Origin of the sequence: Myxococcus dinghuensis (genome assembly GCF_024198235.1) — a bacterium.
In the GTDB taxonomy this organism is placed as follows: domain Bacteria; phylum Myxococcota; class Myxococcia; order Myxococcales; family Myxococcaceae; genus Myxococcus; species Myxococcus dinghuensis.
The window spans coordinates 57672-115342 of sequence record NZ_JAKCFB010000010.1 but is presented as its reverse complement, the minus strand read 5'-3'; the positions used below and the strand labels follow the sequence as shown (position 1 = coordinate 115342).

General features: G+C 70.8%; 45 protein-coding genes (2 of these 45 cut by a window edge). 16 read left to right on the top strand and 29 right to left on the bottom strand.

From position 1 onward, the window contains the following. A protein-coding gene (gene mutL / locus LZ198_RS16215; RefSeq protein ID WP_253972875.1) for a DNA mismatch repair endonuclease MutL crosses the window boundary here: on the bottom strand, nt 1-1729 show its 5' portion. It extends 131 nt beyond the left edge of the window; 1729 of the gene's 1860 nt are visible here — the first part of the coding sequence; it begins with the start codon at nt 1727-1729; the stop codon falls past the left edge of the window. Between the two features lie 102 nt (nt 1730-1831). Here mutL and LZ198_RS16210 point away from each other — a divergent pair, with 102 nt between their 5' ends. After that, a complete protein-coding gene (locus LZ198_RS16210) occupies nt 1832-2803 on the top strand; it encodes an SDR family oxidoreductase (RefSeq protein WP_253972874.1) in 972 nt (323 codons plus the stop codon). 899 nt (nt 2804-3702) lie between these two features. Further along, nucleotides 3703-5220 carry a lysophospholipid acyltransferase family protein gene (locus tag LZ198_RS16205; protein WP_253972873.1) on the top strand — a complete coding sequence of 506 codons (1518 nt, stop codon included), beginning with the start codon at nt 3703-3705 and terminating at the stop codon, nt 5218-5220. A 21-nt stretch (nt 5221-5241) separates the two neighbouring features. On the opposite strand, the gene LZ198_RS16200 is transcribed toward LZ198_RS16205, so the two are convergent. Both LZ198_RS16200 and LZ198_RS16195 read right to left on the bottom strand, forming a co-directional pair. Then, a complete protein-coding gene (locus LZ198_RS16200; protein ID WP_253972872.1) occupies nt 5242-6117 on the bottom strand; it encodes a GGDEF domain-containing protein in 876 nt (291 codons plus the stop codon). Between the two features lie 127 nt (nt 6118-6244). Continuing rightward, nucleotides 6245-8845 carry a dickkopf-related protein gene (locus LZ198_RS16195; protein ID WP_253972871.1) on the bottom strand — a complete coding sequence of 867 codons (2601 nt, stop codon included), beginning with the start codon at nt 8843-8845 and terminating at the stop codon, nt 6245-6247. On the opposite strand from LZ198_RS16195, the gene LZ198_RS43440 reads away from it, so the two are divergent. Both LZ198_RS43440 and LZ198_RS16185 read left to right on the top strand, forming a co-directional pair. Then, nucleotides 8751-9320, top strand: coding sequence for a DUF721 domain-containing protein (locus LZ198_RS43440; RefSeq protein ID WP_323382675.1), 570 nt, complete (start codon nt 8751-8753; stop codon nt 9318-9320). The genes LZ198_RS16195 and LZ198_RS43440 overlap by 95 nt on opposite strands. Then, entirely contained in the window at nt 9317-10870 is a 1554-nt protein-coding gene (locus tag LZ198_RS16185) for a CAP domain-containing protein (RefSeq protein WP_253972869.1), read from the top strand. Before LZ198_RS43440 ends, LZ198_RS16185 begins: the two co-directional genes overlap by 4 nt. 72 nt (nt 10871-10942) lie before the next feature. On the opposite strand, the gene LZ198_RS16180 is transcribed toward LZ198_RS16185, so the two are convergent. Then, a complete protein-coding gene (locus LZ198_RS16180) occupies nt 10943-11176 on the bottom strand; it encodes a hypothetical protein (RefSeq protein WP_046713590.1) in 234 nt (77 codons plus the stop codon). Between the two features lie 353 nt (nt 11177-11529). Here LZ198_RS16180 and LZ198_RS16175 point away from each other — a divergent pair, with 353 nt between their 5' ends. After that, nucleotides 11530-13668, top strand: a complete 2139-nt coding sequence (locus tag LZ198_RS16175; RefSeq protein ID WP_253972868.1) for a transglycosylase SLT domain-containing protein — start codon at nt 11530-11532, stop codon at nt 13666-13668. 30 nt (nt 13669-13698) lie between these two features. Here LZ198_RS16175 and cmk read toward each other — a convergent pair whose 3' ends face one another. Genes cmk through LZ198_RS16160 form a run of 3 tightly spaced genes read right to left on the bottom strand, consistent with a single transcriptional unit; the run spans nt 13699 to nt 16473 of the window. Continuing rightward, nucleotides 13699-14391 carry a (d)CMP kinase gene (gene cmk / locus LZ198_RS16170; protein ID WP_253972867.1) on the bottom strand — a complete coding sequence of 231 codons (693 nt, stop codon included), beginning with the start codon at nt 14389-14391 and terminating at the stop codon, nt 13699-13701. Beyond that, on the bottom strand, nt 14388-15479 hold the full coding sequence (hisC, locus tag LZ198_RS16165; RefSeq protein WP_253972866.1) for a histidinol-phosphate transaminase: 1092 nt from the start codon (nt 15477-15479) through the stop codon (nt 14388-14390). Before hisC ends, cmk begins: the two co-directional genes overlap by 4 nt. 25 nt (nt 15480-15504) lie before the next feature. Then, nucleotides 15505-16473 carry an acetyl-CoA carboxylase carboxyltransferase subunit alpha gene (locus LZ198_RS16160; protein ID WP_253972865.1) on the bottom strand — a complete coding sequence of 323 codons (969 nt, stop codon included), beginning with the start codon at nt 16471-16473 and terminating at the stop codon, nt 15505-15507. A gap of 92 nt (nt 16474-16565) precedes the next feature. On the opposite strand from LZ198_RS16160, the gene LZ198_RS16155 reads away from it, so the two are divergent. Further along, nucleotides 16566-17252, top strand: a complete 687-nt coding sequence (locus tag LZ198_RS16155) for a tetratricopeptide repeat protein (protein ID WP_253972864.1) — start codon at nt 16566-16568, stop codon at nt 17250-17252. A gap of 28 nt (nt 17253-17280) precedes the next feature. Here the strand turns inward: LZ198_RS16155 and LZ198_RS16150 are convergent, their stop codons facing one another. The 6 genes from LZ198_RS16150 to LZ198_RS16125 form a co-directional block, all read right to left on the bottom strand. Then, entirely contained in the window at nt 17281-19251 is a 1971-nt protein-coding gene (locus LZ198_RS16150; protein ID WP_253972863.1) for an ArsA family ATPase, read from the bottom strand. 289 nt (nt 19252-19540) lie between these two features. Further along, complete coding sequence (nla6, locus tag LZ198_RS16145) at nt 19541-20986, bottom strand: enhancer binding protein Nla6 (protein WP_253972862.1); 1446 nt, start codon at nt 20984-20986, stop codon at nt 19541-19543. Between the two features lie 78 nt (nt 20987-21064). Continuing rightward, entirely contained in the window at nt 21065-21646 is a 582-nt protein-coding gene (locus tag LZ198_RS16140) for a sensor histidine kinase (RefSeq protein WP_253972861.1), read from the bottom strand. Nucleotides 21647-21946: 300 nt separating this feature from the next. Then, on the bottom strand, nt 21947-22399 hold the full coding sequence (locus LZ198_RS16135; protein WP_253972860.1) for a deoxycytidylate deaminase: 453 nt from the start codon (nt 22397-22399) through the stop codon (nt 21947-21949). 65 nt (nt 22400-22464) lie between these two features. Continuing rightward, entirely contained in the window at nt 22465-23337 is an 873-nt protein-coding gene (locus LZ198_RS16130; protein ID WP_253972859.1) for a S1 family peptidase, read from the bottom strand. A gap of 132 nt (nt 23338-23469) precedes the next feature. Further along, nucleotides 23470-25716, bottom strand: a complete 2247-nt coding sequence (locus tag LZ198_RS16125; protein WP_253972858.1) for a PrkA family serine protein kinase — start codon at nt 25714-25716, stop codon at nt 23470-23472. Nucleotides 25717-26054: 338 nt separating this feature from the next. Between LZ198_RS16125 and LZ198_RS16120 the strand changes: the two genes are divergently transcribed. Beyond that, a complete protein-coding gene (locus LZ198_RS16120) occupies nt 26055-27575 on the top strand; it encodes an Hsp70 family protein (protein ID WP_253972857.1) in 1521 nt (506 codons plus the stop codon). Nucleotides 27576-27658: 83 nt separating this feature from the next. Here LZ198_RS16120 and LZ198_RS16115 read toward each other — a convergent pair whose 3' ends face one another. Beyond that, the gene (locus LZ198_RS16115) at nt 27659-29674 is read right to left on the bottom strand and encodes a protein kinase domain-containing protein (RefSeq protein ID WP_253972856.1); all 2016 of its coding nucleotides are present in this window, start codon (nt 29672-29674) and stop codon (nt 27659-27661) included. Nucleotides 29675-29982: 308 nt separating this feature from the next. Here LZ198_RS16115 and LZ198_RS16110 point away from each other — a divergent pair, with 308 nt between their 5' ends. Together LZ198_RS16110 and LZ198_RS16105 are read left to right on the top strand one after the other, a co-directional pair. Continuing rightward, a complete protein-coding gene (locus LZ198_RS16110; protein WP_253972855.1) occupies nt 29983-32052 on the top strand; it encodes a carotenoid oxygenase family protein in 2070 nt (689 codons plus the stop codon). A gap of 256 nt (nt 32053-32308) precedes the next feature. Further along, entirely contained in the window at nt 32309-33301 is a 993-nt protein-coding gene (locus LZ198_RS16105; RefSeq protein WP_253972854.1) for an FG-GAP repeat domain-containing protein, read from the top strand. Nucleotides 33302-33359: 58 nt separating this feature from the next. On the opposite strand, the gene LZ198_RS16100 is transcribed toward LZ198_RS16105, so the two are convergent. Together LZ198_RS16100 and crtI are read right to left on the bottom strand one after the other, a co-directional pair. Next, the gene (locus tag LZ198_RS16100) at nt 33360-34184 is read right to left on the bottom strand and encodes a hypothetical protein (protein WP_253972853.1); all 825 of its coding nucleotides are present in this window, start codon (nt 34182-34184) and stop codon (nt 33360-33362) included. After that, nucleotides 34181-35692 (bottom strand): phytoene desaturase family protein, encoded by a 1512-nt coding sequence (crtI, locus tag LZ198_RS16095; protein ID WP_323382669.1) that lies wholly within the window; start codon nt 35690-35692, stop codon nt 34181-34183. Before crtI ends, LZ198_RS16100 begins: the two co-directional genes overlap by 4 nt. A gap of 214 nt (nt 35693-35906) precedes the next feature. Here crtI and LZ198_RS16090 point away from each other — a divergent pair, with 214 nt between their 5' ends. Continuing rightward, a complete protein-coding gene (locus LZ198_RS16090) occupies nt 35907-41225 on the top strand; it encodes a trifunctional serine/threonine-protein kinase/ATP-binding protein/sensor histidine kinase (RefSeq protein ID WP_256559615.1) in 5319 nt (1772 codons plus the stop codon). A gap of 117 nt (nt 41226-41342) precedes the next feature. Here LZ198_RS16090 and clpX read toward each other — a convergent pair whose 3' ends face one another. From clpX to LZ198_RS16075, 3 genes are all read right to left on the bottom strand, one after another. Then, nucleotides 41343-42620: an ATP-dependent Clp protease ATP-binding subunit ClpX gene (gene clpX / locus LZ198_RS16085; protein WP_253972850.1), complete on the bottom strand. Its 1278-nt coding sequence runs from the start codon at nt 42618-42620 to the stop codon at nt 41343-41345. Nucleotides 42621-42842: 222 nt separating this feature from the next. Further along, complete coding sequence (locus LZ198_RS16080) at nt 42843-43499, bottom strand: hypothetical protein (RefSeq protein ID WP_253972849.1); 657 nt, start codon at nt 43497-43499, stop codon at nt 42843-42845. Between the two features lie 27 nt (nt 43500-43526). Beyond that, nucleotides 43527-44438 (bottom strand): AgmX/PglI C-terminal domain-containing protein, encoded by a 912-nt coding sequence (locus LZ198_RS16075; protein WP_253972848.1) that lies wholly within the window; start codon nt 44436-44438, stop codon nt 43527-43529. 146 nt (nt 44439-44584) lie between these two features. On the opposite strand from LZ198_RS16075, the gene LZ198_RS16070 reads away from it, so the two are divergent. After that, nucleotides 44585-45334, top strand: coding sequence for a tRNA pseudouridine synthase A (locus tag LZ198_RS16070; RefSeq protein WP_253972847.1), 750 nt, complete (start codon nt 44585-44587; stop codon nt 45332-45334). Nucleotides 45335-45358: 24 nt separating this feature from the next. Here LZ198_RS16070 and LZ198_RS16065 read toward each other — a convergent pair whose 3' ends face one another. The 9 genes from LZ198_RS16065 to LZ198_RS16025 form a co-directional block, all read right to left on the bottom strand. Next, nucleotides 45359-45523 carry a ribbon-helix-helix domain-containing protein gene (locus LZ198_RS16065; RefSeq protein WP_015349436.1) on the bottom strand — a complete coding sequence of 55 codons (165 nt, stop codon included), beginning with the start codon at nt 45521-45523 and terminating at the stop codon, nt 45359-45361. A 59-nt stretch (nt 45524-45582) separates the two neighbouring features. Next, nucleotides 45583-46131 carry a hypothetical protein gene (locus LZ198_RS16060; protein ID WP_253972846.1) on the bottom strand — a complete coding sequence of 183 codons (549 nt, stop codon included), beginning with the start codon at nt 46129-46131 and terminating at the stop codon, nt 45583-45585. A 56-nt stretch (nt 46132-46187) separates the two neighbouring features. Continuing rightward, nucleotides 46188-47081 carry an ATP-dependent sacrificial sulfur transferase LarE gene (larE, locus tag LZ198_RS16055; RefSeq protein WP_253972845.1) on the bottom strand — a complete coding sequence of 298 codons (894 nt, stop codon included), beginning with the start codon at nt 47079-47081 and terminating at the stop codon, nt 46188-46190. A gap of 108 nt (nt 47082-47189) precedes the next feature. Then, complete coding sequence (gene cysC, locus LZ198_RS16050) at nt 47190-47966, bottom strand: adenylyl-sulfate kinase (protein WP_253972844.1); 777 nt, start codon at nt 47964-47966, stop codon at nt 47190-47192. A 192-nt stretch (nt 47967-48158) separates the two neighbouring features. Next, nucleotides 48159-48587, bottom strand: coding sequence for a Mov34/MPN/PAD-1 family protein (locus LZ198_RS16045; protein ID WP_253972843.1), 429 nt, complete (start codon nt 48585-48587; stop codon nt 48159-48161). Further along, entirely contained in the window at nt 48584-49225 is a 642-nt protein-coding gene (locus LZ198_RS16040; RefSeq protein ID WP_253972842.1) for a ThiF family adenylyltransferase, read from the bottom strand. Before LZ198_RS16040 ends, LZ198_RS16045 begins: the two co-directional genes overlap by 4 nt. 6 nt (nt 49226-49231) lie before the next feature. Continuing rightward, on the bottom strand, nt 49232-49504 hold the full coding sequence (locus LZ198_RS16035; RefSeq protein ID WP_253972841.1) for a MoaD/ThiS family protein: 273 nt from the start codon (nt 49502-49504) through the stop codon (nt 49232-49234). A 3-nt stretch (nt 49505-49507) separates the two neighbouring features. After that, nucleotides 49508-49765, bottom strand: coding sequence for a sulfurtransferase TusA family protein (locus LZ198_RS16030; protein ID WP_253972840.1), 258 nt, complete (start codon nt 49763-49765; stop codon nt 49508-49510). Then, a complete protein-coding gene (locus LZ198_RS16025; RefSeq protein ID WP_253972839.1) occupies nt 49755-50534 on the bottom strand; it encodes a HesA/MoeB/ThiF family protein in 780 nt (259 codons plus the stop codon). The genes LZ198_RS16030 and LZ198_RS16025 overlap by 11 nt, the downstream gene beginning before the upstream one ends. Before the next feature lie 125 nt (nt 50535-50659). On the opposite strand from LZ198_RS16025, the gene LZ198_RS16020 reads away from it, so the two are divergent. The 3 genes from LZ198_RS16020 to LZ198_RS16010 all read left to right on the top strand — a co-directional run bounded on the left by LZ198_RS16020 (nt 50660) and on the right by LZ198_RS16010 (nt 53322). Next, the gene (locus LZ198_RS16020) at nt 50660-51163 is read left to right on the top strand and encodes a hypothetical protein (RefSeq protein WP_253972838.1); all 504 of its coding nucleotides are present in this window, start codon (nt 50660-50662) and stop codon (nt 51161-51163) included. A gap of 96 nt (nt 51164-51259) precedes the next feature. Beyond that, nucleotides 51260-52546, top strand: coding sequence for a sensor histidine kinase (locus LZ198_RS16015; protein WP_253972837.1), 1287 nt, complete (start codon nt 51260-51262; stop codon nt 52544-52546). Then, a complete protein-coding gene (locus tag LZ198_RS16010; RefSeq protein ID WP_253972836.1) occupies nt 52543-53322 on the top strand; it encodes a response regulator in 780 nt (259 codons plus the stop codon). Before LZ198_RS16015 ends, LZ198_RS16010 begins: the two co-directional genes overlap by 4 nt. Nucleotides 53323-53379: 57 nt before the next feature. Here the strand turns inward: LZ198_RS16010 and LZ198_RS16005 are convergent, their stop codons facing one another. Further along, the gene (locus tag LZ198_RS16005; protein WP_253972835.1) at nt 53380-54621 is read right to left on the bottom strand and encodes a glycoside hydrolase 5 family protein; all 1242 of its coding nucleotides are present in this window, start codon (nt 54619-54621) and stop codon (nt 53380-53382) included. 40 nt (nt 54622-54661) lie between these two features. On the opposite strand from LZ198_RS16005, the gene LZ198_RS16000 reads away from it, so the two are divergent. Further along, the gene (locus tag LZ198_RS16000) at nt 54662-55543 is read left to right on the top strand and encodes an ABC transporter ATP-binding protein (protein ID WP_253972834.1); all 882 of its coding nucleotides are present in this window, start codon (nt 54662-54664) and stop codon (nt 55541-55543) included. Between the two features lie 11 nt (nt 55544-55554). Further along, nucleotides 55555-57671, top strand: partial view of a M1 family aminopeptidase gene (locus LZ198_RS15995; RefSeq protein ID WP_253972833.1) — the 5' portion only. Its footprint extends 1489 nt past the window's final position; 2117 of the gene's 3606 nt are visible here — the first part of the coding sequence; it begins with the start codon at nt 55555-55557; its stop codon lies off the right edge, out of view.

The window sequence follows — 57671 nt, the reverse complement described above, 5'->3', positions numbered from 1 at the left end:
GCGAGGCCCCTGCCCTGCGCGCCGCGTGGCAGGCCATCACCCGGATGGCCTCGGCCAGCGTCACCGCGTCCAGCGCGGCGCTCCTCGGGGGCAGCGCGCGGGCGAGCGCCTCCAGCAGCGCGCGGGCGTCCACGCCCTCCAGGCCCGGGGGGACGGTCTTCAGGGCGAGCGTCGTCCCACCGAAGGGCTCCACGTCGAACCCCAGCCGCGTCAGCGCCTCGCGTCCCTCCACCAGGGCCTTGGCGGCCTGCAGGGGCAGCTCCAGCGTGGTGCCGAACAGCGACGGGGGCGGAGGGCCCTGCTCGTCCTCGAGCGCGCGCAGGTAGGCGGTGAGCCGGGCCCGCTCCAGCGCGGCGTGGGGGTCGAGCACCACCAGCGTCCCGCCCGGCCCCTCGCAGACGTGGAAGCGTCCGCCCAGCATGCCCATGGGGCGCAGGGCGCCGAAGTAGCCCGGCGGTGGCGCCTCGTTGAGCTGGGGCTGCGCCTCGCCGAACGCGGGGGCCCGCCCTGGCGCGCCCGCGAAGGGCAACGGCGCCGGGATGGCCCCCATGGGCGCGGGGGCACCGGACAGCGGAGGGGCGCCCGCGTTCGGGGCGTCCATGGCGGTGGGCAGCGGCCCGCCCCACGACGCCTCCTGCGCGCGGGTGAGGAAGCGTTCGACGGCGAGCGCGTAGTGGGCCGCGTCGCGCGGCTGGGGCGCTCCGGTCGAGGCCGGGTCCACGCCCGCGCCCAGCCAGGGGGCCGCGCGCAGCATGCGGTTGAGCGCGGCGCTGATGGCCTCGTACACGCCTCGGGCGTCGGCGAAGCGGACCTCCAGCTTCTGCGGGTGGACGTTGACGTCCACGGCCACCGGGTCCACGTCGATGTTGAGCACGACCACCGGCTGGCGCCCCGCCGCGAGGAAGTCCTGGTAGGAGCGCTGGATGGTGCCGATGAGCCCCCGGTCCCTCACGAAGCGGCGGTTGACGAACGTGTAGAGGCCGCGCGCGTTGGGGAAGGTGAACTCGGGCGAGGCCGCGAAGCCCGTGACGCTGACGCCCAGGCGCCGCTCCTCCACCGGGAACAGGTGGGGATGGACCGCGGGCCCCAGCGCCGCGGCGATGCGCTCGCGCGGGTCCTCCGGGCATGCGGGGCTGGAGAACAGCTCGTTGCCCTCGTGGGTGGCGAAGAATCCCACCTCCGGGTTGGCGAGGGCGAGGCGGACGACGGCCTCCTCCGCGTGCTTGAGCTCGGTGTCGCTGCGGCGCAGGAACTTGCGACGGGCGGGCACGTTGAAGAAGAGGTCCTCGACGGTGATGACGGTGCCGGTGCGCGGGGGCGCGTCCTCGATCAACGGGTCCAGGCCTCCCTCCAGGGTCACCCGCGTGCCCACGTCCGCGCCCACCTCCGCGGTGTGGATGGAGAAGCGGGACACGGAGGCGATGGCCGGCACCGCCTCGCCCCGGAAGCCCATGGAGTCGATGTGGAAGAGGTCGTCCAGCTCCCGCAGCTTGCTGGTGGCGTGACGATCCAGACACAGGGTGGCGTCCTGACGGCCCATGCCGTGCCCGTCGTCGGATACGATGATGCGGTCCACGCCCCCACCCGACAGGTCGACTCGCACGGTGCTCGAGCCGGCATCGAGCGAGTTCTCCATCAACTCCTTCACCACGGAGGCGGGCCGCTCCACCACCTCGCCGGCGGCGATCTTGTTGATGAGGACGTCACTGAGGCGTGCGATGCGGGCCATGGCGACCCGCCACCCTCCGCCAGGGAGGCGACGTTGTCCAGCGCGACGCGACGGGACCGGGCTGACATTCCGGAGCGGCTGGGCTAACAGGAGTGTCTGCGTATGGACGTGTCACGACTAGGCAAGGGGCGGTTGCGCGTCGCGGTCACCGGAGCCAGTGGCGAGTACGGGAAGCTGTTGCTCCCCCTCCTCGAACGGGACCCCGACGTGGAGAGCATCCTCGTGCTGGATGTCGCGCGGCCCGAGGGTGCCAAGGTGGACTTCCACCAGGTGGACCTCACGCGACACGACGCGGAGGCGGACCTCACCGACGCGCTCAGCGACCAGCCGGTCGACGCGCTCTATCACCTGGCCTTCCTCTTCGGCCCCATCCGCAACGGCTCGCTGGCGCACGAGCTGGAGGTCATCGGCACGATGAACGTGCTGACGGCGGCCGGCCGCGCGAAGCTGCCCCGGCTGGTGGTGCCGTCGCTCACCGCGGTCTACGGCGCGCGCGGCAACAACCCCGCGCTGCTGCGCGAGGATTCGGCGCTCCAGGGCTGTCCCCACAGCCGGTTCGTCACCGACAAGGTGGAGGTGGAGGGCCAGGTGCGCGCCTTCCGCGAGCGGCACCCGGACATGCGCGTGCTGGTGTTGCGCTTCGCGCCGGTGCTCGGGCCCAGCATCGAGAACCCCGTCACGCGACTGCTCACGCGGACCGCGGTGGTGCCCACGCTGCTGGGGTACGACCCGCTGTGGCAGGGTGTCCACGAGGAGGACGCGGGCAGGGCGCTGCATCTGGCGCTGCGGGCCGACGCGTCCGGGGAGTTCAACATCGTGGGCCGGGGCGTGCTGCCGCTGTCCGGCCTCATCCGCCAGGCGGGTGCCCGCCCGCTTCCCCTGCCAGGGCCTTTGTTCCGTGGCGCACTCCACACGCTGGATGTCGTCGGGGCGGACATGTTGCCGGTAGCCCTTCTCGACTACATCCATTACTCCTGGGTCGCGGACGGCAAGCGCGCCGAAAGCGCGCTCGGCTTCACGCCCTCGCACCACGTCAGGGACGCCGCCGCGGCGCTCACGCTCAGAAGGAGCTAGTCATGGCCAAGGGTGTCCTCGGGAACGATCCCTTCCAGCGCGGCGCGGCGTCTCGCGGAGGCGAACGCGCGAAGCCCGACACCCAGGCCGAGAGAACCGGGACCTCCGCCGAGCACGACTCCGCGCCCCACAAGAAGCCCGCGGGAACGAAGGGCCCGAAGTCCCACGCGGCTCGCGCGCACGGCGGAGATGAGCGGCCCTCGTCCGGAGCCACGGCGAGCAAGCCGAAGAGCCCTCCCGGGGCAGGCTCCGACGCGGCCCGCGCGAAATCGAAGGGCGGAGACCCGCGCTCGAAGAAGGGCTCCGGCGGCGCGAAGCGTGGCGGGGCGCCGGGGACGCCACCGGCAGCACGTGGCAAGGAAGAACCAGGAACTTCGACTCGTCGCGCCGAGGCATCCCGCCATGCGGCGTCGGGGCCTGACTCGAAGGAGACATCGGAGCGGCGGCCCTCGGTGGCCGGACATGCGGCGTCGGGGCCTAACTCGAAGGAGACACGAGAAGCGGCTGGACGGCCCCCGGCGACCGGACATACGGCGTCGCCTCCTCCGTCGAAGGAGGCGCGAGAAGCAACTGGGCGGTCCCCTGCGGCTGGACATACGGCGTCGCCGCCTCCGTCGAGGGAGGCGCGAGAAGCAACTGGGCGGCATGCCGCGGCCAGCCACGGGTTCTCGCCTCCCGCTTCGGAGTCACCGGCTCGGCGGTCCACGGAGTCCGAACAGGGTGCCTCGTCGCCACCAGGCACACCTGCCTCTGTGAACGCGCGTGGTGCCCCTCCGCCCACGGACACGGCCCCCATCGACTCGACCACGCACATGGCCCCCCCGGGAGTCGCTCCCGAGGACCTCGGTGAGGTCGAGCACCTCCGGGAGCCGGCAGCGTCGGCGACACCGAAGGAGCCCGTGACGACGAACGCGGGAGCCCCCCGGACGGAGCGCCAGCGAGAGGTCGACCATGCCCTGGCCGGAGCCCTGGCCGCCGAGGTCGCCGAGACCACCGCGCGGCTCGCCGTGGACGAGGCATTGGAGCGCCGCCACGCACAAGAGGACGAAGTGGACCGCCTCCTGGCCACGGAGCTCACCACCGAGCTGGCCGAGGCGGCCGTCGAGGAGGTGCTGGACCACAGCCCGACGACGGAGCGCCCGGAGCAGGAGCGGGAGCTCGCCACCACGGTCGCCGCGCAGGTGGCCGAGAGCGCCGCCGCGATGGCCGTCGCCGAGGTGATGGACCACCGCGCCTCCCATCCCATCTCTCCGCCCGAGGACGACCTGGCGGAGCGTGCCGCCGACACGGGGATGTCGGAGGACGACGCGGCGATGGTGGGCGCCGCATCCGGTGACATGGACGAAGTGGATGACTCGGACGCGGAAACCGAGACGTCCATCCTCGAAGCGGAGGTCGAAGTGGCGGACGCGACGCGAGACGAGCTGCCCCGCAGTGCCCGACGTCCCCTGACGCTCGTCCCCCCCTCGGGTGCCGCGGACGAGGACACGTCCGGAGCCACGCGCCCCCCTGACGCCCCCCGTCCCCTGGCCGCCCGAGCCACGGGGATGCTGGCGCTGGCGCGGGACATCGCGGGCCATGCGCTCGCGAGCGAGGGAATCGGCAGAGCGCTGGGCGCGGTGAACGGACTGGTGGACGCGGTCCGCGCGGGCCTGGGCACCGGCGGAGGCGCCCACCTGGACGAGTACGGCAAGGACCCGACGCTGGTGCGTCGACTGGAGCCCGTGCTCGAGTTCCTCTACGGCCAGTACTGGCGGGTGTCGACCCAGTGCATCGACCACGTTCCCCGGGGAGCGTCCATCCTCGTGGCCAACCACTCGGGCGCCCTCCCCTACGACGGCCTCGTCATGTCGCTCGCGCTGTCGCGGGAGCGGCCGGACCTGAAGGAGTCGCGCTGGCTCGTGGAGGACCAGGTCTTCCATGCCCCCGTGCTCGGGACGCTCTTCAACCGCCTGGGCGCCGTGCGGGCCTGCCCGGAGAACGCGCTGCGGTTGCTCGACGAGCAGCGGCCCCTCGTCGTCTTCCCGGAGGGCTACCAGGCCCTGAGCAAGCCGTTCGTGGAGCGCTACCGCCTCAAGCGCTTCGGACGCGGCGGGTTCGTGAAGCTCGCGCTGCGCACCGGCGCGCCCATCGTCCCGGTGGCCATCGTCGGCTCCGAGGAGACGTCACCCATGCTGGGGCGCGTGCCGGCCAGCTTCCTGGGCCTGCCGTTCGTGCCCCTGACGCCGCTGGGCCCCGTGCCCCTGCCCGCGAAGTGGAGCATCCGCTTCGGCGAGCCGATCACCATGGACGGCGTCGCGCCCGAGGCCGCGGACGACCTGGGCGAGGTGCAGCGCCTCACCGAGCGCACGCGCGAAGCCATCCAGGGGATGCTGCACGCCCTCCTCAAGGAGCGGCGCTCCGTCTTCGCGGGGTGAGGGCGCGCACGGCGCCCGCCTTCAGGCGATGACGCGATTGCGGCCCGACGACTTCGCATCGAAGAGGCGCTCGTCCGCCGCACGCACCAGGTCCCCGGGCTCGCGGTGGAGCGACTCCAGCACCGCCACGCCCAGGGAGATGGTGACGGGGATCGCCTGCCGGTCGAACTCGAAGCGCTGCTTCTCCACCAGCCGCCGCACCTTCTCCGCCAACTGCTTCGCTCCGGGCAGCGCGACCTCCGGCAGCAGGATGCCGAACTCCTCGCCGCCGTAGCGGGCGAAGACGTCCTCGCGGCGGATGCGCGTGCGCACCGTCGACGCGAGCTGCTTGAGCACCGAGTCCCCGGCCAGGTGCCCGTACCGGTCGTTCACCGCCTTGAAGTGGTCGATGTCCATCAACACGAGCGACAACGTGCGCTCGTAGCGACGGCTGCGGGAGATCTCCCGATCCAACTGCTCGTCGAAGTAGCGGCGGTTGTAGATCTGCGTCAGGCCGTCCATCGTGGTCAGCCGGTAGATCTCGTCGTGGTAGGCCGCCTCGATGTTGCCGCCCGCGATGTACTTGAAGATGGTGCGGCCGATCTTCACCAGGTCGCCGTTGCGCAGCTCCCGCTCACCCTCGACCAGCTCGTCGTTGATGAAGGTCCCGTTGGTGGACCCCTCGTCGCGGATCCGCACGCCCTCGCGCGTGTTGGAGATGGCCGCGTGGTTGCGGCTCACCGACTCCTGGTCGATCTGGATGTCCGACCGGGACGAGCGCCCGATGAGCGTCTCCTCCCGCGTCAAATCGAACTTCCGCCCCAGGTCCAGCCCGTAGATCACCACCAGCGCCGCGTCGAGGTTGACCGGCCGGTCGGAGATCTTCGAGATGACCGTGACGACCGTCTCCTTCTGCACCGTGCCTCCAGCAAGCCGCCGACGGGAACGCTACCACCCTGCAAATCCTGAAAGCGAGCAACACAAAGGGAGCCCAGGTGGGGAAAACCCTCCCATTGAGAGCCGACCTGCTACGTCCTCCCCCCTTTCAAGGGATGTCCACGGCCCGCACGGCGACCACGGGTGGAACGAGCAGCGCGCCCCGTGGGTCCTCGAGCGCCGCCACCAGCGAGACCCCGAGCCCCGAGCAGTGGGCAGGGAGCCGGAGCTCCACCTCGCCGCTGGATGACGCCACGGGGGCCTCGGAGACCAGGACGGTGCCCGCGCATGCAGTAGCACCCGACAGCGTCACGCGCACGCGTCCGTCCGCGTCCGCGCCGGGCCGGAAGCCGGAGACCTTCACGCGGATGGCGCTTCCACGGCTCAGCCGCTGTCCCTCCAGCTCCGGGTAGAGCCAGGCCACCTCGGGACGCCCCACGTCGAGCACGGAGGCCGCGCGGGTGAGGTCGCCCACGTGCTCCATGCCCGGCCCGTCGGCCGAGGCCAGGCGCGAGGGGCCCAGCGCGTCGCGCGCGTCGCGGCCCGTCACCTGGAGCAATTCGGCGCGCAGCAGGGCGCGGCTCCCCAGGTGGTCGCCGGAGTAGGTGCGGTCCTCGTGGCCCTCGGGTGCCGTGGGGACGCGGAAGCCGTCGCGGGCCTCGTCGGGCGTGGCCAGCACCGTCCAGCGACGCCCCAGCCGGTTGGTGAAGACCACCCGCAGCAGCGTCGCCGGGGTGTCGACGTCGGCGACGAACTGCCGGCCCTCGAGGTCGCCGGAGGCCTTGCTGTCGAAGTTGTAGGCGACCGACTCGGGGACGGGGAGGAAGCCGATCGGCGGCTCCACGGGACGCGCGCCGTCGGGATCGAAGTCCAGGCGGGACAGGTCCGCGACGATGAAGCTGGAGGCGAAGGGCGCGGCCGAGTCATCGCGCGCCGAGCGCGACATGGCGCTCACCAGGATCCGATAGGGCTGGCCCTCCAGGCCGTGGTGCGCGGGGGCCATGCGCACGAACACCACGCCGGGGCGCCCCAGGCGGGCGTCCGCGTCCGTGTTCGGATCCGCCGGCGCGACGTTGGCCGCGGCCCCCAGCCCCAGCGGCACCAGTCCCCGCCCCGGAACGGCCACGGTGGTGAGGACATAGGCCCGGTCGAGGAACGTCCCCTGGAAGCGCGGCAGCGCGGGGACGCGCACGGCGAAGGGGAACGCCAGCCGGACACCCTCGAACTCGTGCGTCACGTGCTGCGGATACTCCGCGGCCAGCGGGTCCGGCGCGCCCTCCTCGAGCCCCGGGGTGGGCGCCAGGGTGAAGGCGGCGTCCCGCGCCACGGACGAGAAGAAGCGCGTCGAGACCGGCAACACCCGCCCCAGCGTCAGCAGCGGGTCCGCGCCGGGCGCCAGGCTCTGGAGGGGCAGCTCCGCCAGCGGCAGGCTCCCCGTGAGGGCCCAGGCCGCGCGCGTCCCGCACTGGCCGGCGAGGATGGCCACCTCCGGATCCACCACGCCCGCGAGCGAGCGATCACACGTGCCCGCCACCCCTGGTGACTTCGCGGCCGGCGGCGTGGCGCCCGCCAACCAGAGGGAGGAGCCGCTCGGCAGAGACAGGCGCTGGGCACCGCCGAGCACGTTCAGCTCCACCTCGCGCTCCATGCCCAGCAACGTGTCCAGCGACGGCTCGGAGAAGAGCCCCGGCACGGACAGGCCCGTCACGCCCAGTTGCAACGTGGGCGACAGCGAGCTCCCCGTGCCGCCCAGGCCCGCGAACTCGGCCCGCACCCCGCCCGAGGAGTCGAGCGGGTTGCGACGCAGCGCCACGCGCAGGTCGCGGCCGTCGCGCAGCGCATGCCGGGCCAGCGTGAGGTAGCCGTAGTCCGCGTGGAAGAGGGACACCCCCATCTCCCCCGCCGCGGGCACCCAGGCCGTGCCATCCGGGCCCGTCAGCGCGACGCTCCTCCCCTGCCCCTGCGGCGTGGAGACCATCACCGTCACGGCCGGAATCGGACGGCCGGTCAGCTCGTCCACGGCGAGCACCCGCAAGCCCCCGGCCGGCACGTCGGGGGACAGCACCGACACGCGCGCACGACAGACCGCCGTCCCCACCCGCACCTCCACCGCGTCCGCCAGCGCGCCGGGTGCCTCGAGCGTGAAGACGGCCCGCGTCCCGGAGCCGGTGCCGGCCACCGACTTGGACACCGCCACCCACTCCACGCCCTCGCGGGGCACCATCGGGCGCCCCGCCGCGTCCTGCACCCACACGCCGAAGCTCACCAACGCCCCCTCGGTCCCCACCACCACATCCGGCGTCACCTGGCACGACGCCGCCAGGACGGCGGCCGGGGGCGCGACGCAGGTCCCGTTGCGGCAGACCTCGTCGACGCCACACTCCACGTCCGTGGCACACACCGCCACCACACAGCGCTGCATGTCGCACTGACAGCCCAGCGAGCCGGTGTCACAGAACGACAGCGCGTATTCGCCGCGCCGCGCCGCGCCACAGTCCTCCCGGGTGCGGCAGGCGGGCTCGCAGCGGGACAAGGCCGTGTTGCAGATGAAGAGCGCCGCGTCGGGGCAGTCCTGGTCGACGGTGCACGGGCCCAGGTCGGGCGTCGGCCCCGGGATGAAGGGGGTGTCGGCGGAGGAGTCGGCGCACGCGGACAAGGCCGCCCCCCAGACGGCACCTGTCAGCAGGAGGAGACGGAACGAGGGGGTCATGCGGTGCGGCTCCCGGGGGGCGGAAACGGCCTGGACCTTACAGGCACGATGCATGTCGCGCGACGGTGCGGTGGGTGATTCCCCCCGCGAAACACGTCAGGCCCGGCCACCCGCCTCCCCCCGCCACGCAACGGAGGGTTGGCTTTCAGGATGGCACGAATCATCATCGCGCGCGATGGCCCGTAGCGAGCCCAAGTCCCTCGAAAGCCTCCTTCCCCGTGTCCTCGGCCGGTTGGCCGGCGAATCGAGGCGGGGCCATGCCCTGGCGCCTGTCTGGGAAGCCGTGGTGGGCTCCCACATCGCCCGCCACGCCATGCCCCGGGCGCTGGAGGAAGGCACGCTGGTGGTGGCGGTGCGCAGCGCGGAGTGGGCGCGCACGTTGGAGGCGGAGGCCGCCAAGTTGTGCGCCCAGCTCAACGAGAAGCTCGGCGCCGGCACGGTGAGGGCGCTCGCGTTCCGGCTGGAGCTTCGATGATCGCCGTGCTCGCGCTCGCCACGCTCCTCGCGGCCGCCCCCACCGCCGCGAAGCCTCCCCCTCCGAAGCCCGTCGTCCTGACGCCCGCGGAGACCATGGAGCGCAAGGCCGCGGAGCACGTGGTGCGCGAGTTCGAGCGCGTCGGCCGGCGCGCCCCCATGGAAGACGCCCCGCTGGGCGCGGCGGCGCGGAGGCTGGCCCGCGAGGCCGCCAGCGGCGCCATCACCGGCGCGCCGGACCTGTTCACGCTCACGGAGGCCATCAGCGACTCCGGCGCGGCGGACCCCGCCCCCCGGGCGCTCGTCATCCGCGCCTGGGCCCATGCCCACGCGTTGGAGTCCCTCCAGGCGCGCACCGACCTCAACACCGAGCGCGCGTCCCACTTCGGCGTGGGCGTGGCCCTGCAGGACAAGCGCGCCGTGCTGGTGCTGCTCCTGTCCGACCGCAAGGCCGAGCTGAAGCCCTTCGCGCGTGTCATGCCCGGGGAGCGCGCGGTGCAGACGCTCTGCGGCTCGCTCTCGCCGCCGCTGCGCCAGGCGGAGGTCTACGTCACGCGCCCCGACGGGGAGGTCGTCATCGTGCCCCTCACCCGCCGCGGCACGCAGGGCTCGGACTTCTGCGCGCGGCTCGACTTCATGGGGGCCGGGACGTACACGGTGGAGGTGGTGGCGCACGGCGACGCGGGGCCGGAGGTCACCTCGCTCTTCCTGACCCAGATTGGCGAGGTCCGCCGCCAGGGCGAGCGGGAGAGCCGCGTGGAGCCCACCACGCTCGAGGACGCCCGCCCGCTGCTCTACGAGCGCATCAACGCCTTGCGCCGCGCGCATGGGCTCGCGGAGCTGACCCCGGACCCCATGCTGGAGCGCGTGGCGCAGGCCTACAGCCAGCGGATGTCCGCCGAGGGCTTCTTCGCGCACGTGGCGCCGGACGGCTCCACGCTGACGCGCCGGCTGCCGCCGGGCACCCGCTACGGCCGGGCGGGAGAGAACCTGGGCCAGGCCGCGGGGCCGCTGGCCGCGCACTTCGGCATCGAGCACAGCCCCGGACACCGCCGCAACCTGCTGGACCCGGGCTTCCGGTTCGTGGGCCTGGGCGTCGCGTTCCAGCGCGTGGACGGTCGCGACGAGGCCATCGTCACGGAGGTCTTCACCGCGGCGTCGCCCGCGGCGGCGGACCCGGAGAATCCGCAGCAGGACGCGTACGACTCACTGGCGCGCTGGCGCTCGGCCAAGAAGCTGCCGCCGCTGTCGCGCAGCGTGGCGCTGGAGGCCCTCGCCCAGGCACACGCGCGGCGGGCCCTGGAGCTGGATCAACCCGCGGCGCAGCCCGGCGAGTCGCCCCTGCACGAGCGGGTCTTCCAGGTGCTGCCGGACGCGGGCACGGCCTCGGTGGACTTCTTCGTGGTGTCGGATCCGTCGGCCCTGCCCGAGTCCCGCAGCGTCACCGATGCCACCAACAACCGCGTGGGCGTGGGCGTGGTACGGGGCGACTCGAAGCGCTTCGGCGCGAAGCAATACTGGGTGGCGGTCATCTACGCCGCGGTCCGCTGACGGGACGCGGCGCCATGTGGGGTGCCCCTCTCCACGACGGGGCCTCCCCGCACACGGTGGAGCGCTGGTGGTTCAGACCGGACGACGCTGCGTGGCGTAAGCCTCCAGACCCATCTGGGGAGGCGCCACGTGCTGGTACATCGGGCACTTCATGCACGTGAAGGACTGCCAACCGCGCCGGACGGCTTCATCCAGACAGTTGTCATACTGGTGGCAGTTCAGATTGCGATGCGTCTCGACGCCGGCACGCTTGGGCCCGGCCTCGGGATTGATGGTTTGCGGCAGATCGGCTGGACACGGCTTCATGGAGCCCTCCCTCTGTGCTGTTTCCCCCCCGAGCGCTGGAACAAGCAGTGTTTCCGGACGACAAAGCCCGCCTGGAAGACAGCGGACCGGAGTAGCGCGAAACGGCCGCGCAAAGTAGTGATGCACCCCCGGTGACGCAACGGGCCGCCTGCCGCGACCCAAGAGCACGTAATCGCCTGAACGCTTTCAGCGAATGACGACGGGTGACGAACACTTCGGACCGGCCCGATGGCGCGCGGATTTAGGACTTGTCGGGCCGGCTGTCAAACCACCCCCCTCGCGCCCGAGGGGAATGCCGCGCGCATGCATCCCGTTGGCAAGCCGCAAAGCCGCGTCGTGAAAGGAAGAAACGCATGAGCTGGTCGGGGTGGGTCGCGGGGTGGTTGGTGGGGGTGTCTTTCGGACAATCCCCGACAACCCTGGAGGCCGTGCGTCTTCACAAGCCAGAAGCGACCCAATTGGCCCGGCAGGAGTTGGAGGCTTGCGCGGCGAGGAAGTGTCCGGAAGCGGGCAGACTCGCCCTCCTGGCGGGCACGCTGGCGCTGTCGGACGGTCAGGCCTCCGAGGCTCGCGACCTGCTGGCGGCCACGCCCGCCCCCGCCCTGTTGGAGCCCTACCGCGCCTTCTACCTGGGGCAGGCGCGCTTCTACTCCGGCGACGCCGAGGGCGCGGCGCGGGAGTTCGCCCGGGTGGTCGAGGGCGGCGCGGCCCCCGCGGACCTGACGGCGCGCGCGCGGGCGCGGCTGGGGGAGTCCCTGCTGAAGGCGGGCAAGGCGAAGCAGGCCCTGGTGGTGTTGGACTCTGCGATGAAGGCCACGCCGTCACCGGAGCTGCTGTTCCAGCGCGCCCAGGCGCGAGGGGCCACGGGCAACGTCGCCGGCCAGCAGGCGGACCTCCTGGCGCTGGCGCTGCGCTCCCCGCTGCATCCGTACGCGGACGACGCGGTGAAGTGGCTCACGGAGGAGCGGCGGCCCGCGGTGAAGCTGGGCTTCGCCGAGCGCACGCGCCGCGCGGAGGGCTTCGTGGACGGCGGCGCTCCCCAGCGGGCGCTGGCCGAGCTGGACGCGCTCGGCGACGAGAAGCTGGCGAAGGACGCGGCGGCGAAGGTCGCGCTCCTGCGCGCGCGGGCCCTGTTCGCGCTGGGACGGGAGCCAGACGCGCTGAAGGTGCTCGAGGTCGCGCAGAAGGGCCCTCCGGGCGTGGCGGCGGACGCCGCGCTGCTGCTCGCGCGGCGGGCGCTGCGGTCCGACGACAACGCGAAGGCGCGGGCGTTGATGGCGGCGTTGGACCAGAAGTACGCCTCCCAGTCCGCGGGCGAGGAGGGCGCGTTCTTCTCCGGTTGGTTGGACTTGCAGGCCGGGCGCTTCGCGGACGCGGTGAAGGCCTTCACCGCGCATGGAGAGCGGTATGCGCACTCGCGCCGCCGCGACGAGGGCCTGTGGTTCCGCGCGCTGGCACAGCTTCGGCAGGGGGAGTACGCGCAGGCGCGCGCGTCGCTGGAGTCGCTGGTGGCGACGTTCCCCAAGAGCTCGCTCGCGCCCCAGGCGCGTTATTGGACGGTGCGCAGCCGGGAGCTGGGCGGCGCCGGCGCGACGGAGGTGGGCCCGGAGTACGAGCGGCTCATCGGCGTGGCGCCCGCGTCGTTCTACGCGCTGCTCGCCTCGGAGCGACTCAAGGAGCTGGGGCGCGCGGCGCCGGCGACCTTCCCGAACCCACCCCTCGCGCTGGACCTGCCCCGCCCGCCTGAGTTGGAGCTCGCGGTGGAGCTGACCCGCGCGGGCCTGTTCCGGGACGCGGCGGACGAGGTGGAGGCCCACGCGCGGAGGCTGCGCTCGGCGGATCAGGCCCTGCCCTTCGCCCATGCCCTCCTGCGGCTGGGGGAGTTCGGCCACGCGCACGCCGTGGCGGCGCGCTACCTGTGGGGCCGGGCCTTCGGCGCCCGCGAGCCGGACGCGCTGGCGGCCTTCTACCCTCGCGCCTTCTCCAACGCGGTCGAGGAGGCCGCGGCGGCGCACAAGGTCGACCCGTTCCTGGTGTGGGCCATCATGCGGCGCGAGAGCGCCTTCAAGCCGGAGGTGATGAGCCTGGCCGACGCGCGGGGGCTGATGCAGATCATCCCCAAGACGGCGACGGCCATCGCGGAGAAGCTCGCGGAGCCCGCGCCCGCCCCCGCGGACCTCTTCTCCCCCGAGCGCAACATCCGCTACGGCGCGTGGTACCTGGCCCGGTTGATGGATCGCTTCGCGCACCCGGTGCTCGCGGCGGCGGCCTACAACGCGGGGCCCGGCGCGGCGGCGAAGTGGGCCCGCGAGCGAGGAGACCTGCCGCTCGACCTCTTCGTCGAGTCCATCCCCTTCCGCGAGACGCGCGGCTACGTGAAGCAGGTGGTGGCCGACCTGTACCTCTACCACGCGTTCTACGACGCGAAGGGCGCGCAGCCCCGGCTGTCGCTGGTGGTGCCCCCGCCCGCCGCGGACGGCGTGTCCTTCTGAGGCGGAGGCGGAGGCGCCGACGCGGGCGCCCTACCCTCGCGTCTCCATGCGGCGGACGATCTCCGCCTCCATGGAGTGGACGACCTCCGACAGCGGCATGCTGCTCGAGTCGACGTGGATGGCGTCGTCGGCGGCCTTCAGCGGCGCCACGGCGCGCGCGGAGTCGTCCTTGTCGCGCTTGGTCTGGTCCGCCAGCACGTCGGTGAGGCTGCTCTCCACGCCCTTCTGGAACAGCTCCTCGAAGCGCCGCCGCGCGCGCACCTCGGGGCTCGCCTCCAGGAAGAACTTGGCGTCCGCGTCCGGGAACACCACGGTGCCGATGTCGCGCCCCTCGAGGATGGAGCCCTTCGCGGACTCCAGCGCGAGCCGGCGCTGGAGCTGGAGCAGGCCCGCGCGCACCACGGGGCGGCTGGAGACCTGCGAGGCCGCCATGGAGATCTCCGGCGAACGGATCTCCCCGGACACGTCCTGCCCCCCGAGCAGCACGCGGTTCTCCTCACCCACCACCTGGAAGTGGATGTGCACGCGGCCGAGCAGCTCGCCCAGGCGCGCGTCGTCGTCGTAGGCGATGCCCTCGCGCGTCGCCATCAGCGCCACGCAGCGGTAGATGGCGCCGGTGTCCACCAGCGCGAAGCCGAGCCGGCGCGCCAGCAGCTTGGACACGGTGGACTTGCCCGCGCCGGCCGGGCCGTCGATGGCGACGATGAAGCACCGCTGGCTCACGCGAGCACCTCCTTCAGGGCCCGCACGCAGCGCTCGTTCTCCGCGGGGGTGCCCACGGAGATGCGCAGGCAGGTGGGGAAGCCGCCGCCCGCGAACGGACGCACGATGACGCCCTTGCGCAGGAGCAGCTCGTACAGCTCCGTCGAGGAGCGCTGGAAGTCGGCGAACACGAAGTTGGCGTGGCTGCGCGTCAGGTGGATGCCCAGCTTGGGCAGCTCCGCCTCGAAGTACCGCAGCCCCACCCGGTTGTTCTCGCGCGTGCGCTGGACGTGCTCGACGTCCTCGAGCGCCGCCAGGCCCGCGGCCTGCGCCACCACCGTCAGGTTGAAGGGCATGCGCGTGCGCTGCACGTACGTCGCGAGCTTCGCGTCCATGACGCCGTAGCCCAGGCGGATGCCCGCCAGGCCGTGGATCTTGCTGAACGTGCGCAGCGCCACCAGGTTCGGGTACCGCCGGAACAGCTCCACGCCGCTGACGTACTCGGGCCAGTCCACGAACTCGAAGTAGGCCTCGTCGTAGGCGACGAGCACCTCGGGCGGCACCTTCGCCAGGAAGGCCTCCAGGTCCGCGCGGCTGAACGCGGTGCCCGTGGGGTTGTCCGGGTTGGCCAGGAACACCAGCCGCGTGCGCGACGTCACCGCGCGCGCCATGGCCTCCAGGTCGTACTGGAAGCCCTCGCGCATGGGCACCTCGACGAAGGGCCGGCCATGGGCCTGCGCGGAGATGCGATAGGCGGAGAACGAGTTCCGGCAGAGCAGGATCTCGTCCTCGGGCGTGGTGAAGGTGCGGATGAGCAGCTCGATGAGCTCGTTCGACCCGCTGCCCAGCACCACCTCCTGGGGCTGCACGCCCAGCGACTCGGCCAGGCGGCGCACCAGGTGGAACGACGTGGCGTCCGGGTACAGGTGCACGGCGGCGGACGCGCGGCGCATCGCCTCCAGCGCCCGAGGGGAGGGCCCCAGCGGGTTCTCGTTGGAGGCGAGCTTGATGACGCCCGTCAGGCCGAACTCGCGCTCGGTCTCCTCGATGGGCTTGCCCGGGACGTACGGCTTCAGCGTCTCGACGTGGGGGGGGACCAGGGTTCGCATGGAGGAGACCGTCAATGAGGGTGCGTCAGCGTCCGGAGAACATGCCGAACGCGCGGAACTTCGCGTAACGGTCCTTGACCAGGCCGTCCGGGGACAGCTCGGACAGTTGCGTCAGGTGCTTGCGCAGGACCTTGCCCAGGGCCTCGGCCGTCTTGGTCGGGTCGCGGTGCGCGCCACCCGGCGGCTCCGGCACGACCTCGTCGACGATCTTCATCTGGAGCAGGTCGCCGGCGGTGGGCTTCATCGCGTCCGCCGCCTTGTCCGCCTTGCCCGCGTCGCGGAAGAGGATGGAGGCACAGCCCTCCGGGGTGATGACGGAGTAGACGCTGTTCTGGAGCATCAGCACGCGGTTGCCCACGCCGATGGCCAGCGCGCCACCGGAGCCACCCTCGCCCACCACCGTGGAGATGATGGGCACGCGCAGCCGGCTCATGACCTCCAGGTTCACCGCGATGGCCTCCGCCTGCCCGCGCTCCTCCGCGCCCATGCCCGGGTACGCGCCCGGCGTGTCCACGAAGGTGAGGATGGGCTTCTCCAGCCGCTCCGCCAGCTCCATCAGCCGGCACGCCTTGCGGTAGCCCTCCGGGCGCGGCATGCCGAAGTTGCGCGCCATGTTCTCCTTGGTGTTGCGCCCCTTCTGGTGGCCAATCACCATCACCGGCTTGCCGTCGAAGCGCGCGAAGCCACCGACGATGGACGGGTCCTCCCCGAAGCGCCGGTCCCCACACAGCTCCACGAAGTCCGTGAACAGGTGGTGGACGTAGTCCAGGAAGTACGGCCGCGCGGGGTGGCGCGACATCTGCACCACCTGCCATCGCGACAGGTCGCTGAAGATCTCCGTCTGGAGCTTCTTCGCCTTCTTCTCGAGCTTGGAAATCTCCGAGGTGAAGTCCACCGAGCCGCTGGTGGACAACGCCTTGAGCTCATCGATCTTCTTCTCCAGTTCGATGAGCGGGCGCTCGAAGTCGAGCGCGAAGCCAATACCGGTTGCCATGGCGCCGAACTAGCACCAGGGTAAGGCGGCTTTCAACGCGCAAGCGGTTACGCACCTCCCCGTCTTTCGGCCGGCCCACACCTGGGAGAGCCATGCTCCACGCCCTGCCGCTGCTCGTCCTGGCGCTGACCGCCACCCCGCCCCCTCCCTCGGCACGGAACCTCAACACCGAGGGCTTCCGCCTCTACCAGGAGGGCCGTTATCCAGAGGCGCTGGAGAAGTTCCAGGCGGCCGCCCGGGACGCGCCGGACTACGCCCTGGCCCGCTACAACGTCGCCGCCACCCTGGGGGTGCTGCGCAAGCAGGGCCGCGTCTGCGAGTTCGGCGCCCACCGGGACGTCATCGTCGAGCACCTCACGCAGGCGGTGGAACGGGACGCCCGCAGGCTCACCCGCGCCCGCCAGGACCCGGACCTGGACCCCATCCGGGACACGCTCGGCTGGCAGCGGCTGCTGGGCCGCACACCGGAGCGGGAGACGGACGTACCCGCCCTGCTGCGCGCGGTGTCCTGGTTCGGCCCTGGCGTGGGCGTCCACGGCAGCACGACGGGACTGCGCTTCCTCTCGCGCGGCCGGGTGCGCCTGTGGACCCTGGCGGTGGACGAGAACGGGCAGGCCCGGCGCACCGAAACCCCGGGCACCTACGCGGTGCGGGGCAGGACGGTGGTGCTCACGGTGGAGGGACAGCCCCGCCGGGAGGGGACGCTCGGCGAGGCGGGCGCCCTCGCCTTCCCGGGCCTGGGCACCTTCACGGACTCGCCCGCCGAGTGCGACGCCTGAGCGCGCGGCGCCCCTTCGACAGGGGTGACTACGCCGTCGCCTTGATCTTCGCGGCGGGCGCGGAGAGCGCATACCACGCGGTGCGGAACGCCTTCAGCTCGCGCAGCCCCGCGGGGTGACGGCCCAGCGCGGGCGCCATGGTGACGGGCAGGCCGATCTTCTTCTCGATGGCCTTCGCCGCGTTGAACTCCAGCTTGCGGCGGTTCTCGCACTTCTCGCACGTGGACTTGGGGCCCACGCGGTTGACGAGCACGCGCTCCACCGGGAGCTTCTTCTCCTTCAGGTACTCCACGACGCGCTCGGTGCGCGCGGCCGCCAGCTCCTCGCCACGCGTGACGACGACGAAGCGCGCCTCCGTGGGGGACGCCAGCGCCTCCTCGAAGCGCTTCGCGTGCTTGATCATCCCGGCGATGTCGTCCGCCAGCTCGCCCAGGCCCTTCGCGCGGTGCTTCTGCAGCACCCCGTGCAGCGCGCCCAGCCACGTCTTCGCCGTCTCCGCCAGCTCCACCACGCGGACCGAGTTCACCACGGGCGAAGAGTCCACCACGATGCGCTTGAACCGCTCCTGCACCAGCGCGTCGGTGAGCACGCTCATGGCCGCCAGCTCGTCGATGCCCGGGGGCGCGCACTCCAGCAGGTTGCGCAGGTAGAGCAGATCCGCCGGCACGTCGTTGCCCGCCTTGGGCGCGCCCTCGAAGGCCTTCTCCGCCTTCTCCTTCAGCCGCTTGCGCAGGGCGTTGAACCAACCCGCCATGTCCAGCTCGCGCGCGTACAGGCCCTTGGTGCCCTTCACCTGCGTCTCGGTGTCCGTCAGCCGGCTCTGCAGCACGTCCGACAGCGAGTGCGCCGGATCCGTGGAGATGAGGAGCACCGGCCCCTCCTTCTCCGTCAGCGTCACCGCGGCCGCGGCCGCGCAGGAGCTCTTGCCCACGCCGCCCTGGCCCACGAAGAAGATCAGCCGCGTGGGCGGCAGCGGCGGCGCGGCGATGGGCGGCATGGACGGCGCGCGCACCAGGGCCGGAGGGCCCTCCGCGGCGGCGAACTCCAGCGCCTTCGTCTCCTTGCCACCCGCCCACGCCTTGGCGAACAGGGCCAGCCCGTCCAGCCCGCGCGGCGCGACCTCGCGACGACCCAGCAGGTGGACCGGCACCGCCTTGTCCAGCGCCTGGAACTTGCGCACGTGCGGCGCCTGCAGGCCCCGGCGGCCCTGGCACGCCGGACAGCCGCCCCGGTCCTCGACCTGGTTGACGACGATCTCCGTCACCGGGATGGCGCGCTCCCGCAGCTGCGTGAACAGCATGCGCGTCTGCGCCTCGGGCACCGGCTCCGCCAGCGCCACCAGGTGGAACGAGGTGCGGGCGGCGTCCTTGAGCAGCGCCAGCAGCTTCTCCGCGCGCTGCCCCTGCGCCTCCAGGAAGCCCGGCTCCGCGGCCGCGGCCTCCGCCTTCTTGCCCTTGCCCGTCGTGGGCGCCGGCTTGTCGCCGCCCGCCTTCACCAGCCCCAGGAACTTGCGCAGGCCCACCGGGAGGTCGAACAGGCGCAGCGTGTGGCTCGTGGGCGAGCAGTCCACGACGATCCGGTCGAACGCCTCACCCTCCAGCAGCTCCACCACGTGGAACAGCGCCACGAGCTCCTCGAGCCCCGGCACCGCCTGCTGGTACAGGCTCCCCAGCTCCTCGTCCGTGAAGTGCGTGCCCTTCGCCGCGGCCTTCTTGAGCGCGGGCAGGTAGTCCGCCAGGAAGGGCTTGAGCAGCGCCGCGGGCTCCAGCTCCGCGCCCCACACGCCGCCGTCGCCCTTCCCGGGCACCAGCTTCGAGGGCTTCGCGGTGAGCTTCTTCTTCACCAGATCCGACAGCGAGCGCACCGGATCCAGCGACACGAGCAGCACGCGTTCCTTGGGCGCATCCTCCGACAACCGCAACGCGTACGCCGCCGCGAGCGTGGTCTTGCCGACCCCGCCCTTGCCGCCGAAGAAGTGGAGAACTCGCGCGTCGCTCATTGCCTTGTGGCCTTCCTTATGCCCCCCGGAGGCACCCAGATTCACACTCCTGCGTTCCCGATGTGGCGAGGCGTCGGAGTCGCCCGGTGCGTGAACCTGTCCGGCCGGGCCCTCCATGTGGGTGGGAGGCGACCGCAGAATCCCCTGTCCAGAGGTCAAAAGTCAAGAATTGACGCGGGGTTTCGCGACTGGTCGGCCCCTGCCGGGACCTCCTGTCAAGGCCGCTCGCAAGCCCCCTCCGAGCCGCTCCAAGAGCGCGGAATCCGGAGGGGATTTCCTACCCACCAGGTCAGCGGGCAACCAGGCTGTTGGCGCTCAGGGGACCCTCGCCGCCCTGTCCGCCCAGGGGACCGCTGTCCCGGGCGGGACCGCCCTGCTGCGTGCGCGCCTCGGCCGCGTACCGGTTGAGCTTGTTGTAGAGCGTCTTCTCGCTCACCCCCAGCACCTCCGCCGTCCGGGCCTTGTTGTTCCCGTTCCGCTGGAGGCTGCCCAGGATGTACTCCCGCTCCACCGCGTCCAGGCTCAGCCCGAACGGCAGCCGGAAGGTGTGCCGCTCCGGGCTCTTGCCGGCCATGTCCGGCGGCAGGTGCTCGCGGGTGATCAGCTCCCCGTCGCAGAGGATCACCGCGCGCTCCACCGCGTTGCGCAGCTCGCGGATGTTTCCGGGCCAGTCGTAGTTCTTCAGGACCTCCATCGCCTCCGGGTGGACGCCGGACACGCGCTTGGCGGAGTCCCCGCGGAACTTGTCCACGAAGTGCTGCACCAGGATGGGCACGTCCTCGCGGCGCTCGCGCAGGGGCGGCAGGTGGATCTGGAACACGTTGAGGCGGAAGTACAGGTCCTCGCGGAAGCGCCCGTTCTTGATCTCCTGCTTGAGGTCGCGGTTGGTGGCGCACAGCACGCGCACGTCCACCTCGATCTCCACCTTGCCGCCCAGCCGCCGCAGCCGCCCCTCCTCCAGCACGCGCAGCAGCTTGGCCTGCAGGTCGATGGGGATCTCCCCCAGCTCGTCCAGGAACAGCGTGCCGCCGTGGGCCAGCTCGAACACGCCGGGCCGGCGCTGATCCGCGCCCGTGAACGCGCCGCGCTCGTGGCCGAAGATCTCCGACTCGATGAGCGTCGCCGGGATGGACGCGCAGTTGATGGCGATGAAGGGCTTGTCCCGGCGCAGCGACAGGTTGTGGACGGCGCGCGCCACCACCTCCTTGCCCGTGCCGGACTCGCCGCTGATGGACACGCTCGCCTTGGACGGGGCGACCTTCTCCACCAGCTCGATGACCTTGCGCATGCCCGCGGACTGGGCGATCAGGTCGGACGAGCCCAGCTGCTTGAGCCGCCGGCGCAGCGTCTGCACCTCGCGCAGGGTCTCCTTCTTCTCCAGCGCCCGGTCGATGCAGACCTTGAGCCGCGCGGTGTCCAGCGGCTTGACGATGAAGTCGTAGGCCCCCTCGCGGATGGCCTCCACCGCGGCGTCGATGGTGCCCCGCCCCGTGAGGAACACCACCGGACAGTCCGGCAGCTCCTCCTTCAGGTTGCGGAGCAGCCACAGGCCGTCCGTCTCCGGCATGGCCAGGTCCGACAGGACGACGTCCGGTCGGAACTCGCCGGCCTTGCGCAGGGCGTCATGCCCGTCGAAGGCCGTCTCCACCTTGTGCCCCCAGGCGCCGAGCATCTCCGCGAGCGCCTCGCACGTGTCGCGTTCGTCGTCCACGGCCAGGATTCGTGCGCTACCCAAGATGAAGACCTCCGGTACTGCGTCGTGACGCGAAAGTGGGATGACTGTGAAGGAGAAGCCCGGCGCTCGGTACAGCCCTCAAGCGCGAGGGAAGATGAGCCGGCAGGTACCGGCGCGAAGGTGGAGGTCCACGCCCAACTGCGCCGCGCGCAGCCCCAGGGCCGCCACGGTGTCCGGTGGGTCCATGGAGCCCTCGCCCCCGGAGTCCTCCACCTCCAGCACCGCCACCGCCCCTTCGGCGCGCACCGTCACGCGCACCGAGCCCCCGGACTCCACCCGACGGAAGGCCCGCAGCAACGCCTGGACCAGGAAGAAGCCCAGCTCCGAGGTATCCCCCAGTCGGACCTGCACCCCCGCCTCCACCGCCACCTGCGTCTGGATGCGGCGCTTGCGCCCTTCGTGGGACATCACCCCCAGCGCGCGCGTCGTCGCCTCGGACAGGTCCACCTCGCCCGCCGCCGCGCCCCGGAACACGATGAAGTCGGAGAACAGGCGGAGGATGCCGTCCACGCGCTGGATCTGCTCGCGCATGGCCTTCAGGTTCTTCTCCTGCGACGCCGGGACCTGCCCCGTCTCCGCCTTCAGCTTCTCCGACAGGACCTCCAGGTGGATGGCCATGGCGTTGAGCGGGTTGCGGACGTCATGCAGCAGGCTGTCCATGAGCGCCTGCACGGCCCCGTAGCGGGCCGCCCCCACGACGAGATCGGACGCATCATGGCCACGCGCGACGCCACTGGACACAGCCGTTGAGCTAACCAACGGAAACTCCTCGGGTTTTCGTCTCCCTCCGCCACCCGCCGCCCTACCGCCGGCAAGAGTTAGGGAGCACCATCCACATCGTCAACCCTGGGTCGGTAATTCTTGCCGGAAGTGGCAAATTCCCGAGTCGGTACGCCCACTTGAGTGGGGTCCCGAGTGTTCTTCAGGTGACGATTCCGAGGCGTGGATGATCCGCGTGCGTCAGGTCGACGACGCCGGGGGGCGGGCCGCGTCGCCCAGGCCCACCAGCTCCAGCTTGAGCTGGGAGGCGACCTCGAAGATGCGCGGGTCCCGGTAGAACTCGCCGAAGACGATGCGCACCAGGCCCGCGTTGGCGATCAACTTGAAGCACGGCCAGCACGGACTGGCGGTGGTGTAGATGGTCGCCCCGTCGATGCCGACGCCGTTGGTGGCCGCCTGGATGATGGCGTTGGCCTCCGCGTGGACGGTGGCCACGCAGTGGCCGTTCTCCATCATGTGTCCCACGTCGTCGCAGTGGGGCAGGCCCCGGATGGAGCCGTTGTAGCCCGAGGACAGGATGGTCCGCCCCCGCACGATGACGGCGCCCACGTGCTTGCGATCACACGTGGCGCGCGTGGCCACCTGCTTCGCGATGTCCATGAAGTACTGATCCCAAGAGACACGTCCGGCCATCGCCTGAACCTCCTGGCGGAGGTGTAGCGCGTGGCTCCCGCAAGTCGACAAAAATGAAGGCCGGCTCAGCGCCCCGCGGCGTGGGCCACGCCCCCTTCGCCGGGGAGGCTGCGCTCCAGCAGCCGCGCGAAGCCCTTGGCCTGGAGGAACTGGCGCACCTTGGTGCTCGGCGCGGCGAACGTCTCGCCCGGCATGGGCACGTCGAAGCTGTAGCTCTCCTTCTGCACGGCGAAGTCCACCTGCGCGGTGCGGTAGCCCTCGACGATGGCGAGCAGGCGCCCCGTCTCCAGGCTGAAGATGCCGCCGCCGGACGCGCCATAGCCGATGGGCGCGTCCGTCTTCACCATCCTGGGCCGCCGCGTCTGTGGATCCCACTCCACCTGCGACACCATGCCGCCGGACAGCGACAGCGCCCGGCCGAACGGCGACGCCGCGACCACCACGTCCTCGCCCAGCTCCAGCTCCGCCTCGTCCGCGAGCTCGGCCGCCGGCAGGTCCAACCCCGGCACGCGCACCAGCGCCAGGTCCAGGTCGGGCACCTGCCCGGTGGCCACCACCTCGCCCACGTGCGCCACGGCGTCCGCCTTGCGGTCCACCAGCACGCGCAGCACCGGCGACGCCAGGTCGTCCATCACCACCGCGTGCGCGTTGGTGACCACCCAGGCCACCACGCCGTCGCCGTCGCGCTCGGCGCCCACCACCACGCCGGACGCCGTGCGCCGCACCTTGTCCCCTTCCGAAATCTGCAGCCGCACGTTGTGCGGGAGGATGCGGCGCACCAGCTCCTTGCGCGTGGGACGCGCGGACTCGCGCACGATGACCTCGCGCGGCGCCGCGGGCGGCGCGGTGACTCCGGCGCTCGGGGGCGGCGAGGACGCGCCAGCACACGACGCGAGGGCCAGCAGGGCGGCGGGGACGCCCAGGAGGATGCGGGTCATCGACTCTCCGGAAAGGGGAACGGCAACGAGACAGCGAACTCGCTTTCTGCTCCCATCTTCCCGAGCCCGCATGGGGAATGAAAGCAGGCGTCCGAGAGGGCCCCGGACGCCTGCACGCCCACCACCGCGCGGTCAGCCGTAGCGCTTCTTCATCAGGAAGAGGATGGCGTCCTTCGCGCAGTGCTCGCAGTAGCCGTAGCGCTCGGACATCGTCTTGAGCGTGCTCTGCACCTGGGCCTGCTCGCGCGAGGTGAGCTGGTTGCGGTCCTCGGAGAGGTACTTGAGGACGTTCTCCTTGTTCTTGCGCAGCACCCGCTTGCGCTCCTCGAAGTAGTGGTCGCGCAGGCGCTTGAACATGTCCGGGAAGATGCGCGGGTAGTCCATGGCCGCGTCCGGGTTGTCCAGCCGGTGCGCGCCGATGGAGGCGATGAGGCCCCGGCGGAAGTCCGCCGCCTGCTCGCCGCGCGGCATGACGATGGCCTCCACCTCCTGCATGCGCTGCTCGTCCGGCTTCTCCATCTCCCCGGTGACGCGGTTGCGCATCTTCTCCCCGCGCACCCAGTGGCTGACGCCCTGGATGTAGCGCTCCACCAACTCGCGGTACTGCCCCTCCGACACCAGGCCCATGGACTCGCGCACCTCCGTGTCCACGCGGTCCAGGTACTCCGCCTCGGCCACGCGCACGAAGGCCTCGTGGTCGTGGTAGCCGTCGAGCACCTCCTGGAGCAGGAACTCGTAGACGCTCTTGTCCTTGCAGATGGCCTCCAGCTCCTCCAGGACGGCCAGCGCGTTGAGGCACTTGTAGTCGGGGTTCTGCGCGGCGTTGAACAGCGCCGTCTTGATTTCGCGCGCGCTCGCGCCCACGCGCCCCTCGTAGTTGGGGTACGCGTCCGACTCCGTGAAGAGGTCCTCGCGCAGCTTGCGCAGCTCCTTGGTGTTGGCCAGGCTGAGCCGGTCCGGCGGCGCGCCCTCCTCGTACAGGTGCAGCTTCTCCACCGGCGAGACGTGGTCGATGAGGTCCTTCACGTCGTTGGCGTAGCGGTCCGGGATGGGCTTCTTCAGCCGCGTGAGCACCGCCCACATGGCGGCCACCGTCGTCGCGTGCGGCGCCACGTGCTTGCCCACCGTCGTGGCGGACACCTGGGTGTCGTAGATCTGCTGCTCGGTGCGGTAGCGGCGCAGGTACGGCACGCGCACCAGCTCGATGCGCCCCTTGAACGACGCGAAGTCCGGCAGCTCCTTGAAGGCCCCCAGGTGCTTCTCGTTGGACGACGCGATGAGCACCTCGTCCAGTTGGAGCACGAAGGGCTCCAGCGGCACCTCGCCCGTCTCGCTGAAGCCGAGCAGGTACTTGAACGCCTCCAGCGGCCGCTTCAGCAGGTCCGCGTACTCGATGAGGCCGCGGTTGGCGTGCACCAACGGACCGTGGGGCTCGTAGAGCACCGTGCTGTGCAGCGGGGCGGGCACGTTGAGCTGCGTGCGGTCCGCGGTGAGCTGCTGGACGATGGCGTCCACGCTCATCTGCGGCTCCACCGTCACCGTGGCCACCTGGTAGCGGCGCGACACGTAGAAGCGCTCCACCTGCACGTGGCGCAGCACCTTCAGCCAGTCGCCGTTGTACGAGTTGAGCAGCGCCGTGTAGATGCGGCGGCACTTGGAGCACAGCTCACCGTCGCGGACGTACTCGGAGAGGATGAAGTCCCCCGTCTCGCCGTCGCCGTTGCCCAGCCCCTTCTTGCGCAGCGCCCCCTCGAGCACCTTGCGCCGCTCCCCCGGCGGCATGGCGAAGAGCGGGTGATCCCTCAGCTCGCACGGCATGCGCAGGTCGATGGACTCCGCGTCCAGGTGCGCGAACGTCGTCAGCTCGCCCTCGCCGCTGGCGCGCTCCCCGAAGCCGATGGAGCCCTTGATGAGCTTCTCCGAGGGGAACACCCAGGCGATGCGATACAGGGCCCCCTGTGGCAGGCGCGAGTAGCCCTCCATTCCGCGCTTGAGGGCGTTGACCAGGGACGACTTCGCGCTGCCGTTGGGCCCGTGCAGCAGGATGAGCTTGTTGATGCGGCCGGCGCGCACGAAGTTGCCGAGCACGCGGTAGATGTTGTTCTGGACCTCCTCCTGCCCCGCCACCCGCCCCTCGCGCTCCCCGCCCACGTCGTCGAAGACCTTGAAGCGGCGGATGGTGCCCGTGGGGTGCGGCACCGTCTCCGTCCCGAAGTGGTCCATCACGTCCCGCAGGTACTGGGCCGCGTTCCGGGCCTGGGCGCGGGGGTCGTTGAAGAAGAGCGCCAGGTACTCCTCGAAGGACAGGATCGACCGGTTCTTGACGAAGTCGGCGCTCACCTGTGCGCCCACCTCCTGCAGGTAGCCCTTCGCGTCCACGGTGCGCTCCTCTTCTTCCGGGTCAGTTCGATCTAGCCATGCCGCGGGGCCGCCGCAGGCCCGAGTGTCTCGGGCCGATCTTTCCCCGCCGCCCGCGTCCTTTCCAGGCGTCCCGGCCGACCCGAGGACCCGGGCGTCGGCCGCCCCCTCGCCCGGGAAGTACCCGGAGCGGACTTTTCGCTCGCTACGGTGCGGGGTTCCGCCCTCCCGGCGGCCCTTCTGGCGGGGGCGGCCATGAAGTGGCGGGAGGGGACTGGGTGCCAGCATACTCGCGCGAGGGGACGGGGTGAGATACGGTCGCCTCCTTCCCTTCGGCGCCCATCCGGAGTCCACACACGATGCACAAGGAGCCCATCATCGGCATCGACCTCGGCACGACCAACTCGTGCGCGGCGATCGTCGAGGACAGCGGGAACGTCAAGCTCATCCCCTACAAGGGGGGCGAGTACACCATCCCCTCGATCTTCGCGATCGACGACAAGGGGAACGAGCTCATCGGCTACGAGGCCAAGCGCCAGTGGCAGCTCAACCCGCGCAACACCGTCTACGGCTCCAAGCGCCTGGTGGGCCGGGGCTTCGGCACGGACGTCGTGGAGACGATGAAGAAGGTCGTGGCGTACAACATGCGCCCCGGCAAGAAGAACGACGTCACGCTCGACGTGGGCAAGAAGGAGTTCACGCTCCAGGAGGTGAGCGCGAAGATCCTCGGGAAGATCCGCGAGGTCGCGTCCAACTACCTGAAGATGCCCATCAAGCGCGCCGTGGTGACGGTGCCGGCCTACTTCAACGACCGGCAGCGCCAGTCGGTGAAGGACGCGGGCAAGCTCATCGACCTGGACGTGGTGCGCATCATCAACGAGCCCACCGCGGCGGCGCTGGCCTACGGCGTGGGCAAGGGCCTCAAGGAGAAGGTCGTCATCTACGACCTGGGCGGCGGCACCTTCGACGTCTCCATCATCGAGATCCGCGACCGCGTCTTCGAGGTGAAGTCCACCGGCGGCGACGTGTTCCTGGGCGGCATCGACTTCGACAACGCCATCATCCACCACGTCCTCAAGGACTTCGCGGCCAAGACGGGCATCGACCTGGCCACGGACCCGGTGGCCATGCAGCGCATCAAGGACCTGGCCGAGCGCACCAAGATCGACCTGTCCGCGCGCGACGAGGTCCCCTTCAACATCCCCTTCATCACGATGACGTCGCAGGGCCAGCCCCTGAACATCGAGATGAAGTTCACGCGCAAGATGCTGGAGCAGCTCACCAACCACCTGGTGGACCGCACCCTGCAAATGGTGGCGCGCGTGCTGGTGGACTCGGGGCTGTCCACCAAGGACATCGACGAGGTGATGCTCGTCGGCGGCCAGACGCGCATGCCCATCGTCCAGGACCGGCTGACCAAGTTCTTCGGCAAGCCGCCCAGCAAGGGCGTGCACCCGGACGAGGCGGTCGCCATCGGCGCGGCGCTCTACGCGCACTCGCTCCAGGACGACACCAACCTGCGCATCCAGCTGCTGGACGTGATTCCCATGGCCATCGGCCTGGAGAAGGCCGGCGGCGCCTTCCACGTCGTCTTCCCGCGCAACGCGCCCATCCCCAACGCCAAGCAGCTGTTGGCCACGACCAGCATGGACAACCAGACCGAGCTGGCCATGCGCATCTTCCAGGGCGACCACGACGTGGTCGCGCGCAACGACATGCTCGGCGAGTTCACCTTCTCCGGCATCCAGCAGGCCCGCGCGGGCGGCGTGCAGGTGGAGATCACCTTCGACGTCAACGTCGAGGGCATCCTCACCATGCGCGCCCGGGATCCGCAGACCGGCCGGGAGATGAAGACCACGGTGCGCGTCACGCAGAGCTGACGGTCCGGTGGAGGGCCCGCGTCCTCGCGCGGCCCTCCCGGACGACGGTGCCCGTTCCTTCCTGGGAACGGGAAGCCTCCCCGCTAGCTCGCCGACGCGGCGAGGCCCGGCTCCCGGGACTCGTCGAGCGGCTCCGAGTGCAGCAAGGGCGTCGAGTCCCCCGCGGCGCGCGGGCGCGCGGCCTCGCCCTGACGCAGCTCGAAGACGGCGAGCGGAGCGGCGGTCCCGGGCAGCACCCGTTCGCCCAGGGGCTCGTACCCGAAGGGCTCGCGGGCGCGCTCACGTGCCCGGGCGCTGACCAGCACCTGCCCCCGGCCCGCCACGGACGCCAGCCGCGCGGCCGTGTTCACCACGTCCCCGAGGACCGTGTAGTCGAGCCGCCCCGAGGCCTTGGCGCCGATGCTGCCCGCCACCAGGTCCCCCGCGTCGATGCCGATGCAGACGCCGTGCGCGTGCGGGCCACGCTCCCCTCCCCGGCTCGCGAGCACCTCCAGTTGCCGCCGGATGGCGAGGCAGGCCTCCATGGCGTGGTCCACGTGCCCCGGCCCGCGGAAGACGGCCATCACCGCGTCACCCACGAACTTGTCGACGGTGCCACCGCGCGCCAGCACCTCCGGGACGATGGCCTCGAAGTTGGCGTTGAGCCGGCGCAGCGACTCCGGAGGCGGCTCCTGGTGGAGCACCTGCGTGAAGCCGTCCACGTCGATGAAGGCCACCGTGCCCTCCTGCCGCTCCCCCTCCATGGCCTCCGTTCCCTCGAGCATGGGCGGCAGCCGCTCCAGCACGCCCCGGGAGACGAACATGCGCAGGAGGCCGTTCTCCTCGGTGTAGCGCACCGTGCGCCGCAGCTCGCGCACGTGCTTGAGCGTCTTGACGAGCGTCGCCTCCAGGTCCGGGAAGTCGATGGGCTTGGTGATGAAGTCGAAGGCCCCCCGGTTCATCGCCGTGCGCAGGTTGGCCATGTCCCCATACGCGGAGACGATGACCACGCGGGTGAGCGAGCTGACCTCACCCACGCGCGACAGGAAGGTGAGCCCGTCCATCTTCGGCATGTTGATGTCGCAGAGGACGACCTCCGTGTCCGGGTGCTGGCGCAGCTCCTCCAGCGCCTCCTCGCCGTTCGCCGCGAAGAGGAACTGGTAGACGGAGCGGCGGATCTGCTTGCGGAAGCTCTGCTCCATCAGCACCACGACGTCCGGCTCGTCGTCGACCACGAGGATCTTCGCCGGGCGCGCCGGCCGCCCCGCGTCCACCTGGGCGGTGAAGGCGGTCGACAGCTCGTGCGCGGACTGGTAGCGGCGCGACGGCTCCACCTCCAGCGCTCGCGCGAAGAACGCGTCCACGCCCGTGCCCAGCTCCGGGACCAACGAGGACGGCGGCACGGGGGGCGGCGGGACGTTGCCCAGGCGGAACTGGCGCAGCGACTCCAGCGGGAACGGGTGCTGGCCGGTGAGCGCGCGATAGGCCAGCACGGCCAGGGCCCACAGGTCGCAGCGGTGATCCAGGCGGGGTGACAGGCCACGCAACTGCTCCGGGCTCATGTAGCGGGGCGTGCCCGCCGTCTCCTCCTCCGGATGGGGATGCGCCGCGCCTTCCTGCGTCAACAGCGCGAGGCCGAAGTCGAGCACCTTCACCACCTCGCCGGCGGCGGTGCGGGCGAGGAAGAGGTTGGCGGGCTTGAGGTCGCGGTGGATGACCCCCGCCGCGTGCGCGGCGGTGAGCGCGCGCGAAATCTGCGCGAGCAGCCGCTCCACCATGGCGAGCGACAGGCGCCCGCGGCGGTACAGCAGCGCCTCCACGTCCTCGCCCTCCAACAACTCCATGACGATGTAGGGTGTCTCGCCGCCCAGGTCGCAGTCGTGCACCTGGATGACGTGGGGGTTCTGCAGCCGGGCGACGGCCTGCGCCTCCCACTCGAACTGCTGGCGCGCGTGCGGCGTGGGAGCGCAATGGCTCGCCATCAGCTTGAGCGCCACGCGACGCTGGAGCTTGGGATCGAACGCCACCCAGACCGTGCCCATGCCACCGCCCGCGAGCACGCGCTCCAGGATGTACCTGCCGCCGACGATGCGCGGCTCCGACTGGCCGATGTCGTTCATGTGAGGGTCGCCCCGAGGGAGAAGGATGATGACACAAGGGGTCCACACCGGGTACTCCGCGCCGCCCACTCCCTACCCGTCCGGACGGGCGGCCGTAACAAGTCTTCACGCACGCGCGTGTTAACGTGCAGGCCCCGTTCCCCCCGACACGCGACTCCCGCACTACCCGTGGAGGCGTCATGCCCGAAGCACCCATCCCTCCCCGCCTTCCAATCCCCGATCTCCGCCCAAACCTCGACGCGCCGCCGGACGAACCGGATGGTACGCAGTATCCCGGCCTCACGGTTCCTCCTGGGCCCCGACCGGGCATGCCGCACAACACGATGACGTCCAACCGGACGCCCTTCGTGAAGGAGCCCCTCCAGGTGCTCGCCGGCAAGCTGCCGCCGGATCTGCACGGGCACGTGTTCGTCGCGGGTCCGAGCGTCCACGCGGGCTCCCCCGCGCTCGCGTCCGACGGCCTCGTGTTGAGGCTCGACTTCGACGGCGCGCAGGCGACGTTCAGCTCCAACATCATGGAGACGCCGTCGTACTACGCGCGCCAGCCGGTCAACGCGGGAGAGACGTCGCGCGGGCCCCTCACGCGCTACCTCAACGAGTTCCGCGACACGACGTTGTCGGACGTCTCCATCGCGCTGGGCGCACAGGAGGCCCCCAACACGGCGCCCTTCCTGGTGGAAGGCGAGAACATGCTGCTGGTGACCACGGACGCCGGCAGGCCGTGGGCCATCCACCCCAGGACGCTCAAGCCCTATACGCCGCTGGGCTACCTGCGTGAGTGGAAGCCCGCCATCCCCACGCCGTGGGGCTTCCCGCTGCTGCAGACGACGGCGCATCCCGCGTTCGCGCCCGAGGCCGCGGAGCCCATCTCCCCGGAGAAGGGCTCGCAGCAGAAGCCGCGCCTGTTCTTCACCAACCACGCGCCCAAGTGGCCGCTGGGCGACGGGTGGACACAGCTGGCGGCGTGGGACACGTGGGAGAACCGGCTGCACCACTGGCAGTTGATGGACGCCGCTTCCGGCAAGCCGGTGGTGACGCAGTCGCTGCACCAGATCGCCGTGACGCGCGACTACGTGGTGCTGCTCGACAGCAATTTCCCCGTGAACTTCTGGAACATCGCGGTGCAGGCCGCGCTGCCGGGGATGACGCGCGTGCAGCGCTGGGTGGACAAGCTGACGTCGAAGGCCACGTACCCCCAGGCGGTGTTCTGGGTGGTGCGGCGCGCGGACCTGCGGCCCTCGCCGGGCACGCTGTCGCGGGACAACCCGCCCATGGTCCCGGCCCACCGCTTCCAGTCCGGCGGCGGCGGCCTGCACTTCGCGGCGCGGTACGAGAACCCGGACGACGTCATCACGCTGGTGGCGGGACACTCCCCCTCCGAGGACCTCTCGCACAGCATCCGGGAGGGCGACCTCCTCATCAACGGCAACCGCGCCCAGGCGTACCAGGACGGCATGCCCACGGCCGTGCCGGTGACGCGCAGCGCGCTGGGGGTGCACCACATCGACATGCGGCGGCTGCGCATCGAGTCGAAGCAGTACTCGAATGACGACTACACGTGGGGCCTGACCGTGTTCTCCAACACGGGGCTCATCAACGGCGAGTTGGAGACGAACCTGCGGCTGTTCCTGCGCGAGGTGCCGCGCCCGCCTGGCAACGAAGGACTGCCGGACTGGGCCATCCCGGAGGAAGCGCTGGCCGTCTACTTCAACTCGGATGGCTTCACCGCGGACATGGTGCCGGAGTACGTGTACCAGCTCTACAAGCCCATCGTCGGGGACCGCGAGGGGCTCCCCATCCGCGAGGGGCGCGCCGCCAGCTTCTTCAAGTTCTTCGTGAACACGGGCCGGTTCGAGGGCTACGTGCTGCCCACGGGGTGGTTCGGCTTCGCGCCGCAGTTCGTGCCCAGCATCAAGCTGCCCAAGGTGCCCTACTGGAAGGGCTATCTCGTGGCGCTCGTCGTCTCGGACCCGACGCCGGACCTCCCGCCGGACTCCACGGGCGACGAGGTGTGGATCTTCGACTCGGAGAACCTGGGCAAGGGGCCCATCTGCCGGCTGGGCAGCAAGAACTTCGACGTGGGCATGACGCTGCACACCACGTATCTGCCGCCCGGACTGGAAGACATCCTCACGGGCCACGTACCCGACGACCCGCCCTACAGCGTCGACGTGCGCGACGACTACGACGTCGACGAGATGCAGAAGGAATACGAGGCCTGGCTGCCCGGCCTGTTCCCGCGCATCCCCCAGGCGCTGTTCTTCCCGTGGCGGCTCGGCGTGCGCTGGGTGCTGAACTTCCCCAGGCTGCGCCAGGTGTTCGAGCAAGCGGTCTACCCGAACTTCACCTCGGGCCGCCCGAAGAAGCGCGAGGAGTAGCGCCCCGGGCAATCCCTCTCGTCAGCGCACCTCGCTGGCGAGAGGCCCTCATGAGTCATTGCAGACCACGCACCGCTTGCCTCGTTCGACAGAACTGGCGCAACTCTTCATGCGGGACGCAATTTCTCTCTTCCGCCGCCAGGCACACTCCCTGTCACGCTCCCATCACGCCCCAGCGCCTATCCAACACCCACGGCAGGGATCCACCCCAGCCCGACGCTGGCATCTGGCGTCCCTCACCTTGGGAGCGTTCACCTTGTTCAAGAAAGCACTGGTTGCTGCAATGTTCCTGGCCCCGTTCGCGGCCAGCGAAGCGCGCGATGGCATCAAGCCCGGGAATGACACAACAGCCGATGTCACAGGTGACGGGCTGGACGACTTCATCTATTTCGAGTCCGATCGCACCATCAAGATCGCCGCCTCCACCGGGACAATCTTCTCGTACAAGACGACGTGGAGTTCGACGGCCTTCAATGAAGCCTATGGCGCTTGGTTCGCGGATGTGACGGGCGACGGGCGAGCGGATGCCATTGGCATCCAGGAATACAACGATGGCAGCGCGATTCGCGTCATCGTCCGCCGCTCGAACGGCTCATCCTTCCTTCCCGAGGAGGAGTGGTACAACGAGACAGGCTGGAGCGGTTGGACCCGGTTCGACTTCAAGGACGTCACGGGCGACGGCAAGGCCGACTTCGTCCTGAACCGCAATGTTCCGGGAGGCGATGGGATCTTCGTCGCCAGTTCCAACGGTAACGGGTTCAACACCCGCACCGCATGGACCCTCGACTCCTTCGTCCCCGACCGTCAGATGTACTACGAAGACGTGACAGGGGATGGCAAGGCAGACGCCATCGCTCACAACGACAACAGCATCCTGGTCCGGGCGTCGACGGGTACGTCCTTCGGTCCGGTGTCGACGTGGCTCTCGGTGGCCTTCAATGGAACCAAGGGCGTCTGGGTCACCGACGTCACGGGTGATGGGAAAGCAGACTTCATCGTCGAGAACGCGGACGGCGTTCAGGTGCGTACGTCGAGCGGAACCTCGTTCCTGGGCAGCGGATACTGGACCAGCGCGCTGGGAGGAAACCTCCCGACATGGATCGCCCGAGTGAATTCCGACAACAAGAGCGACATCATCTATCGCTACTATCTGCTCCAGAACTGCGTGCCGCAGCCCTCGTGCAATGGCTGGGGCATCATCCGCTACTCAGACGGAGCGACCTTCCTCTCGCCTGTCTACTGGTACTGACCAAGCGGGCCCTTGAGCCGTCCCGGATGCACGGAGGAGGGAGCGGCGCGGAAGCCCCTCAGTCGTCTGCGGTGACACGGGCCATCGCCGCTCGTGTCGCCGCCTCGAAGTATTCGTCCGGGACGGAGGCGAGGACCTCGTCGCGGGCGCCGCGAACCCACGTCCACCGGTGGCCGATCTTCGTCACCAGGCCCCATGCGCCATCCTCCAGGCGCGCGATGAAGTGCTGGGCTCGCCGCTGACTTCCCGCCTGTCGCCAGAGCACCTCGGCCACCTCCGGAACCGGGACACCCGCGGGAAGTCGCGCCGCGATGGCCGCGCGGCACTCCAGTCGGACGAGGGTGGCATCGAGCGCGGAGAGGAACTCCCGCACGCGCATGGCGCTGCCTGGGGGCGCCTCCCGCAGGAAGGTGATGACTCGCGACACCGCCTCCTCGAGGTGCGGCGTCAGGTCCGTGCCACGCCCCATCGCCGCGGCGGCCCCCGCGACGAGCCGGACCACCGCCATCGGCGTGGCCTCGTCGGGAATGGGCCGCGAGTCGAAGAACAGTCGATAGTGGAACCAATCCGTGGGCCTGTTCAGCGTCCGCCCGAGGCCCCGAGCACGTGCATCCGCGAGAGGCAGGCGCTGGTGCTTCCACAGAAACGTCCGCACGTCGTCGGCGATGCGCCTCGCCAAGGCCTGGTCCACGAGTCCGGTGACGGAGGGCTCCAGGAGCGCGAAGCACCACAACCCCAGTTCGACCAACTGCTCTTGAGCGCAGACCGGCGGTGGGCCCCCCAGCCCATAGGGGCCCGGGGGACGCTCCTCCGGGTGCGCGGCCAACAGGGCCCGCTTCAGGAGGATGTGACAGGTGTCCCACGTGTCGCCGGTCGTCGTCATTCCGCCGCGCGTGCCACCACCGGAAGCCGTTCATGCGGGGCCAGCCGCTCCGCCATCACCTGGTCGACGATTTTAGCGGAACACAGCACGGCCGGCAGCCCCGCGCCTGGATGCGTGCCCGCGCCCACCATGAAGAGCCGCTCCACGTCCTCGCTCTCCGCCTGGGCCCGCAGGAACGTGGTCTGCATCAGCGTCGGCGCGAAGCTGAACGCGGCGCCCCGAAACGCGCGCAGCTCGTCCCGGAAGTCCTCGGGCGTGAACACCCGCGACGTCACCACCTGCGACTCCAGTCCTGGCAGCAGCGTGCGCGACAGCCGCGTCTCGAGCTTCCGTCGGAACGTCTCCGCGCGCACGCGCCAGTCCGAGCTGTCGCCCAGGTGCGGCACGGGCGCGAGCACGTAGAACGCATCGTGCCCCGGAGGCGCCAGTCCCGCGTCCGTCGCCGTGGGACGGTGGAGGTACAGCAGCGGCTCCTCGCCGGGCACGCCTCCCCCCGAGGACAGGTGCTCGAACATGCCCCGGAAGTCGCGCCCGAACAGGAGCGTGTGGTGGGCCACGTCGGGATACTGGCGCCGCGTCCCGAAGTACCAGAGGAACACGCTCATCGAGTACCGCGCCCGCTGGATGCGCGCGTCCGTCCAATGCCGCCTGGCGTGTCCAGGCACCAGTTGCTGGTACGTCCACGCCGCGTCCGCGTTCGACACCACCGCGTCCGCCGGCAGCCACGCGCCCCCGCGCAACCTCACTCCCGTGGCGCGTCGCCCCTCGACGGTGATCTCCGCCACCTCGCACCCGTAGCGGACCTCGCCGCCCAGGGACTCCAGCAGTGCCACCAGGCCCCGGACGAGCGCCCCCGTCCCACCCGCCGGGAAGAAGCCTCCCCAGCGGCGCTCGACGAACTGGATGGACGTGTACACCGCGCTGGCCGGCGCGAACGGGCTCCCGCCGATGAGCAGCGGATGGAAGCTGAGCGCCTGCCGCAGCCGCTCGTCACGGACGTGCCGCGACACCAGCCCGTACATCGACCGGTACGCCTCCTCTCGAACCAGCGTGCGGGTGAACGGCACGAGGCTCAGGACATGCGGCACCGGCGTACTCATGAGCGGGCCGATGCCCGCTTCATACATGCGCTCGACCCGGGCGCTCAGCGCCAGGTACCCGGCCTCGTCCCGAGGAGACAGGCGGCGCACCGACTCGAGCATGGCGGCGCGGTCGCTGTGGTAGTCGAACGTGACGCCGTCCGGGAAGCACATCCGGTACAGCGGTGACACCGGGCGGAGCACCACGTGGTCCGCCATCCGCTGACCCGCCAGCGCCCACAGCTCCTCGAACAGTTGCGGGCAGGTGATGATGGTGGGCCCGGCGTCGAAGGTGAAGCCGTCCTGCTCGAAGACGCTCGCGCGTCCCCCGGGGCCGGGCCTGCGCTCCAATACCGTGACGCGCCACCCGCGGGCGGCCAGCCGCACCGCCGCCGCCAGCCCACCGAAACCACTGCCGATGACGAGCACTCGGCTGGCGTCTCGGGGTGTGTCGGGAGCTACCCTGGGCAGAGGTCTCATCACCGGAGGGGTTGCATCGCACACCCTGGGCGGCGGCTCCAGCATCACCGAGCAGGCGCCCCCACTGACAGGTAGTCCCGGTGGTGTTGCGAGCCCTCGGTGCCACGGCTAGCCTCCACCGCCTAAAGGGGGGTGCCGCGCCCCTGCGCGCACGGGTTCAGCAATGATTGAAGTTCCTGGGTACCGAAGCGACAGCGCCCTTTCCTCCTCCGGCCCCTTCCCGCTCCTGCGCGCCACGCGCATCCAGGATGGCGCCTCCGTGACCCTCAAGGTCGCGGACACCTCCCGCCCACCGCTGGCTCAGCAACTGCGACACGAGTTCGAGCTCACCCACGCGCTCCAGCTCGACGGCGTCCTGCGTCCGCTCGCCCTCGAGGAGCCACGCCAGGGCGTGCAGGTGCTCGTGCTGGAGGGCTATGGCGAGGCCACCCTCGCCACGCGACTGGGCCAGGGGCGGCTGGACGTCCGCGCCGCGTGCCGCATCGCCGTGTCGCTGGCGCGGGCCCTGGGGCAGTTGCACGCCTCGGGCATCCTCCACCGCAACCTCCAGCCGGCCAGCGTCCTGCTCGGCGCGGAGGGCGCCTCCGTGAAGCTGACGGGCCTCACGCTGGCCACGCGCCGGGCCCGCGCCGAGGTCGCCCCCGTCGCACCGGAGCGGCTGGAGGGCGCGCTCGAATACCTGTCACCGGAGGGCACGGGTCGCACGCACCGCAGCGTGGACTCCCGCAGCGACTTCTACTCGCTCGGGGTGATGCTCTTCGAGATGTTCACGGGGCGGCGCCCCTTCGCGGACGCCGACGCCCTGGGGCTCATCCACGCGCACGTGGCCGTTCCCCCGCCGTCGCCCCGCTCGCTCGAACCGGCGCTGCCAGCACCGCTGTCGGACCTCGTCCTCAAGCTGCTCGCCAAGTCCCCCGAGGACCGCTACCAGAGCGCCTACGGCCTCGTCGCGGACCTCCAGCGCTGCCTCGACACCCTCGACGCGACGGGCACCCTGCCCCCGTTCGAGCTGGGCACGAAGGACGTCCCCGAGCGCTTCACGCTCCCGGACAAGCTCTACGGGCGCGACACGGAACAGCTCGCGCTGCGCGAGGCGTTCGAGCGGGCGGCCACCGGGCGCGCGGGCTTCGTGCTCGTCACCGGCGCCGCGGGCCTGGGCAAGTCCGCCCTCACCGGCTCGCTCAAGCGCCCCGTCGCCCGCCGGCATGGCCTGTTCGTGCGTGGCAAGTACGACCAGCTCCTGCGCGACACGCCCTACAGCGGCATCTTCGAGGCGTTCCGCGAGGTGGCCCGCAGCCTGCTCGGCGAGGAGGACCTGGAGCAGTGGCGCCAGCAGTTGTTGGAAGGCCTCGCGGGGATGGGGCGGCTGGTGGTGGACGCGGTGCCGCGCCTGGGCCTGGTGCTGGGTGAGCAGCCCCCCGTGCCCGAGCTGGGCCCCGCGGAGTCGGAGCTGCGGTTCCAACTGGTGCTGCGCAAGCTGGTCGGCTCGCTCGCCACGCCCGAGCATCCGCTCGTCATGGTGCTCGACGACCTCCAGTGGGCCGACGGCGCCAGCCTCCAGTGGCTGCGCTCGCTGCTGACGGACAAGGGGCTCCAGAACGTCCTCGTCGTCGCCGCCTGCCGCGCGGAGGAGTTGGGGCCGGAGCACCCGGTGGAGGTGCTGACGCAGGCGCTGCGCGAGGCGGGTGCCCCCCTGCAACGCGTCGACCTGTCGCCCCTGCCGCCCGAGGTCCTGAACCGGCTGGTCGCGGACGTGTTCCCTCCCGCCGCCGGACAACCGGACACGCAGCTTGGCGCGACGGTGCTCTCCCTCACGGAGGGCAACCCGTTCTTCGCGGTGCAGTTGCTGCGCGCCTTCTACGAGCGCGGCCTCGTGCGCTTCGACGCGGAAGGAGGCGGCTTCCGCTGGGACGGCGGCGCGCTCCGGGGCCAGGACTTCAGCGACGGCGTGGTGGCGCTGCTCACGGCGCGCATCCGCGAGCTGAGCCCGGGCGCGCAGGCCCTGCTCCCCGTGGCCGCGGCGCTCGGCCACACCTTCTCGCTGCGGGGCCTCGCCCTCGTCCTCGAGCAACCCAACCGCCAGACGGAGCTCGACCTGGACGAGGTGCTCCAGGCGGGCCTCGTGGCGCCCGTGGGCGGCCCGCCCGGGGATGGGGAGCCGGCGGACACGTTCCAGTTCGCGCACGACCGCGTCCAACAGGCCGCGCTCGAGTTGCTGAGCGCCGAGGCGCGGGTGGAGCTGCACGCGCGCATCGGCCGGCTGCTCCTGCGCCACACGCCGCCCGCGCTCCTGGACGAGCAGCTCGCGGACATCGTGAGCCACTTCCACCTGGCCCTGCCCGTGCTGCGGGACGCGGAGGAGCGGCACCGCGTGGCGGAGCTCGACCTGCGCGCGGGCCGGGGCGCCAAGTCGCGCGGCGCGTGGGCCGCGGCGCTGCGGTTGCTGCTCACGGGGCGACAGCTCCTGGGCGACGAGGGGTGGAACCGGGACCGCGTGTTGTCCTTCGACCTGCACGTCGAGGCGGCCGAGGCGGCCTACCTCGCCGCGGACTTCGAGCAGATGGAGCGGCTGGCGACCACGGCCCTCGCGCACGCGGTGGACCGGCTGGAGCAGGTGCGCGTCCACCTGGTCCGCCTCCAGTGCCATTCACACCGGGGCGAACACGAGCGCGCGGTGGACCTGGGCCTCCATGTGCTGGACACGCTGGGCCAGAGCTTCCCGGCGCGGCCCATCCAGCCGCACGTCCTGGCCGCCGTGGCGAAGACGAAGGTGCTGCTCGGCATGCGCAAGCCGGAGGACCTGGAGTCCCTCCCGGAGCTGACGGACCCGCTGCTGCTGGCCACGCTGCGGCTGATGATGAAGCTGGCCGCGGCCGCGTTCATGGCCCGTCCCCTGCTCTTCCCGCTCGTCGTGCTGCGCACCCTCCAACTGTCCATCCGTCACGGCGCGACGGGCACGGCGGCCTTCGGCTACGTGGGCTACGGGCTGATGCTGAGCGTCCACCTGGGAAATCCCGAGGAGGGCTTCCGCTACGGGCGGCTGGCGCTGAAGACGGTGGACCGGTTCCAGGCGGAGAGCCTGCGGGCCATGGTGAACTTCCTCTTCAACCTGTTCATCCGCCACTGGAAGGAGCCGTTGTCCCCCTGCGTGGACGACTTCTTCATGGGCGCGCGCAAGGGACAGGAGACGGGAGACATCGAATACTTCGCCTTCAGCGCGAGCGCGGGCTGCGCGGTGTCGCTCGTCGCGAAGGACGGGCTGTCGGACCAGGGGCCGCGCATCGACCGCCACCTCGACGCGCTCGCCGCGCACCGGCACCCCAACGTCCCGTTCCTCCAGTACACCCGCCACACCCTGGACGCGCTGACCGGCGCGGCGGTGGGAGATCCGGCCACGCGGGAGCGGGAGCTGCTCGCCCTCTATCACCAGCAGGGCTACGCGAACGGCATCGCCACCTGCGAGGTGATGCGCACCATGCGCTGCTGGCTGTGGGGGGATGCCCGAGGCGCCGCGGCGAGCGCGGCCGAGGTGGACGCCCGCGTCGAGCTCATCACCGGGCAGATCTACCTGCCCTGGTACAAGTTCTTCCAGGGCCTGGCCCTCATCGCCCTCCACCCGCGACGCGGGCCGCTGGAGCGACTGCGCGCCTCCCGCGCCATCGATTCGATCCGCAAGCAGATGCGCGGCTGGGCCCACACCGCGCCCATGAACTATGGCGCCCGCGCGGAGCTGCTGGACGCGGAGCGGGCGCGCCTGGACGGCCGGGACGTCGAGGCCGCGGACGGGTATGACCGGGCCATCCGGCTCGCGCGGGAGCATGGGCTGTCGCTCGACGAGGGCGTGGCGTGTGAGCAGGCCGCCCGCTTCCATCTGGGCCATGGGCGCGAGCGCGTGGCCAGGGCCTATCTGGAGGAAGCCCGGGCCGCGTACCTGCGCTGGGGCGCGAAGGCCGTGGCGACGCGCCTGGAGCGCGAGCATCCGCGCCTGCTGACCTCTCGGCCCGAGCCCCTGCGCGTCGAGGAGACGAGCGGAACGCCGTTGGCCGCGCTCGACCTGGAGTCGGTGCTCAAGACGGCCCGCGCCCTGTCGGGCGAAATCGTCCTCGACAAGCTCCTGCGCAAGCTGATGACGCTGCTCATCGAGAACGCGGGGGCGCGGCGCGGCTACCTCATCCTGAAGAAGCACGAGGGCCTCTTCATCGAGGCCGAGGGCTCCGTCGATGGCGCCCACGTGCTGGTGGAGCAGGCCGTGCCGGTGGAGTCCTCCACGGCGCTGCCCGTCTCCATCATCCATTACGTGGTGCGCACGGGAGAGACGGTGCTCCTGGACGACGCCACGGCGGAGGAGCCCTTCTCGGAGGACCCGTACGTGCGCTCGGCGCGGCCGAAGTCCGTGCTGTGCAGTCCGCTGTTGAAGCAGGGCTCGCTGACGGGCGTGCTGTACCTGGAGAACGACGCGACTCGCGGCGCGTTCACCCCCGAGCGGCTGGAGGTCCTCCGACTGTTGTCCTTCCAGGCCGCCATCTCCCTGGAGAACGCGGGGCTGTACGCCAGCCTGGAGGAGTACAGCCACACGCTGGAGCGGCGGGTGGAGGAGCGCACCATCGAGCTGCAGACCAAGAACGTGGAGCTCGCGGACACGCTGACGCGCATCCAGGAGATGCAGCGCCAGTTGGTGGCGCAGGAGAAGCTGGCGTCACTGGGCGCGCTCACCGCGGGCATCGCCCACGAGTTGCAGAACCCGCTCAACTTCGTGAACAACTTCTCGGAGCTCTCCGTGCGGCTGGCCGGCGAGTTGGAGACGTCGCTGCGGGGCGTGTCCGGCAGACTGGAGACGCGGACGGAGGAGGAGGTGTTGGAGGTGCTGGAGGACCTGAAGCAGAACTCCCAGCGCATCCAGTCCCATGGGCGTCGCGCGTCGGACATCATCAAGACGATGTTGCGCCACTCGCGGCGCTCGGAGGGCTCGCGCAGCCGCGCGGACCTGAACGTGCTGATTCGCGACAGCGTCAACCTGGCCGTCCAGGGCCTGCGGGCCCGGGCGGGGGCCTCCACGGTGCAGACGGAGTCGGAGCTGGACCCGGGCGTGGGGACGGTGGAGGTGGTGGCGGGCGACATCAGCCGCCTGCTCATCAACATCCTCGACAACGCCTTCTACGCCACGGTGCAGAAGCAGCGAGGGCTGGGCCCCGACTACGTCCCCCGCATCCAGGTCTCCACGCGCCGCGTGGGCGACCGCGTGGAGCTGCGCGTGCGGGACAACGGTCCGGGCATCCCGGAGGCGATTCGCGACAGGCTCTTCGACCCGTTCTTCACCACCAAGCCCGCGGGCTCCGGCACGGGACTGGGCCTGTCGCTCTGCCACGACATCGTCCAGGAGCACCAGGGCGAGATTCGCGTGGAGAGCACGCTCGGCGAGTCTACCGAGTTCGTCATCACCCTCCCCGCCCCCCGAGGCGCCCGCGTGGGCGCCGTGGCCTGACGCGCCCCTGTCGGCGGTGGACGCCGGACATGCGAAGGCCCCTCGTTCCACCAGGGAAGGAGGGGCCCGCGAGCGGGTCCGGAGCCAGCCCGGACCCCGAGGTGAAGCGACGCGCCGCTAGGCCGTCTTCTTCTCCTTCTCCATGACGAGCTGGGGTGCCTCGTGCCGGGTGATGACGTTCTCGGTGATCTTGCACTCCTTGACGCCCTCGCGGAACGGCACGTCGTACATGATCTCCAGCATCGCGTCCTCGAGGATGGCGCGCAGGCCACGCGCGCCGGAGTGACGGCGCATCGCCTCGCGGGCGATGGCGCGCAGCGCCTCCTTGGTGAAGGTCAGCTTCACCTTCTCCATCTCGAAGAGCTTCTGGTACTGCTTCACCAGGGCGTTCTTCGGCTGGGAGAGGATGATGACCAGGTCCTCTTCCTTCAGGTCGTTGAGCGTGGCGATCATCGGCAGGCGGCCGATGAACTCGGGAATCATCCCGAACTTCATCAGGTCCTCCGGCTCCGTCAGCGCCAACAGCTCGCCCACGCTGCGCTCCTCGCGGTGGGTGATCTTCGCGCCGAAGCCCAGGCCCTTCTCGCCCACGCGGCGCTTGATGACGCCGTCGATGCCGTGGAACGCGCCGCCACAGATGAACAGGATGTTCGTCGTGTCGACCTGCACGTACTCCTGCTGGTTGTACTTCTTGCCACCGCGCGGAGTGACGTTGGCCCGGGTGCCCTCGATGATCTTCAGCAGGGCCTGCTGCACGCCCTCGCCGCCCACGTCGCGCGTGGCGCTGGGCATGTCGCCCTTGCGCGCGATCTTGTCGATCTCGTCGATGTAGACGATGCCGCGCGCCGCCTTCTCCACGTCGTAATCCGCGTTGTGGAGCAGGTTCTGGATGATGTTCTCGACGTCCTCACCCACGTAGCCGGCCTCGGTGAGGCTGGTGGCGTCCGCGATGGTGAACGGCACGTTGAGGAAGCGCGCCAGCGACTGCGCCAGCAGCGTCTTGCCGCTGCCCGTCGGACCGATGAGCAGGATGTTGCTCTTGCTCAGCTCCACCTCCTCGCCCGTGGGGCTCTTCACCCCGGGCCGAGGACGGCTGGTCGGCTTCTTCTGATAGATTCGCTTGTAGTGGTTGTAGACCGCTACAGAGAGGACCTTCTTCGCCTGGTCCTGCCCGATGACGTAGTCGTCGAGGAACGCCTTGATCTCCGCCGGCGTCGGCAGGCTGACCTGGGGCTTGCCCTCCTCGCGCTCGTTCTCGTCCGCGATGATGTCATTGCACAGCTTGATGCACTCATCGCAGATGTAGACCGTGGGACCCGCAATCAGCTTGCGGACCTCGCGCTGCGATTTGCCGCAGAACGAGCAGGACAGGTTGACGTGGTGCTCCTTCTTCACTGCCGCCTCCGAGTTCGCCGACCCCGGTACCCCCGGAGCCACTTCGCCGTCCACCGCTCCCCTACCCAAACGGCCTGCCCACGTCTCGAACAGCCGTCAGGCCCACCTACATGGGGCCCACAACCACTATAGGGCCCTCCTCCTCGGGCAGGAAGCCCGGCGGTGCGGGCCCGTTACGGAGCGTACAGCCTCCACAACGGGTCAGCGTTCAGTAACAGCGAGTCAGGCGTCAGTCACGCCCGAGGCGAGCTCTTCGACATCATCCGCCAGGGCGGCTGCCCGCTCGGCGACGGCGTTCGGTATCTTCCGACACCCCGCCAGCTCGCTCGCGAGCTTCCGGGCCATGGACGCCAGCTTGCGCACCTGGAGGCTGTCGGAGGGAGGCTCCGGCGGCGGCTTGGGGAAGCGCTCCGTGAACTCCTTCTTCAGCTCCGTCGGAGACTTCTCCGGGCTCCAGATGCTGTCACGTAGGGATTTGTATTCAGTGGGCGACAACTGCCCCCGCTCCTCCGCGTCGGCCAGGACCTCGATGACCTCGAAGGCCGGGGCCTTCTCCGGGAACTCCTGCGCCTTGAGCTCCTCCTCGTCCTCGTGCTTGGCGAGGAAGCTGAAGGAGCGCGTGAGCTTGAGGGCGGTCTGCTTCTTGATGTGCAGTTCCTTGAGGCAGTACGCCTCGAAGGTGGGGTAGCCCCACTCCTCGAACTTGGCCTCGTCCCGCACGCTGACGAGCAACTTGCCCAGCTCGGCCCAGGTGGACTTGAAGCGCTTGGCGGCCAGCAGCACGGTGTGGCGGAAGGTCCCCGGGGGGACACTCATCGCCTTCTTCGCGATTTCGGTCTCGGCAACGGATGCGGCGGACATGGCCCCGGTATGAGGCATGGCCGGGAGGTGGGCAAGAAACTGACCCTACCCTCGCTTGCCGATGTTGAAGGCCAGTCCCACCGTCGCCCGCTCGCCTTCGTAGGCGCGGAACGGCCACTTCTGCAGCTCCGACAAGAGACAGTCGTAGAGTGGACCCTTCTTGAACTGGGGGTTGTCCACCCAGAGCTTGCTCACCCGGCCATCGTTGCCGATGACGAACTCCAGCGGAATCTTCGCGGCGAGCCCGGGACTGCGCTCGGCCTCCTCCTTGAAGCAGCGGAACAACGTCGACTTGTTGCCGGCCACCACCTTGTTGATGGCGGACTGGTCGAACTGCTGCCCCATCTCCAGGCCGTCCGGGTCGGTGGCCACGGAGCCCGAGGGACGCGGCGGCTTGCGGTCCTCGGCGCGGGTGGCGACCGCCGTCGGCTTGGTGCCGGGCTTCGGCGCCGTCTCACCCGCGGGCTTGCCGGCCGGGCGCGCGGTGCCGTTGGTGGGGTACTCGAAGAGCTCCTCGTCGTCCTGACGCGCCTGGGCCAGGCGGATGACGGGGGCCTCCATCTCGATGCCCTCGAAGTCCTCCTCGCCGAACCAGCCGTGCACCGCGGCGTTGCGCGCGAGGACGAAGCCGCCCGTGCCGAGCACCAGCACGAGGCCCGCCGCCACGCCGGCGAGGAGCGCCATCCGCTTGCGGTTCTTCTCCTGCTCGACGAGCACCGCCGCGTCCACGCGGGCCCGGGCCTCCTCGAGCGCCACGTGGACCTTGAAGGGCTCCACGTCACGCATCTTGTGGAAGTCCCGCTCCCCCGCGAGCGCGACGAGCGCATCCGGCGTCAGCTCCCCACTCTGGAGCTTCTCGACGATCTGCCGCCCACTCACCGGTCCGAGGACCAGGTCACCATGACGGAAGAGCCAGTGCCCCTCCACGTCCGCCGCGAGTTCTTGTCCAGCCGCCATTTCGCGCGCGAGTATCCCGTGTAACCCCGCGCTCTCGCAACGACGTGCTCCCACCCACCTCCAACAAACGGATTCCTGTCGCACTGTGGATCTGGTACCGCGGCGGAAACTTCCGCGGCTTCCAGCGCCAGGTGGAAGGGCCCACGGTGCAGCAGGCCCTCGAGGAGGCCCTGCGGGCGGAGGGTGTGCCGGCCACGGTGATGCCCGCGGGGCGGACCGACCGGGGCGTCCACGCGCGGATGCAGGTGGTGAGCGTCCGACTGGAGGCGGGAGACTCGCCGGAGTCCCTGGAGGCGCGACTCCCCGCGCGGCTGCCGCCGGGCCTGGGGCTGTGTCGGGTGCGGGCGCCGCGCTCCTTCCATGCCCAGTGGAGCGCGAACGGCAAGGAGTACCGGTACCGGCTGTGGCTCGGCGACGGCCCCGTCCCAGGTGACCTGGCGCCCTACGCGCTGGACGTGGCCCGCGAGCCGGGCCTCGAGTCGACGGGCGTGCGGCCGGAGCGGCTCGTGTCGCTGCTCTCGCAGGCGACGGGGACGCGGGACTTCATCGCCTTCCACGAGAAGTCCAGCCCCCAGAAGCCGCGCACGCTCGCGTCCGCCGCCCTGCACGCGCTGGGCGACGACCTCTACGAAGTGCGGCTGAGTGGGGATGGCTTCGCGCGCTACCAGGTGCGCTACCTCGTGGGCAGCGCGCTCAAGGTGGCCACGGGGCGGCTCCCGGAGGAGCACTGGCGCGCGGCGCTGGAGACGGGGACGGCCATGGAGGGCTTCAAGGCGCCCGCGCACGGCCTGGTGCTCTGGGAGGTCCGCTACCCTCCGGAGCTGGACCCTTTCACCGCCGGGGAGCGCCTCCACCCCCCGGGGCTTCCGCTCGAGCCACCCTTCCACTTCGGGTGACGGGCGGTCGGGCCCGGACGGCCGTCAGTCGACGAGCCGCTCTTCGTACTTCGCCAGCAGATCCGAGATGGCTTCCCGAAGGTACTCGCTCTGGCGGATGCGCGTGGAGCGCGACAGCTCCTTCAGGGCGTCGAGCTTCTCGCGGTTGAGCCGGAAGACCACCGAGGTGAGGCGGGGATTCATGTCCAAGTGCGCGACCTCCTACAGATGCGCACACCATCTCACAGGCTTGATGGATCACAAGATTTCTACCGTGATCCGCCGACCGGGAAGATCCACTGCACCCCGGTGAAGGCCTCGGCGTCGCCGCGCAGTCCGGATCCGAACCCGAGCGTGAACCCGAGCCCCCCGTACACCGCGAGTCGTTCCGAGAAGGTGTGCCGCAGACCCAAACCTACGCGAGGCCCCAGCCACGGCCCAGAAAACGGCCGCACGACGGCGCCGAGGTCGAAGAAGGTCTGCCAGTCCTCCTGGCCGTAGACGCTCCGGAAGCCCCCCACCAGGGAGAGGTCCGGCTCCCGGGCGCTGCCGCGGATCATCACGAAGACCTCGTTGCCGGAGTAGCCCACCGTGAGGCTGGCCCCCACGTCCAGGATGGCGTCGAGTCCCTGGATCACCTCGTCGTCGGAGCGGTTGATCAGCTCCGTATAGGAGGCGCCGGGCCCGAGGATCAGCGAGAAGGCCCGCCGCTCCTGGTAGGGAGTGTCCACGTACTCGGCGGCCCGGGCTGGCGCGGACGCGAGGAGCGCCAGGAGCGGGAGCCCGAACGTCGCTCCCCTACCCCACGTCGACGCCATCGAAGGTTCGCGGGCCATCTCGGGTCGCGGCGCCGGCTCCATGACGTGGCCGCGGATCAGCTCACGACCGGCAGCGCGAAGCCCGTGGCGCCCTGGGTCGCGGGCTTCGTGACGCCCGCGGCCTCGTTCATGCGGCCGGACCGGAAGGGTTCCAGATCCAGCGCCACGAACTTGAACCCCAGCGCCAGGAACGCGGTGTTGATCCGCTGGCGCACGTCCGCCTGGAGGAAGCGCTCGTACTCCTCCGCCGCGACCTCCAGCCGGGCCACCTCGCCGTGGTAGCGCACGCGGAACTGCCGGAAGCCCGCCTTGCGCAGCTCCGACTCCGCCGCGGCGATCTGCAGCAGCCGATCCCGCGTCACCGACGTGCCGTACGGAATCCGCGACGCCAGGCACGCCATCTGCGGCTTGTCCCACGTGGGCAGCCCCAGCGACTGGCTCCACGCGCGGATCTCGTCCTTCGTCAGCCCCGCGGCCGCCAGGGGCGACACCACCGCGTGCTCCCGCGCGGCCTTGTGTCCCGGGCGGTGATCCTTGAAGTCGTCCGCGTTGAAGCCGTCCAGCACCACCGCCATCCCCAGCTCCTGGCGCCGGGCCTCGCACAGGTCGTAAAGCTCCGTCTTGCAGAAGTAGCAGCGGTTGGTGGGGTTGGCCGCGTACTGCGGGTTCGCCAGCTCGTTGCTGCTCACCACCACGTGCCGGGCGCCCAGCCGCGCCGCCAGCGCCCGCGCCTCCTCGGCCTCCTCCGGCGCCACGGACGCCGACAGCGCCGTGAGCGCCAGCGCCCGCTCGCCCAGCTCCTCCACCGCCACCTTCAAGACGAACGTCGAGTCCACGCCGCCGGAGAACGCGACCAGCGCGCTGCCATGGGCCCGCAGCGCCGCGCGCATGGCCTCCAGCTTCGGACGGGACGACTCACACAGGGCCTGGATTCGCTCGGGGCTCAACATGGGGCACTCCTAAAACGGAAGGGCCCCGGATTGCACGCGCATCGCGCGGCAACCTGGAGCCCTCTCCAGCAGTGTAATCATGGACCCCGGAAGGGCCCACCACCCGCCTCAGCGGACCTTGCGCTTCGCGGGCTTCTTGGCCGCCGTCGCCGGCTTCGCCACGCGGGCCGCCCGGGTCGCCGGACGCGCCTTGGCGCCCTTGTCCGTCTTGGCCGCCGCCTTCGCGCCACCGGCCGCCTTGGGCGCCGCCTCCGCGCGCCGCGCCTTGGGCTCGCCCTTCTCCGGCTTCTCACCCTTCTCCGGGAGCGGGTTGGCCTTCATCTTCTTGCCGGTGATGATCTTCAGCTCCTCCGTCGACATGTAGCCGAGGTCGAGCAGCGACTGGAAGATCTTCGCCGCGCCGTCCTCCACCGACTCCACGTCGGAGTGGATCGTCACCTCGGGCGAGGTGGGCGGCTCGTACGGCTCCGTGATGCCGATGAAGTTGGGGATCTCCCCGTTGAGCGCCTTCTTGTAGCGGCCCGAGCTGTCGCGCTCGATGAGCTTCTCGGTGGGGCAGTCGACGTAGACCTCGACGTACCGGCCGATGCTGCGGCGGTTCTCCTCGCGCTTCGCCTTGTACGGGCTCACGCACGGCACCAGCGCCGCCACGCCGTTGCGGGTCAGCACGTTGGCCACGTACCCCAGACGCCCCGCGATGGTATTGCGCTCCTCCTTCGAGTCACCCAGCCCCGCCCAGAGCTCATCCGCGAGGTCGCCCTCGTCGAGGATCTCCACATTGCGGCCGACCTGCCGGAGCCTCGCCGCGATGTAGGCGGCGGTGGTGCTCTTCCCGGTACCGGACATGCCGGTCAGCCAGAGGGTGAATCCAGTGTTGGAGGCCATAAGGGTTTTCAACTCCCTGCGCCCGGAGCGCTTCTTGCACGTCGCGTTGGGACGCCGCAGATCCGAAGATGGCCGTGGTTATAGACGAAAACCCACGCACTTGACAATTCACACACACCTTTCCGCAGGTGGGGGGAACAGGCAGTCAAGTGCCTGCCGTCACTCGGCTTTTTCGTTCTTGAAATGGTCTTTTCAGACCCGTTGCGCCTGAAAATCTCCATCCCGCCACACGTACTCGGACACCCAGGTCACACAGCCCCGGTGTACGGATGCGATGAGGTAGGAAACATCGGGCAGCAACGGCTGCCCGTCTGGCGCAGCTAAGTCACGGTCCACGCCGGAGAAAGTCGCAGGCGCATCTACATGGGAGTGGAAGACGGACACGACCCGTTCTCCCCGCGCCTCCGCCTGGATGCAGAGGGCGAGCCACTCCCCGGGTGAGAAGGCGTAGGCCACGGCCGGGCACGGGGACGCGTTGCGCAGCGGGCACACGCGCCAGTCCCCGGACGGGTTCGACTGGAGGACGACCCCGCACCCCTCCTCCGGGTAGCACGCCTCCAGGTGCCGGACGATGGCCTCGCGCACGGCCTGGGGCCAGCGCCCGTCCGGCCAGGGCGTCACGGCGCGTCCGGCGCCGCCTTCGCGGCGCACCGGGCACATCGCCGCAGGGCCATGTCCTCCAGCACTCCGGGCGCCCTCAGCCAGCAGCCTCCCAGCGAGGGTCCCACCCCCAGCCGCAGCCGCTGGAACACGAGCGCCCCCAGCGCGCCCACCGCCACGCCGAGCGCCCCGTCCGGCGGCGAGTCCAGGTGGCGCACCGTCTCGCCGAAGCACCAGAGGCATCCCTGGGGCCCCCGGTAGACGACGCCCGCGCGGAAGCCATCGCCGCACAGGGCCACCCACGGCGCCTCGCCGCTCCACGCCGTGGGCAGCTCCGCGATCAGCCCCTCGCCTCGCCCGGTGCCGGCGGCGTCCGGGTTCAGGGCCGGCACCTCGCGGGCCAGGGTCGTCGTCACCGGCTGCCCGATGTCCCGGGCCGCCACCAGGAAGCCAGGGGCCCACGGGCCCAGCGTCAACGCGCCCACCGCCGACACGGGTGTACCGCCGCCGGCGAGGTACGCGGCCGCGGTCATCCCCGCCGCCCCCGTCGCGTCCACGCGCGCGCCCCCCGCCAGCAGCGCCTCCTGCCCGCGGCCCCCCACGTCCTTCAGGAGGATCTGCCGCGAATAGCGGAGGATCTGATCTTCTCGCAGGGCCATGGAGCGTCAGCCTCCCGCCATCGCGGGGATCAGGGTGAGCCGATCCGCGTCGCGCACCGGCGTGTCCAGCTCCGCGAGGCCGCGGATGTCCTCGTCGTTGAGGAAGACGTTCACGTACCGCCTCACCGCGCCGCGCTCGTCCAGCAACCGGGTCCCCAGGCCGGGGTAGCGCGCGTCGAGGTCCCGGAGCACCTCGCGCACGGTCGCGCCGGAGGCCTCCACCTCCGCCTGGTTGCGCGTCAGCGCGCGCATCGTCGTGGGGATGCGGATGGTCGCCATGGCTCAGCGTCCCTGCTTGCGAAGCACCAGCCGGTGCGTCCCGTCCGGGCGGGCGTCGAGCGACACGACGACGTGCCCCTCCTCGCTCGCGTTGCGTGGCACGTTCTTCAGCGGCTCCGCGCCCCGGAGGATGACCTCCAGCAGGGCCCCGGCCTCGAGCGCCTCCAGCTTCAGCTTGGTGCGCACGTAGGTCATCGGACAGACCTCGCGGGTGATGTCCAGCGTCGCCCCCACGCCCTCGCCGACGTCCTCAGCGCGCACAGGCCCCTCCCTCTCCCGCGTCCTCGGGGAACGGCGGCACCTGCGTGACGAGGCAGCCGGCGCAGTCCTCCGCCCGCCGCACGCGCGTGAGCCGGCCCGTGAGCGACGACGCGTCGAGCACGTGCAGCGACGCCTCGCCGGGCACGCGCCGGGCGACCCCCGCCAGGAGCTCCAGCGACAGCAGCGCCTGCACCGCGCCCACCAGCCCCGCGAGCGAGCCGAGCACCCCGGCCTGCGCGCACGTGGGCACCGCGTCCGGCGGCGGAGGCGCCTCGTAGAGACACCGCAGACAGGGCCCGCCCGGCTCCACCCGCATGGCCTGGCCCTGCATCCGCAGCACCCCGCCGTAGACGAGCGGGACGCCCGTGAGCACCGCGACGTCCGACAGGAAGAACTTCGTCGCCACGCCGTCCGTCGCGTCGATGACGACGTCGTGCGCGCGGAACAGGCCCTCGACGTTGTCCGCGTCCACGCGCTCGGGCACCACGTCCGTCGTCAGCGCGGGGAAGGCGCGCGCGAGCCCCGCCGCCGCGGACTCCGCCTTGTTGCGCCCCACGTCCCCGGGCCGGTGCCAGAGCTGGCGGGGGAGGTTCGTCACGTCCACCCGGTCCGGGTCCGCCAGCGTCAGGTGGCCGACACCCGCCTGCGCGAGCGCCAGCGACGCGGGACAACCGAGCCCCCCTGCCCCCACGACGAGCACGCGGGCGCGCTCGATGCGGGAAGCCTGGGGAATCCGGGGATGGTGGTGTTCTTCGTCGTGGCCGTGCATCGGATTGCTGCTCCGCGGGGGCGGATGCGAATAACGTGCGGCCCCCGGCGTCGCACCAGGCAACAGTCGGGCGCAGACGCCCTCCCACCGTCCCGCTTCGCGGCGGACCCCACCTGCCAGGACATATGAGAAACCTGACCGGCGTGCTCGTCTTTTCCACCACCCTGCTGCTCGGGGTGGGTTGTCACAAGAACACCGGGGAGTCCTCCGGCCCCGCGGACGCATCGACGCTCGGCGCCGACCCCCAGACGGACGCCACGAAGACGGCCCCCTCCCCGACGGAGTCACCCGCGCCCGCCCCGGACGCCTCGGCCACGCCCCCGGGCTCGGGCAAGGTCACCCCGGATGACGTGGCGAAGACCGGGAGCGGCCAGGACGGCGCCACCGACACGCGCCCGCGCAAGGACAAGGACGCGGGCGTGGACGACGCGACCCTCCAGGGCTGCGTGGACCGCTGGCTGAAGAAGCACCAGTTGGACGCCTACGGACACCCCGAGGGCAGCATGTACGCAGGCGGCACGCCCCTGTTCGACGAGCGCACCGGTGAGTCCAAGGACCGGCTGACCTACGTCTTCGAGCAGCACCCCGAGGCCCGCAAGGTCTGCATGACGCCGCCGCGTCCCCGCTGACGCGCGGGCCCGGAGGCCTCCCCTGCCTGGCTGGAGGGGAGGAAGGCCCACCTCGGGATTCCCGGCCCCCCGGTTGCTCCCGTAAGCTGCGCCCCAATGGATTCGAATCTCGCCCTGGGCGAGGAGACCCCGGCCAGCAGCGACCTCCGCGCCCGCGTGCGCGAGGTCCTCACGCGCCGCAAGTTGACGGACACCGTCTCCGCCGAGCAGGCCGCCGCCTCCTGGGAACAGGACCGGTTCGTGGCCCGCGCCCGCGCGCTGTTCTACGCGCGCATGATGTTCCTCACCCTGGGCCTGCTCATCCTCGCGGTGCCCACGTGGAGCGGATACTTCGGCCTGACGGGCGCCTTCTCGTTCCTCGGCTACTTCACGATGCTGCTCTACAGCGTCGCGAACCTGCTCGTCATCGACCACCCGAAGGCCGGCCGCTGGGTGACGTACACCACGCTGTGCATGGACCTGGTCATCCTGGTCGTGCTCATCGCCAAACCCCAGGTGGGCGGCGGCCTCCAGAGCCCGCTGCTCGCCACGCAGCTGCTGTTCACCACGCTCTTCTCCATCCTCTACCCCAAGCCGCTGGCCATCCTCCCGCCGCTGCTCGCGCTGCCCATCACCACGCGGCTGGACCTGCTGCTCAACCGCTCGGTGACGGCGGTGGAGCTGCTCACGCTGCTCTGGTACCTGGCGCTCAACTTCATCATCGTCTACGTGCTCGTGTACCTGAACGAGCGCGAGGCCGCCGCGCACCGCGAGGTCGTCGCGCTCCAGGGAGACCTCAAGGAGCTGGCCGTGGTGGAGGAGCGCAACCGGCTGGCGCGGGAGATCCACGACGGCCTGGGCGCGTCGCTCTCGTCGATGATCATCCAGGCCGAGTTCATCCTGAACCTGGCGCGCGAGGACGGCCTGCGCTCGGAGATCCGCGAGCTGAAGGCCACGGCGGAGGAGTCCATCGAGGAGCTGCGCCGCTCGCTGCGGATGATGCGCGAGGACTTCGAGCTGTCGCAGGGCCTGGAGGACTACGCCAAGACGTTCAACGACCGCACCGGCCTGCCCGTCCACTTCGAGCGCACCGGCAGCCAGCGCAAGCTGTCCCCGGACGCGCAGCTCGCCCTCTTCCGCATCCTCCAGGAGTGCCTCTCCAACGCGGTGAAGCACGCGGAGGCCAGGAGCGTGCACGTCCGGCTCGACTACACCGATGACCGCGTGCACCTCATCGTCCGCGACGACGGCAAGGGCTTCGACCCGCAGCGCACACCGCGCGGACACTACGGCCTGTTGAACATGCGCGAGCGCGCCATGAAGCTCGGCGGCCAGCTCATCGTCGACGCGTCACCGGGCAATGGCGCCCAGGTGGCCTTCTCCCTTCCCTGCCCCCAGTCATGACCGGAGCCCCCGTGGACGCGCCTCAGCCTCCCACCACTTCCCCCCAGACGCCCATCCGCGTCTTCGTGGTGGAGGACCAGACGAAGATCCTCAAGAACCAGCTCCGCCTCTTCGAGGGCCACCCGGACATCGACATCGTCGGCACCGCGCTGTCGGGCGAGGCCGCGCTCGAGGACGTCCCCCGGCTCCAGCCCGACGTGCTCCTGCTCGACCTGGGCCTGCCGCGCATGAGCGGCATCGACGTCACGCGCGAGGTGAAGGCGCGCTACCCGAAGATGGAGATCCTCATCTTCACCATCTTCGACGAGGAGGACAAAGTGCTGGAGGCCGTGAAGGCGGGCGCCTCCGGCTACATGCTCAAGGGCTCGCCGGTCGACAAGATCATCGAGGCCATCAAGGAGGTCCGCGCGGGCGGCACCGTCATCCAGCCCAACCTCGCCCGCCGCCTGCTGCGCCACTTCCGCGTGGAGCCGGACACCGCGCCCGTGCCCACCGAGCCGTTGGAGGGTGCCTCCGCCGCGTCCCCCCCTCCGGAGGCCGAGCCCGCCGCCCCCGCCGCCTCCGAGGAGCCCCCGCTCAAGCCCCTGTCGGACCGCGAGCGGGAGATCCTCCAGCTCATCGCCAAGGGCGTCTCCAACAGCGAGGCCGCGCGCCTGCTCAGCCTCAGCAAGGCCACCATCCGCACCCACCTCGAGCACATCTACCGGAAGCTCGAGGTGACCAACCGCGTCGAGGCCGTCACCGAGGGAATCCGCAAGGGCCTCATCTCCGTCTAGCGCCCGCCCACCCCGGCCCGGTCGGAGCGGGGTGCTCCGGACGGGCCTCGGCGCGCGTCACGGCCGGGCCGCGCCGGCCGCCTCGATGACGAGGTCCGCGTATCGGTTGACGGGGTCCTCCGGGGTGGTGCCGTCCCGGAAGTAGAAGGTGAAGGCATCCCAGGCATCGGGGCGCGCGTCGTTGGCGAACATCCACAGCGCGCCCGCGCCCACCCCCGACACCCGCATGCACTCGAGCCAGCCCCGGTAGAGCGCGCGCCGCTGGGACAGGTCCAGGTCGCCCGCGTTGCGCAGCCCCAGCTCGCCCACCAACAGCGGCTTGCCCAGGCTCCGGGCAATGGCCGCGTGCTCGCGGATCCAGCGCGCCCCCGCCTCCGCCGTGCCCGGCCCGTCGAGTCCCCAGGACTCCGGATAGAAATGCACCGACGCGAAGTCGATGTACGGCGACGCCGTGTTGCGCGTGAAGCTGGAGCCCGGCGTGCGCAACATCGTCGTCCCCACGCGGGACCAGAACGCGGCGTCGTAGCCCTCCGAGGACGGCTCGAAGCCCTCCTCGCCCGTACCCACCAGGTGACTCGGGGCGCGGGACTTCACCTCGCGCGCCACGGTGTCGACCCACGCGCGCAGCTGCGCGCCCTCGCGGTCCAGGCCACGTCCCCGGGGCTCGTTGAGCAGCTCCCAGGCGAGCACGGCCGGATGGTCCCCATAGCGGATGCCGTCCTCGGTGTTCACCCGCTCCAGCATCCGCGCGACGTGCTCGCGATACAGCGCGATGACGGTGGGGTCGGTGAAGAAGCGCGGGTCGCCCTGCACGGGGTTCGGCAGGCCGGCCCACGTCACGTACTGGCGTGTTCCACCATACGCATCCCAGTAGTTGCCCAGCGTGAGCACCAGGCGGACGCCATGGGCCCGGGCGCGCGACAACACCCGGTCCAGCCCTCGCAGCGACACCTCGTCGTATTGGAGGGGCGCCACCTGGAGGGTGCTGTCCCCCACCTTCTCCGGCGCCTCGTTGTGGCCGTTGGTGCGCAGCGCGACGACCCCCATCGCGGAGGCCTTGGCGAACACCTCCTCCACCACGGGGGACACCGCGCGCCCCTGGCGCACGTCGCGCGCGGCCTCTTCCTGGAGGAAGTAGGCGTTGAGCACCATGCCTCCGGACGGGAGCCTGCCGAGCCGCTGCGGCGAAGCGCTGACGCAGTCCGCCGCGACCGCCTCGAGCATCACCGGCTCTCCCTCGCCACAGGCGCACAACCAGAAACCGAGGACGGAGGCGAGGCACCCGCGAAGCCAGGACATGGAGCCCATGGTAGCGGATGGGCTAGGTTGCATGTCCGACATGGAGCTCCGACTCGAAGGCGTGTCCAAGACATACCCCAACGGCACGCGGGCGCTGAACGACGTCTCCCTCACGATTCCTCGTGGCATGTTCGGCCTGCTGGGCCCCAACGGGGCAGGCAAGTCCACGCTGATGCGCAGCATCGCGACGCTCCAGGACGTCGATGCGGGCGCGATGACGTTCGACGGCATCGACGTGCGGAGGGACAAGTCCCGGCTGCGCGACGTGCTCGGCTTCCTGCCCCAGGACTTCGGGGTGTACCCCAAGGTCACCGCGTGGGACATGCTGGACCACCTCGCCCAGCTCAAGGGGCTGTCCGTGCGGCGGACGCGGCATGACGCGGTGAAGGCGCTGCTCACCAAGACGAACCTGTGGGAGCACCGCGACCGCCGGCTGGGGGGCTTCTCCGGCGGCATGAAGCAGCGCTTCGGCATCGCCCAGGCGCTGCTGGGCGACCCCAGGTTGCTCATCGTCGACGAGCCCACCGCCGGACTCGACCCGGCCGAGCGCTTCCGCTTCCACAACCTGCTGGCGGAGATCTCCACCGACGTGGTGGTGCTGCTGTCCACGCACATCGTCTCGGACGTGGCGGACCTCTGCCAGAACATGGCCGTCCTCGCCCAGGGGCGGGTCGTGGCGAGCGGCCACCCGTTGCGCCTGGTGGAGGAGCTCCAAGGGCGCGTCTGGAAGCGCTTCGTGGGGGCCCAGGACGAACTGGACGCGCTCGCCAGGCAGTTGGAGGTCATCGCCGTCCGGCGCGTCGCGGGGCAGCGGTTGGTCCACGTCTACGCGGAGAGCGCGCCAGCAGGGTTCGAGCCCGCCACCGCGGACCTGGAGGACGTGTACTTCCACGCCCTGGCGCGCGCGTCCCGTCAGGCCTGAGCGAGGACACCATGTTCAGCGCACTCGTCACGTTCGAGCTGCGGCGCCGGGTCAAGATGATCTCGACCTGGGTCTACGCCCTGGTGCTGGCCGGCGCGGGCCTCATCCTGATGATGGCCTCCGGCGGCGTCTTCAAGAGCATGTCCGCGAGCTCCGGCTCCGAGCGCATCCTCGCCAACAGCCCCTACTCGCTCTACAACTACATCACCACGCTCGCCCTCTTCGGCCTGCTCATGGTGGCGGCCATCTTCGGACAGGCCGCGCACCAGGACTTCGGCCACGGCACGTGGATGCTCATCTTCACCAAGAACGTGAAGAAGGCCCCGTACCTGCTGGGCCGCTTCCTCGGAGCCTTCGCCTTCAGCGCGGTGCTGATGCTGTCCATCGTCCCCGGCCTGCTCGTGGGCGCCGTCGTCGTCTGGCTGGTGGACAAGACCCAGCTCGCGCCGCACCAGACGCTCGCGTACCTCTGGCCGTACCTGGTGGGCGTCTGGCCCACGGTGTTCCTGGCGGGCGCGGTCTTCTTCTCGCTGGCGGCCCTCACCCGCCGGATGGCCCCCGTCTACGTGGGCGTGGTGGTGATGGTGCTGGGCTACCTCGTGCTCAGCTCCGCCATGGATGACGTGGCCAACCAGCAGCTCGGCGCGTTGCTGGACCCGTTCGGCTTCCTCACCTTCGACAACGCCACCCGCTACTGGACCCCCGCCGAGCGGAACCGGGACCTGGTCCCCTTCTCCGGTCTGCTCCTGGCCAACCGCCTGTTGTGGAGCGCCGTGGGCGCGGCGCTGCTGGGCCTGACGGTGGCGCGCTTCCGCACCACGGTGGAAGAGCACCGGGGCGGCAAGGCCCGACGGGACGAGTCCCCCGAGGCTACGGCCGTCGTCATCCCCACCACCGCGCGCGTCCCCACCTTCGGGAGCTGGGTCCGCACGGCGCTGAACGGCGCGTGGCTCGCCTTCCGGGACGTGCTCCGCTCGCCGGTGTACTGGTCCTTCGTCGTCGCGGGGCTCGCCTTCATCCCCATGGGCGTCATGCTGTCCAAGCAGATCTTCGGCACGGCCACCTGGCCGGTGACGTGGCAGGTGCTGGAGGTCGCGACGAGCATGTTCACGCCGTTCGTGCTCATCATCACCACCTTCTACGCGGGGGAGCTGGTCTGGAAGGAGCGCGACGCGGGCCTGGGCGACATCGTGGACGCCACCCGCGCCCCCACCTGGGTGGGCTACGGCGCGAAGCTGCTGGCGCTGCTGCTCGTGGTGCTGTCGCTCAAGGCGGTGGTGGCGCTCGCGGTGCTGGTCACCCAGGTGGGCCAGGGCTACTTCGACATCGAGTGGGGGCTGTACGCCTCCAAGCTCCTGCTGCTCGACTTCACGCACGACGTGCTCCTGTGCGTGCTCGCCTTCTTCGCGCAGGTGCTCATCCACCAGAAGTACCTGGCCTACCTCGTCATGGTCCTCTACTTCGCCGCGCAGGCCGCGCTGCGACTGTTCGGCGTGGAGGATCTGCTGGTGCGCTACGGCGGGGAGCCCGCCGCGCCCTACTCGGACATGAACGGGTACGGCCACTTCCTCTCCGCCATCGCCTGGCACCGGCTGTACTGGTACTGCGCCGCCGTCCTCCTCGTGGGCGTCGGCTCCCTGCTCACCATCCGGGGACGCGGCACACGGTGGAGGGAGCGGCTCGTCGAGGCGCGGGCTCGGCGCTCCCCGGCGTGGACGCTGTGCATGGCCGTGGCGCTGGCCGGCTTCGTGGGGACCGGCGCGTTCCTCACGTACCACAAGCGCATCCTCCACCCGTACGTCACCACCAAGGACACCGAGCGCGGACTGGCGCGGTACGAGAAGGACTACAAGTCGTTCGCCGCGCTGCCACATCCGCGCGTGACGGACGTGGACGTGACCATCCACATCCATCCGGAGGAGCGGCGCCTGGAGGCGCTGGGCACCTACCGCCTGCGCAACAAGACGGCGCAACCCATCTCCCAGGTGTTGATGGAGCTGCCGACCGACGCGCGCGTGCGCAAGCTCACCCTCGCGGGCGTGGACACCCCGGCCCGACGTGACGCGCCCCTGGGGCTGTTCATCTTCGAGCTGCCCACGCCCCTGGCGCCCGGCGCGGACACGGACCT

Coding starts and splice junctions, on each gene's coding strand:
- LZ198_RS16210 (WP_253972874.1), top strand. CDS start 1,832: ATGGACGTGTCACGACTAGGCAAGGGGCGGTTGCGCGTCGCGGTCACC.
- LZ198_RS43440 (WP_323382675.1), top strand. CDS start 8,751: ATGAAGGGGGTGTCGGCGGAGGAGTCGGCGCACGCGGACAAGGCCGCC.
- LZ198_RS16195 (WP_253972871.1), bottom strand. CDS start 8,845: ATGACCCCCTCGTTCCGTCTCCTCCTGCTGACAGGTGCCGTCTGGGGG.
- LZ198_RS16185 (WP_253972869.1), top strand. CDS start 9,317: ATGATCGCCGTGCTCGCGCTCGCCACGCTCCTCGCGGCCGCCCCCACC.
- LZ198_RS16180 (WP_046713590.1), bottom strand. CDS start 11,176: ATGAAGCCGTGTCCAGCCGATCTGCCGCAAACCATCAATCCCGAGGCC.
- LZ198_RS16175 (WP_253972868.1), top strand. CDS start 11,530: ATGAGCTGGTCGGGGTGGGTCGCGGGGTGGTTGGTGGGGGTGTCTTTC.
- hisC (WP_253972866.1), bottom strand. CDS start 15,479: ATGCGAACCCTGGTCCCCCCCCACGTCGAGACGCTGAAGCCGTACGTC.
- LZ198_RS16160 (WP_253972865.1), bottom strand. CDS start 16,473: ATGGCAACCGGTATTGGCTTCGCGCTCGACTTCGAGCGCCCGCTCATC.
- LZ198_RS16155 (WP_253972864.1), top strand. CDS start 16,566: ATGCTCCACGCCCTGCCGCTGCTCGTCCTGGCGCTGACCGCCACCCCG.
- LZ198_RS16150 (WP_253972863.1), bottom strand. CDS start 19,251: ATGAGCGACGCGCGAGTTCTCCACTTCTTCGGCGGCAAGGGCGGGGTC.
- LZ198_RS16140 (WP_253972861.1), bottom strand. CDS start 21,646: ATGGACAGCCTGCTGCATGACGTCCGCAACCCGCTCAACGCCATGGCC.
- LZ198_RS16135 (WP_253972860.1), bottom strand. CDS start 22,399: ATGGCCGGACGTGTCTCTTGGGATCAGTACTTCATGGACATCGCGAAG.
- LZ198_RS16130 (WP_253972859.1), bottom strand. CDS start 23,337: ATGACCCGCATCCTCCTGGGCGTCCCCGCCGCCCTGCTGGCCCTCGCG.
- LZ198_RS16120 (WP_253972857.1), top strand. CDS start 26,055: ATGCACAAGGAGCCCATCATCGGCATCGACCTCGGCACGACCAACTCG.
- LZ198_RS16115 (WP_253972856.1), bottom strand. CDS start 29,674: ATGAACGACATCGGCCAGTCGGAGCCGCGCATCGTCGGCGGCAGGTAC.
- LZ198_RS16110 (WP_253972855.1), top strand. CDS start 29,983: ATGCCGCACAACACGATGACGTCCAACCGGACGCCCTTCGTGAAGGAG.
- LZ198_RS16100 (WP_253972853.1), bottom strand. CDS start 34,184: ATGACGACGACCGGCGACACGTGGGACACCTGTCACATCCTCCTGAAG.
- LZ198_RS16090 (WP_256559615.1), top strand. CDS start 35,907: ATGATTGAAGTTCCTGGGTACCGAAGCGACAGCGCCCTTTCCTCCTCC.
- LZ198_RS16080 (WP_253972849.1), bottom strand. CDS start 43,499: ATGCCTCATACCGGGGCCATGTCCGCCGCATCCGTTGCCGAGACCGAA.
- LZ198_RS16075 (WP_253972848.1), bottom strand. CDS start 44,438: ATGGCGGCTGGACAAGAACTCGCGGCGGACGTGGAGGGGCACTGGCTC.
- LZ198_RS16060 (WP_253972846.1), bottom strand. CDS start 46,131: ATGGCGTCGACGTGGGGTAGGGGAGCGACGTTCGGGCTCCCGCTCCTG.
- larE (WP_253972845.1), bottom strand. CDS start 47,081: ATGTTGAGCCCCGAGCGAATCCAGGCCCTGTGTGAGTCGTCCCGTCCG.
- cysC (WP_253972844.1), bottom strand. CDS start 47,966: ATGGCCTCCAACACTGGATTCACCCTCTGGCTGACCGGCATGTCCGGT.
- LZ198_RS16040 (WP_253972842.1), bottom strand. CDS start 49,225: ATGGCCCTGCGAGAAGATCAGATCCTCCGCTATTCGCGGCAGATCCTC.
- LZ198_RS16035 (WP_253972841.1), bottom strand. CDS start 49,504: ATGGCGACCATCCGCATCCCCACGACGATGCGCGCGCTGACGCGCAAC.
- LZ198_RS16025 (WP_253972839.1), bottom strand. CDS start 50,534: ATGCACGGCCACGACGAAGAACACCACCATCCCCGGATTCCCCAGGCT.
- LZ198_RS16020 (WP_253972838.1), top strand. CDS start 50,660: ATGAGAAACCTGACCGGCGTGCTCGTCTTTTCCACCACCCTGCTGCTC.
- LZ198_RS16015 (WP_253972837.1), top strand. CDS start 51,260: ATGGATTCGAATCTCGCCCTGGGCGAGGAGACCCCGGCCAGCAGCGAC.
- LZ198_RS16010 (WP_253972836.1), top strand. CDS start 52,543: ATGACCGGAGCCCCCGTGGACGCGCCTCAGCCTCCCACCACTTCCCCC.
- LZ198_RS16005 (WP_253972835.1), bottom strand. CDS start 54,621: ATGTCCTGGCTTCGCGGGTGCCTCGCCTCCGTCCTCGGTTTCTGGTTG.
- LZ198_RS16000 (WP_253972834.1), top strand. CDS start 54,662: ATGGAGCTCCGACTCGAAGGCGTGTCCAAGACATACCCCAACGGCACG.